Annotated in this window: 69 protein-coding genes and 2 other annotated features; all 69 genes read right to left on the bottom strand. The window is 32.0% G+C overall.

Translation table 11 applies throughout. From position 1 onward, the window contains the following. Positions 1-229: 229 nt before the first annotated feature. A complete protein-coding gene (cwlD, locus tag ATCC9714_RS00400) occupies positions 230-946 on the bottom strand; it encodes an N-acetylmuramoyl-L-alanine amidase CwlD (protein WP_021122050.1) in 717 nt (238 codons plus the stop codon). A 72-nt stretch (positions 947-1018) separates the two neighbouring features. Next, entirely contained in the window at positions 1019-1411 is a 393-nt protein-coding gene (rpsI, locus tag ATCC9714_RS00395) for a 30S ribosomal protein S9 (RefSeq protein ID WP_021127569.1), read from the bottom strand. A 28-nt stretch (positions 1412-1439) separates the two neighbouring features. After that, positions 1440-1871, bottom strand: a complete 432-nt coding sequence (gene rplM / locus ATCC9714_RS00390; protein ID WP_021122048.1) for a 50S ribosomal protein L13 — start codon at positions 1869-1871, stop codon at positions 1440-1442. 119 nt (positions 1872-1990) lie between these two features. Next, positions 1991-2722, bottom strand: a complete 732-nt coding sequence (gene truA, locus ATCC9714_RS00385) for a tRNA pseudouridine(38-40) synthase TruA (protein ID WP_057545378.1) — start codon at positions 2720-2722, stop codon at positions 1991-1993. 12 nt (positions 2723-2734) lie between these two features. Continuing rightward, positions 2735-3532, bottom strand: a complete 798-nt coding sequence (locus tag ATCC9714_RS00380; RefSeq protein ID WP_055335673.1) for an energy-coupling factor transporter transmembrane component T family protein — start codon at positions 3530-3532, stop codon at positions 2735-2737. After that, a complete protein-coding gene (locus tag ATCC9714_RS00375) occupies positions 3526-4392 on the bottom strand; it encodes an energy-coupling factor transporter ATPase (RefSeq protein WP_055328193.1) in 867 nt (288 codons plus the stop codon). The genes ATCC9714_RS00380 and ATCC9714_RS00375 overlap by 7 nt, the downstream gene beginning before the upstream one ends. Beyond that, positions 4380-5213 carry an energy-coupling factor transporter ATPase gene (locus ATCC9714_RS00370; RefSeq protein WP_021122041.1) on the bottom strand — a complete coding sequence of 278 codons (834 nt, stop codon included), beginning with the start codon at positions 5211-5213 and terminating at the stop codon, positions 4380-4382. Before ATCC9714_RS00370 ends, ATCC9714_RS00375 begins: the two co-directional genes overlap by 13 nt. 195 nt (positions 5214-5408) lie before the next feature. After that, positions 5409-5750, bottom strand: a complete 342-nt coding sequence (gene rplQ / locus ATCC9714_RS00365; RefSeq protein ID WP_021122040.1) for a 50S ribosomal protein L17 — start codon at positions 5748-5750, stop codon at positions 5409-5411. A 19-nt stretch (positions 5751-5769) separates the two neighbouring features. Continuing rightward, positions 5770-6717: a DNA-directed RNA polymerase subunit alpha gene (locus ATCC9714_RS00360; RefSeq protein ID WP_021127564.1), complete on the bottom strand. Its 948-nt coding sequence runs from the start codon at positions 6715-6717 to the stop codon at positions 5770-5772. A gap of 77 nt (positions 6718-6794) precedes the next feature. Next, positions 6795-7418: a 30S ribosomal protein S4 gene (rpsD, locus tag ATCC9714_RS00355; protein ID WP_021127563.1), complete on the bottom strand. Its 624-nt coding sequence runs from the start codon at positions 7416-7418 to the stop codon at positions 6795-6797. A gap of 17 nt (positions 7419-7435) precedes the next feature. Beyond that, positions 7436-7834 (bottom strand): 30S ribosomal protein S11, encoded by a 399-nt coding sequence (rpsK, locus tag ATCC9714_RS00350; RefSeq protein WP_021127562.1) that lies wholly within the window; start codon positions 7832-7834, stop codon positions 7436-7438. A 24-nt stretch (positions 7835-7858) separates the two neighbouring features. Next, entirely contained in the window at positions 7859-8230 is a 372-nt protein-coding gene (rpsM, locus tag ATCC9714_RS00345; RefSeq protein ID WP_021122034.1) for a 30S ribosomal protein S13, read from the bottom strand. Positions 8231-8396: 166 nt separating this feature from the next. Further along, positions 8397-8510 (bottom strand): 50S ribosomal protein L36, encoded by a 114-nt coding sequence (gene rpmJ, locus ATCC9714_RS00340; RefSeq protein ID WP_021122033.1) that lies wholly within the window; start codon positions 8508-8510, stop codon positions 8397-8399. 32 nt (positions 8511-8542) lie between these two features. Continuing rightward, a complete protein-coding gene (gene infA / locus ATCC9714_RS00335) occupies positions 8543-8761 on the bottom strand; it encodes a translation initiation factor IF-1 (protein ID WP_021122032.1) in 219 nt (72 codons plus the stop codon). Positions 8762-8788: 27 nt separating this feature from the next. Beyond that, positions 8789-9073: a KOW domain-containing RNA-binding protein gene (locus tag ATCC9714_RS00330; RefSeq protein ID WP_330375157.1), complete on the bottom strand. Its 285-nt coding sequence runs from the start codon at positions 9071-9073 to the stop codon at positions 8789-8791. Positions 9074-9085: 12 nt separating this feature from the next. After that, entirely contained in the window at positions 9086-9832 is a 747-nt protein-coding gene (map, locus tag ATCC9714_RS00325; protein WP_021127560.1) for a type I methionyl aminopeptidase, read from the bottom strand. Next, positions 9832-10482: an adenylate kinase gene (locus ATCC9714_RS00320; protein WP_021127559.1), complete on the bottom strand. Its 651-nt coding sequence runs from the start codon at positions 10480-10482 to the stop codon at positions 9832-9834. The genes map and ATCC9714_RS00320 overlap by 1 nt, the downstream gene beginning before the upstream one ends. A 14-nt stretch (positions 10483-10496) precedes the next feature. Next, a complete protein-coding gene (gene secY / locus ATCC9714_RS00315) occupies positions 10497-11765 on the bottom strand; it encodes a preprotein translocase subunit SecY (protein ID WP_021127558.1) in 1269 nt (422 codons plus the stop codon). A 44-nt stretch (positions 11766-11809) separates the two neighbouring features. Beyond that, the gene (gene rplO, locus ATCC9714_RS00310) at positions 11810-12253 is read right to left on the bottom strand and encodes a 50S ribosomal protein L15 (protein ID WP_021122024.1); all 444 of its coding nucleotides are present in this window, start codon (positions 12251-12253) and stop codon (positions 11810-11812) included. A 33-nt stretch (positions 12254-12286) separates the two neighbouring features. After that, positions 12287-12472, bottom strand: coding sequence for a 50S ribosomal protein L30 (gene rpmD / locus ATCC9714_RS00305; RefSeq protein ID WP_021127557.1), 186 nt, complete (start codon positions 12470-12472; stop codon positions 12287-12289). Between the two features lie 14 nt (positions 12473-12486). Beyond that, positions 12487-12996: a 30S ribosomal protein S5 gene (gene rpsE / locus ATCC9714_RS00300; RefSeq protein ID WP_021122023.1), complete on the bottom strand. Its 510-nt coding sequence runs from the start codon at positions 12994-12996 to the stop codon at positions 12487-12489. An 18-nt stretch (positions 12997-13014) separates the two neighbouring features. Next, on the bottom strand, positions 13015-13383 hold the full coding sequence (gene rplR, locus ATCC9714_RS00295; protein ID WP_021122022.1) for a 50S ribosomal protein L18: 369 nt from the start codon (positions 13381-13383) through the stop codon (positions 13015-13017). 35 nt (positions 13384-13418) lie between these two features. Continuing rightward, a complete protein-coding gene (gene rplF / locus ATCC9714_RS00290; RefSeq protein WP_021127556.1) occupies positions 13419-13961 on the bottom strand; it encodes a 50S ribosomal protein L6 in 543 nt (180 codons plus the stop codon). A gap of 30 nt (positions 13962-13991) precedes the next feature. Continuing rightward, positions 13992-14390: a 30S ribosomal protein S8 gene (rpsH, locus tag ATCC9714_RS00285; RefSeq protein ID WP_021122019.1), complete on the bottom strand. Its 399-nt coding sequence runs from the start codon at positions 14388-14390 to the stop codon at positions 13992-13994. A 31-nt stretch (positions 14391-14421) separates the two neighbouring features. After that, the gene (locus ATCC9714_RS00280) at positions 14422-14607 is read right to left on the bottom strand and encodes a type Z 30S ribosomal protein S14 (protein ID WP_021127555.1); all 186 of its coding nucleotides are present in this window, start codon (positions 14605-14607) and stop codon (positions 14422-14424) included. A 17-nt stretch (positions 14608-14624) separates the two neighbouring features. Beyond that, positions 14625-15167 (bottom strand): 50S ribosomal protein L5, encoded by a 543-nt coding sequence (gene rplE, locus ATCC9714_RS00275; protein ID WP_021122018.1) that lies wholly within the window; start codon positions 15165-15167, stop codon positions 14625-14627. A gap of 24 nt (positions 15168-15191) precedes the next feature. Further along, positions 15192-15497, bottom strand: coding sequence for a 50S ribosomal protein L24 (rplX, locus tag ATCC9714_RS00270; protein ID WP_038293262.1), 306 nt, complete (start codon positions 15495-15497; stop codon positions 15192-15194). A 22-nt stretch (positions 15498-15519) separates the two neighbouring features. Continuing rightward, the gene (gene rplN / locus ATCC9714_RS00265) at positions 15520-15888 is read right to left on the bottom strand and encodes a 50S ribosomal protein L14 (RefSeq protein WP_021122016.1); all 369 of its coding nucleotides are present in this window, start codon (positions 15886-15888) and stop codon (positions 15520-15522) included. 25 nt (positions 15889-15913) lie between these two features. Further along, entirely contained in the window at positions 15914-16168 is a 255-nt protein-coding gene (gene rpsQ / locus ATCC9714_RS00260) for a 30S ribosomal protein S17 (protein ID WP_021122015.1), read from the bottom strand. A 23-nt stretch (positions 16169-16191) separates the two neighbouring features. After that, on the bottom strand, positions 16192-16395 hold the full coding sequence (rpmC, locus tag ATCC9714_RS00255) for a 50S ribosomal protein L29 (protein WP_021122014.1): 204 nt from the start codon (positions 16393-16395) through the stop codon (positions 16192-16194). A gap of 1 nt (position 16396) precedes the next feature. Then, entirely contained in the window at positions 16397-16828 is a 432-nt protein-coding gene (rplP, locus tag ATCC9714_RS00250; protein WP_021127553.1) for a 50S ribosomal protein L16, read from the bottom strand. A gap of 33 nt (positions 16829-16861) precedes the next feature. Beyond that, positions 16862-17638: a 30S ribosomal protein S3 gene (rpsC, locus tag ATCC9714_RS00245; RefSeq protein ID WP_021127552.1), complete on the bottom strand. Its 777-nt coding sequence runs from the start codon at positions 17636-17638 to the stop codon at positions 16862-16864. A 21-nt stretch (positions 17639-17659) separates the two neighbouring features. Next, positions 17660-17995: a 50S ribosomal protein L22 gene (gene rplV / locus ATCC9714_RS00240; protein ID WP_021122010.1), complete on the bottom strand. Its 336-nt coding sequence runs from the start codon at positions 17993-17995 to the stop codon at positions 17660-17662. Between the two features lie 32 nt (positions 17996-18027). Then, positions 18028-18309, bottom strand: a complete 282-nt coding sequence (gene rpsS, locus ATCC9714_RS00235; RefSeq protein WP_021122009.1) for a 30S ribosomal protein S19 — start codon at positions 18307-18309, stop codon at positions 18028-18030. A 33-nt stretch (positions 18310-18342) separates the two neighbouring features. Continuing rightward, complete coding sequence (rplB, locus tag ATCC9714_RS00230; protein WP_021127551.1) at positions 18343-19173, bottom strand: 50S ribosomal protein L2; 831 nt, start codon at positions 19171-19173, stop codon at positions 18343-18345. 31 nt (positions 19174-19204) lie between these two features. Further along, positions 19205-19495 (bottom strand): 50S ribosomal protein L23, encoded by a 291-nt coding sequence (gene rplW / locus ATCC9714_RS00225; protein WP_021122006.1) that lies wholly within the window; start codon positions 19493-19495, stop codon positions 19205-19207. Further along, positions 19495-20118 carry a 50S ribosomal protein L4 gene (gene rplD / locus ATCC9714_RS00220; protein WP_054631953.1) on the bottom strand — a complete coding sequence of 208 codons (624 nt, stop codon included), beginning with the start codon at positions 20116-20118 and terminating at the stop codon, positions 19495-19497. The genes rplW and rplD overlap by 1 nt, the downstream gene beginning before the upstream one ends. Positions 20119-20146: 28 nt before the next feature. Further along, positions 20147-20776, bottom strand: a complete 630-nt coding sequence (rplC, locus tag ATCC9714_RS00215) for a 50S ribosomal protein L3 (protein ID WP_021127549.1) — start codon at positions 20774-20776, stop codon at positions 20147-20149. Positions 20777-20870: 94 nt separating this feature from the next. Then, positions 20871-21182 (bottom strand): 30S ribosomal protein S10, encoded by a 312-nt coding sequence (rpsJ, locus tag ATCC9714_RS00210; protein WP_021122002.1) that lies wholly within the window; start codon positions 21180-21182, stop codon positions 20871-20873. Positions 21183-21607: 425 nt separating this feature from the next. Continuing rightward, entirely contained in the window at positions 21608-22801 is a 1194-nt protein-coding gene (gene tuf, locus ATCC9714_RS00205; RefSeq protein WP_054632066.1) for an elongation factor Tu, read from the bottom strand. A gap of 98 nt (positions 22802-22899) precedes the next feature. Then, the gene (gene fusA / locus ATCC9714_RS00200; RefSeq protein ID WP_054631758.1) at positions 22900-24966 is read right to left on the bottom strand and encodes an elongation factor G; all 2067 of its coding nucleotides are present in this window, start codon (positions 24964-24966) and stop codon (positions 22900-22902) included. Between the two features lie 52 nt (positions 24967-25018). Beyond that, positions 25019-25489 carry a 30S ribosomal protein S7 gene (rpsG, locus tag ATCC9714_RS00195; RefSeq protein ID WP_054631757.1) on the bottom strand — a complete coding sequence of 157 codons (471 nt, stop codon included), beginning with the start codon at positions 25487-25489 and terminating at the stop codon, positions 25019-25021. A gap of 120 nt (positions 25490-25609) precedes the next feature. Then, the gene (gene rpsL, locus ATCC9714_RS00190) at positions 25610-26032 is read right to left on the bottom strand and encodes a 30S ribosomal protein S12 (protein WP_021121997.1); all 423 of its coding nucleotides are present in this window, start codon (positions 26030-26032) and stop codon (positions 25610-25612) included. Positions 26033-26341: 309 nt separating this feature from the next. Then, positions 26342-29830, bottom strand: coding sequence for a DNA-directed RNA polymerase subunit beta' (gene rpoC / locus ATCC9714_RS00185; protein WP_057574326.1), 3489 nt, complete (start codon positions 29828-29830; stop codon positions 26342-26344). 44 nt (positions 29831-29874) lie between these two features. Then, the gene (gene rpoB, locus ATCC9714_RS00180) at positions 29875-33576 is read right to left on the bottom strand and encodes a DNA-directed RNA polymerase subunit beta (RefSeq protein WP_038293253.1); all 3702 of its coding nucleotides are present in this window, start codon (positions 33574-33576) and stop codon (positions 29875-29877) included. A 264-nt stretch (positions 33577-33840) separates the two neighbouring features. Next, complete coding sequence (gene rplL, locus ATCC9714_RS00175) at positions 33841-34203, bottom strand: 50S ribosomal protein L7/L12 (protein ID WP_021121986.1); 363 nt, start codon at positions 34201-34203, stop codon at positions 33841-33843. Between the two features lie 72 nt (positions 34204-34275). Further along, positions 34276-34779, bottom strand: coding sequence for a 50S ribosomal protein L10 (gene rplJ, locus ATCC9714_RS00170; protein ID WP_021127528.1), 504 nt, complete (start codon positions 34777-34779; stop codon positions 34276-34278). A gap of 35 nt (positions 34780-34814) precedes the next feature. Continuing rightward, positions 34815-34941 (bottom strand) — a sequence feature (ribosomal protein L10 leader region). A gap of 53 nt (positions 34942-34994) precedes the next feature. Beyond that, the gene (gene rplA, locus ATCC9714_RS00165) at positions 34995-35693 is read right to left on the bottom strand and encodes a 50S ribosomal protein L1 (RefSeq protein WP_021127527.1); all 699 of its coding nucleotides are present in this window, start codon (positions 35691-35693) and stop codon (positions 34995-34997) included. 76 nt (positions 35694-35769) lie between these two features. Continuing rightward, positions 35770-36195 carry a 50S ribosomal protein L11 gene (gene rplK / locus ATCC9714_RS00160; protein WP_021121982.1) on the bottom strand — a complete coding sequence of 142 codons (426 nt, stop codon included), beginning with the start codon at positions 36193-36195 and terminating at the stop codon, positions 35770-35772. Positions 36196-36224: 29 nt separating this feature from the next. Beyond that, positions 36225-36770, bottom strand: a complete 546-nt coding sequence (nusG, locus tag ATCC9714_RS00155; RefSeq protein WP_021127526.1) for a transcription termination/antitermination protein NusG — start codon at positions 36768-36770, stop codon at positions 36225-36227. Positions 36771-36785: 15 nt separating this feature from the next. Further along, positions 36786-37007, bottom strand: a complete 222-nt coding sequence (secE, locus tag ATCC9714_RS00150) for a preprotein translocase subunit SecE (RefSeq protein ID WP_021121980.1) — start codon at positions 37005-37007, stop codon at positions 36786-36788. Positions 37008-37031: 24 nt separating this feature from the next. Further along, positions 37032-37181, bottom strand: coding sequence for a 50S ribosomal protein L33 (rpmG, locus tag ATCC9714_RS00145; protein ID WP_021121979.1), 150 nt, complete (start codon positions 37179-37181; stop codon positions 37032-37034). Positions 37182-37398: 217 nt separating this feature from the next. Then, positions 37399-38592, bottom strand: a complete 1194-nt coding sequence (tuf, locus tag ATCC9714_RS00140) for an elongation factor Tu (protein ID WP_054632066.1) — start codon at positions 38590-38592, stop codon at positions 37399-37401. Positions 38593-38657: 65 nt separating this feature from the next. Then, positions 38658-39305 (bottom strand): RNA polymerase sporulation sigma factor SigH, encoded by a 648-nt coding sequence (gene sigH / locus ATCC9714_RS00135; RefSeq protein ID WP_021121692.1) that lies wholly within the window; start codon positions 39303-39305, stop codon positions 38658-38660. Between the two features lie 60 nt (positions 39306-39365). Beyond that, positions 39366-39893, bottom strand: a complete 528-nt coding sequence (locus tag ATCC9714_RS00130; RefSeq protein ID WP_021127546.1) for an NYN domain-containing protein — start codon at positions 39891-39893, stop codon at positions 39366-39368. Between the two features lie 3 nt (positions 39894-39896). Further along, positions 39897-40631 carry a 23S rRNA (guanosine(2251)-2'-O)-methyltransferase RlmB gene (gene rlmB, locus ATCC9714_RS00125; RefSeq protein ID WP_021121701.1) on the bottom strand — a complete coding sequence of 245 codons (735 nt, stop codon included), beginning with the start codon at positions 40629-40631 and terminating at the stop codon, positions 39897-39899. 12 nt (positions 40632-40643) lie between these two features. Continuing rightward, complete coding sequence (gene thyX / locus ATCC9714_RS00120) at positions 40644-41402, bottom strand: FAD-dependent thymidylate synthase (protein ID WP_021127545.1); 759 nt, start codon at positions 41400-41402, stop codon at positions 40644-40646. A gap of 130 nt (positions 41403-41532) precedes the next feature. Beyond that, a complete protein-coding gene (locus ATCC9714_RS00115) occupies positions 41533-41928 on the bottom strand; it encodes a Mini-ribonuclease 3 (RefSeq protein WP_101508048.1) in 396 nt (131 codons plus the stop codon). 2 nt (positions 41929-41930) lie between these two features. Then, positions 41931-43328, bottom strand: coding sequence for a cysteine--tRNA ligase (gene cysS, locus ATCC9714_RS00110; protein ID WP_057545384.1), 1398 nt, complete (start codon positions 43326-43328; stop codon positions 41931-41933). A 128-nt stretch (positions 43329-43456) separates the two neighbouring features. Further along, entirely contained in the window at positions 43457-43621 is a 165-nt protein-coding gene (locus ATCC9714_RS00105) for a hypothetical protein (RefSeq protein ID WP_021121695.1), read from the bottom strand. Positions 43622-43806: 185 nt separating this feature from the next. Further along, positions 43807-45288, bottom strand: coding sequence for a glutamate--tRNA ligase (gene gltX, locus ATCC9714_RS00100; RefSeq protein ID WP_057545383.1), 1482 nt, complete (start codon positions 45286-45288; stop codon positions 43807-43809). Between the two features lie 196 nt (positions 45289-45484). Next, the gene (locus ATCC9714_RS00095) at positions 45485-47200 is read right to left on the bottom strand and encodes a proline--tRNA ligase (protein ID WP_057545382.1); all 1716 of its coding nucleotides are present in this window, start codon (positions 47198-47200) and stop codon (positions 45485-45487) included. A 52-nt stretch (positions 47201-47252) separates the two neighbouring features. Beyond that, positions 47253-47470: a binding site (T-box leader), on the bottom strand. A gap of 34 nt (positions 47471-47504) precedes the next feature. Next, the gene (gene ispF / locus ATCC9714_RS00090; RefSeq protein WP_021127539.1) at positions 47505-47990 is read right to left on the bottom strand and encodes a 2-C-methyl-D-erythritol 2,4-cyclodiphosphate synthase; all 486 of its coding nucleotides are present in this window, start codon (positions 47988-47990) and stop codon (positions 47505-47507) included. 18 nt (positions 47991-48008) lie between these two features. Next, entirely contained in the window at positions 48009-48686 is a 678-nt protein-coding gene (ispD, locus tag ATCC9714_RS00085; RefSeq protein ID WP_021121689.1) for a 2-C-methyl-D-erythritol 4-phosphate cytidylyltransferase, read from the bottom strand. Between the two features lie 114 nt (positions 48687-48800). Continuing rightward, positions 48801-49886 (bottom strand): PIN/TRAM domain-containing protein, encoded by a 1086-nt coding sequence (locus ATCC9714_RS00080; protein WP_021127537.1) that lies wholly within the window; start codon positions 49884-49886, stop codon positions 48801-48803. Positions 49887-49972: 86 nt separating this feature from the next. Beyond that, positions 49973-51043: a DNA integrity scanning diadenylate cyclase DisA gene (gene disA, locus ATCC9714_RS00075; RefSeq protein WP_055340114.1), complete on the bottom strand. Its 1071-nt coding sequence runs from the start codon at positions 51041-51043 to the stop codon at positions 49973-49975. A 1-nt stretch (position 51044) separates the two neighbouring features. Next, a complete protein-coding gene (gene radA, locus ATCC9714_RS00070; RefSeq protein WP_057545381.1) occupies positions 51045-52424 on the bottom strand; it encodes a DNA repair protein RadA in 1380 nt (459 codons plus the stop codon). Positions 52425-52530: 106 nt separating this feature from the next. Continuing rightward, entirely contained in the window at positions 52531-54831 is a 2301-nt protein-coding gene (locus ATCC9714_RS00065) for an ATP-dependent Clp protease ATP-binding subunit (protein ID WP_057545380.1), read from the bottom strand. Positions 54832-54978: 147 nt separating this feature from the next. Beyond that, positions 54979-56916, bottom strand: a complete 1938-nt coding sequence (locus ATCC9714_RS00060) for an elongation factor G (protein ID WP_057545379.1) — start codon at positions 56914-56916, stop codon at positions 54979-54981. Positions 56917-57167 lie beyond the last annotated feature (251 nt).

Genomic DNA, 57167 nt, shown 5'->3' with positions numbered 1-57167 from the left:
GCTTGGTTGTTTGTTGTTTAATTCTTTAAAAAGAATTTATATAATTAACCTACTGTTTAATTTTCAAAGTTCTTAGTTTGTTTTGCCCTTTTCTTAAGGACAAGTAATACTATACTATTTTTCTAATAAAAGGTCAATACTTTTTTTAAACTTTTTTAAAATATTATTATAAAAAACAATAAAACTCATATATACATTGCAAATTTTGCATATATGAGTCCTGAAATCTTTAATTATGTACATTTGATCCAAAATATTTCTGTATTCCTGCATATATAGCCCAAGCTACTTTTTCCTGATATTTCTCATCATTTAATAATTTAGATTCTTTTTCATTAGACAAAAATCCACATTCTATTAAAACAGATGGAATCTTATTTTCCTTTAAAAGATATATATCTTTACTTGGTTTAATTTTTCTCTGATTTGTCTTATCTACAACTCTCTTTAATTCATCTTGAATAAATTGAGATAATAATTTACTATCATTTTGACCCTCAGGATAAAAAGTTTGAGCTCCATAGTATTTACTTTGTTCAAACTTATTTAGGTGTATAGATACAAAAGCATCTACACCAGATTCTTCTATCATTTTCCTTCTATTTTTAAGGTTTTCATTATATTTTTGTCTAGTTGTTTTTCCAGCTTCTTCTTCATAGAGACTGGTATCTTCTTCTCTAGTTAATAAAACTAAACAACCACTCGATTCAAGTAATTCTCTTAACTTTAATGTAATCTGTAAATTGATATCTTTTTCTAGTATAGATTTGTCCTCATTTGTAGCTCCTGGGTCTATTCCTCCATGACCAGCATCTAATAATATAACTTTATTAGTAATAGGCATATAAGACATAACATCCTTAGAGTTTTTATTCACTTCAAATATAAATATACAGAGAAAACACATAAAAAATCCTATTATGCTTACATGTTTAATATATTTCATATAATATCACCCCATATATTATATAAAAAAAGACTTTGGAATATTCCAAAGTCTTTGAATAAACATATATAATTATCTCTTTGAGAATTGTGGAGCTCTTCTTGCTGCCTTTAATCCGTATTTCTTTCTTTCCTTCATTCTAGCATCTCTAGTTAAGAATCCTTCTTTCTTTAAAGCTGGTCTTAACTCAGCGTCTACTGTTAATAAAGCTCTAGATATACCATGTCTTATAGCTCCAGCTTGTCCAGTGAATCCTCCACCTTCAACCTTTACTATGATATCATATTTGTTTTCAGTTCCTGTTAAAACTAATGGTTGTTTAACATCTCTTATTAAAGTTTCATAGTTGAAGTATTCTTCAACTTTTCTTCCATTTACTATTATATTTCCTTCACCTGCAACTAGTCTTACTCTTGCTACAGAGTGTTTTCTTCTTCCTGTTCCGTAGTATTGTACGTTAGCCATGATTAACTCCTCCTTTCACCCGTTATGATTATTTAAAGTTTAAAACTTCTGGATTTTGAGCTTCGTGTCCGTGATTTGGTCCAGCAAATACTCTTAATCTAGTCATCATTCTGCTTCTTAATCTGTTCTTACATAACATACCGCTTACTGCATGCATAACAACCTCTTCAGGTTTCTTTTCCATCATTTCTCTATAAGTTATTTCTTTTAATCCACCTACATATCCAGTGTGGTATCTGTACATTTTTTGATCTAATTTCTTTCCTGTTAAAACTACTTTATCAGCATTTACAACAACAACAAAATCTCCACCATCAACGTGAGGTGTGAATGTTGGTTTGTGCTTTCCTCTTAATATTGTAGCTATTTCTGTAGCCATACGACCTAATGTTTTTCCTTCAGCATCAACTACGTACCATTTTCTTTGTACGTCAGCTGGTTTAGCTATATAACTTTTCATTACAAGTCCCTCCTTATCTTATTTCCATATGATATTTTACCGTCTATGTCAAGTCCGGGGCAAGTGGACTTATTAACACACTCTTGTATATTTTAATACATGCACCCTAGTGTGTCAAGCTAATAATCAACTTTTTTAAGAAATAATCCCTGTGCTGGAGCTGTGTGCCCAGCCATTGATCTTGACTTAGATTCTATTATACTTGACATGTCTGAATTTATTCTTCCTCTTCCTATATCAACCAATGTCCCAACTATTATTCTTACCATATTATATAAAAATCCATTACCTTGAACTTCAATAACTATCAAATCTTCTTGTTTAATAATTTGAATATCATATATAGTTCTAACAGTATCTTTTACTGATGAACCAGAGCTCATAAATCCTTTAAAATCATAAGTTCCTATTAAAGATTTAGCTTCTTTTTTCATCTTTTCAAGATCTAAATCATACTTAACAAAATAAGATATATTATTGTATATAGGCGTTCTATATGGATTATTATATATCATGTATCTATAAGTTTTTCCTTTAGCACAATACCTCGAATGAAAATCTAAAGGCATTTCCTCTGCACTTATTATAGATATATCTTTAGGCAACTTTGAGTTTAATGCATTAGGTATATTTTCTACTGGTATGCTAGTCTCAGTATTAAAATTTGCAACTTGTCCTAACGCATGAACTCCTGCATCAGTTCTTCCTGATCCAGTTATTTTAACATCTTCATTAGTTATTTCTTTTATTGCTTGTTCTATAGTACCTTGTATACCTAAAGAATCATTTTGTTTTTGCCAACCACAATAATTTTTACCATTGTATTGTATAGTTAATTTTATATTTCTCATAAAATACCTCTTTTATATAAATCTTATAACTAATATTACACCTAAGTAAATAAATTGTATAGCATATGCTATATAGTCAGCCTTAGTCATTATGACTTCTTTCATTTTAGTTCTATTATATCCACCTCTATAACATCTAGCTTCCATAGCCATAGCTAATTCATCAGCTCTTCTAAACGCACTTATAAATAAAGGTATTAACAGAGGAACTAAATTCTTTGCTCTATTTATTATATTTTTACTTTCAAAATCAGCCCCTCTAGACATTTGAGCTTTCATTATCTTGTCTGTTTCATCCAATAGTGTAGGTATAAATCTTAAAGCAATAGTCATCATCATAGCTAATTCATGTACAGGGAATCCAATCTTTCTTAAAGGTTTTAGTAGTCTCTCTATACCATCTGTGAGTTCAATAGGTGATGTTGTAAGTGTAAGTAAAGATGTCCCAACAACTAAAAATATAAGTCTAAGTCCCATAAATATCGCTTGGCTTATACCTTGTTCAGTTATCTTTATAAATCCAAATGACCAAATAGGATCTCCCGGTATGAAAAATATATTTATTATAAATGTGAATATTATAATCCACTTTAAAGGTTTAAGACCCTTTACTATAAACTTTCTAGGTATTTTTGATAATTTGATTACAGAAAGTAAACATCCTACCACTATCAAATATGGCCAAAATTTATTTATTATAAACAATGAAACCATAAATATAAAAGTTGCTACAAGCTTAACTCTAGCATCTAGTTTATGGATAATTGAGCTTGTAGGATAGTATTGCCCTATAGTTATATCCTTTAGCATTTTCCTTTTCCTCTCATAACTCTTATTATTTCTTTTTTAGCTTCCTCTATAGTTAGTATATCTGTTCTAATATCAAAACCTTTTTCTCTTAACTTATTACAAAGTTCTAAAACTTGAGGAATGTCTAGGCCTATTTCTTTAAGCCTATTAGAATGATTTTCAAATACCTCTCTAGTAGAACCCATAAACTCCACTTTACCTGCATTCATTACAATTATATTTTTAACTAACTTAGCCATATCATCCATGCTATGAGATGATAATATTATAGTCATATTTTTTTCATCATGTAGCATTTTTATTAATTCGAATATTTCATCTCTTCCTTTAGGATCTAATCCCGCTGTTGGTTCATCTAGAATTAAAACTTCTGGATTCATAGCTATAACTCCAGCTATCGCAACTCTACGTTTTTGACCACCAGATAATTCAAATGGTGATTTATCCTTAAATACATCATAATCAAGTCCAACAGCTTCCATGGAAGTTTTGACCCTTTTTCTTATCTCTTCCTCTTCTAGGCCTAAATTTGAAGGTCCAAAGGCTATATCTTTTTCTACCGTTTCTTCAAATAGTTGGTATTCTGGATATTGAAATACAACGCCAACTTTCTTCCTTATATCTGTTAAATTTAAGTTTTTATCTGTTATATCTACTTTGTTAATTAAAATCTTTCCTGTTGATGGTTTTAATATACCATTTAGGTGTTGAATTAAAGTTGATTTCCCCGATCCTGTATGTCCAATAAGACCTACAAAGTCTCCATCTTCTATAGTTAAATTTATATTATCTAATGCTTTACTAGCAAAGGGCATTCCTTCATTGTATATGTGTGTTAAATTTTCTATTATAATTGACATAATTTCATCACCATCTCATCCACAGTTAATATATCATCATTTATATCTAATCCTTCTTCTTTAAGCTCTTTACTTAATTCTGTCATATACGGTACATCTAACCCTATTCTTTTTAACTTATCTACTTTAGAAAATACCTCTTTAGGAGTTCCTTCTAAAACTTTTTTACCTTTTTCCATAACTATAACTCTATCTGCATCAACTGCTTCTTCCATAAAATGAGTTATATGCATTATAGTTATATTTTCTTCTTTATTAAGCCTTTTTATAGTTTTCATAACTTCTTTTCTTCCAGATGGGTCTAACATAGCTGTAGCTTCATCAAAAATTATACATTTAGGCTTCATAGCTATTATACCCGCTATAGCTACTCTCTGTTTTTGACCCCCTGATAATAAATGAGGTTGTCTATCTCTTAATTCATACATTCCAACACTTGTTAAAGCCTCTTTAACCCTTTTTCTAATTTCGATAGGCTCTATACCTAAATTTTCAGGTCCAAAGGCTACATCCTCTTCAATTATAGTAGCTACAATTTGATTGTCTGGATTTTGAAAAACCATCCCTGCTGTTTGTCTAATATCCCATAAATGCTCTTCATCTTTAGTGTTTAGACCATCTATATATATATCACCCTTAGTAGGCATGAGAATAGCATTTAAATTCTTTGAAAGAGTAGATTTCCCCGATCCATTATGACCTATAACTACAACAAATTCTCCTTGCTTCACATTTAAAGATAAATCATCTATAGCTTTAAATCTACTATCTTCAGTTACATACTCAAACGATATATCTTTAACACTTACTATATCTTTCATACATTTGCTCTCCTTTAATTAGTAGTGTTTCTTAATAGCAATTATACTGTATTATATCACAATTTAATTTACACATTAAAACAAAAATTCTTAATTAATTAAGTCATACACTATTAAATTATAACACCATAGATAGCAAATTTGATATTTAATTGCATTAAAAAAAGGATTAGGCAAAGCCTAATCCTTTATATACTATACTAATTCTATTAGAGCCATTTCAGCAGCGTCGCCTCTTCTTGGTCCTATTTTTATTATTCTAGTATATCCACCGTTTCTCTCAGCATACTTTGGTGCTATATCAGTGAATAAGTTGTTAACTACTGTTTCATCTAAAACATAAGCTAAAACTTGTCTTCTAGCATGAAGATCTCCTCTCTTAGCAAGAGTTATCATCTTTTCTGCCATTCTACGAGTTTCTTTCGCTCTAGTAACTGTAGTTTCTATTTTTCCATTTCTTAGTAAGTCTGTTACTAAGTTTCTTAACATAAGATTTCTATGAGCAGTTACACGTCCTAATTTACGGTACTTAGCCATGCTTATCCCTCCTTTGCGCTTACTCTTCGCTTGGTTTAAGACCTAATCCAAGTTCTTCTAACTTCTGGATTACTTCTTCTAATGACTTTTTACCTAAGTTTCTAACTTTCATCATATCTTCTTCAGATTTATTAGCTAATTCTTCAACTGTATTTATTCCCGCTCTCTTTAAACAGTTGTAAGATCTAACTGATAAGTCTAATTCTTCGATAGTCATCTCAAGAACTTTTTCTTTTTGATCTTCTTCTTTTTCTACCATTATTTCAACATTGCTTACATGCTCTGTTAAATCTATGAATAGATTAAGATGTTCAACTAGAACCTTAGCTGCAAGTGATATTCCTTCTTGAGGATTTATACTTCCATTAGTCCAAACTTCAAGTATTAATTTATCATAATCTGATTTTTGACCAACTCTAGTATTTTCAACATGGTAGCTAACTTTTTCAACAGGAGTATATATTGAATCTACAGGAAGAACTCCTATAGGCATATGCTCTGTTTTATTGTCTTCAGAAGAGATATATCCTCTTCCTTTATTCACAGATATTTCCATGTTAAACTTAGAATTATCATCTAGCGTAGCTATATGTAAGTCTTTGCTTATTATTTCAACATCTGGAGGACATATTATGTCAGCACCTGTTACTGTACATGGTCCTTGTGCTTCTATTTTAAGTGTTCTATTTCCTTCACCATCTATAGTAGCTGATAATTCTTTTAATGCTAATATTATTTCAGTAACATCTTCTTTAACACCAGGAACTGTTGAGAACTCATGAAGAACTCCATCTATTCTTATAGAGTTAACAGCTACTCCTGGTAAAGAAGATAATAATATTCTTCTTAATGCATTACCTATAGTTATTCCATATCCTCTTTCTAGAGGCTCTATAACGAATTTACCATATCTATGGTCTTCGCTAATTTCAATTATATCTACTCTTGGTTTTTCTATTTCTATCATGGACAAAACCCTCCTTAAAATTTATTAATCCACTGAGGGTAAACAAAATCTTAAAATATTTTTTATAACTATACTTATTACTTAGAGTAAAGCTCTATTATTAAGTGTTCAGCTATTTCAAGATCTATATCTTCTCTTCCTGGATTAGCAACAACAGAAGCTGTCATGTTCTCTAAGTTAGCATCTAACCATTTAGGAGCTATTCTTGAGTTACTTTCTACTAATCCTTTGAATTTTGCAGAAGACTTAGATGTTTCCTTAACAGCTATAACATCTCCGTTAACTACTGTTAAAGAAGGTATATCTACCTTATGTCCGTTTAAAGTGAAATGACCGTGTCTTACTAATTGTCTAGCTTCTTTTCTAGAAGATGCTAATCCCATTCTGTAAACTACGTTGTCTAATCTTCTTTCTAATAAGCTTAATAAGTTTTCCCCTGCTATACCAGGCATTTTTTCAGCACGCTCGTATAAGTTTCTGAATTGAGTTTCTAAAACTCCATATATTCTCTTAACTTTTTGTTTTTCTCTTAATTGTAATCCATAGTTAGAAACTTTCTTTCTTCCTTGTCCATGTTGTCCTGGAGCATAGTTTCTTTTAACTATAGCACATTTGTCAGTATAACATCTGTCACCTTTAAGGAATAACTTCATTCCCTCTCTACGACATTGTCTACATGATGCACCTGTATATCTTGCCATTAATTACACCTCCTAAATTACACTCTTCTTCTTTTTGGTGGTCTACATCCGTTGTGTGGTATTGGAGTAACGTCTTTTATCATAGTTACTTCTAAACCAGTAGCTTGTAAAGCTCTTATAGCAGCCTCTCTACCAGAACCTGGTCCTTTAACGAATACTTCTACACTCTTTAATCCGTGTTCCATTGCAGCTTTCGCAGCTGTTTCAGCAGCCATTTGAGAAGCAAATGGAGTTGCTTTTCTTGATCCTTTAAATCCTAATTGTCCAGAACTTGCCCAAGATAACGCGTTACCATGAACGTCTGTTAAAGTTATTATAGTATTGTTAAAAGTTGATTGTATATGAGCATGTCCACGTTCTATGTTTTTACGCTCTCTTCTTCTAACACGTGTAACTTTCTTTTTTGGTTTAGCCATTATTCTTCCCTCCTCTTCTAACTATTACTTCTTCTTCTTACGAGATACAGTCTTTCTAGGACCTTTTCTAGTTCTAGCGTTAGTCTTAGTTTTTTGTCCTCTTAAAGGAAGACCTTTAGCATGTCTCATACCTCTGTAACACTTTATATCTCTTAATCTCTTTATATTTAAAGCTATTTCTCTTCTTAAATCTCCTTCAACTAAGAAATCATTATCTATTATCTTTCTTAAGTCGTTAACTTGATCTTCAGATAAATCTTTGATTCTTACGTTAGGATCTATGTCAGCTTTAGCTAATATTTCGTTAGCAGTTGCCTTACCTATACCGTAGATATATGTTAAGCCTATTTCTGCTCTTTTTTCTCTAGGTAAATCTACCCCAGCTATTCTTGCCATACTTTGCACCTCCTACAACTTAACTTTTTAAACTTTTTTCATGATTAAATTTTCTTAAATAATAAGTGAATTCCGATTCATGTTTACATAAAATCCAAAAAAAGTTTGTTAATTATCACAATATAATATTATACTATAATATTTAACAAAATGCTAGCACAATTTATTAACCTTGCTTTTGCTTGTGCTTAGGATTTTCGCATATAACCATTACTCTACCTTTTCTCTTTATTACTTTACATTTTTCACACATTGGTTTTACTGATGGTCTTACTTTCATTATTAATCCCTCCTTAGACTAGCATTGTTAGTCTACTTCTTACGCCAAGTAATTCTGCCTCTTGTAAGGTCGTATGGAGAAAGTTCAACATTAACCTTATCTCCTTCAAGAATTCTTATAAAGTTCATTCTTAATTTTCCAGAAAGATGACATAAAACTTCGTGTCCGTTTTCTAGTTTAACCTTAAACATAGCATTAGGTAAGTTTTCTGTAACTGTACCTTCAAATTCTATAACATCTTTTTTGGCCATTAACTAACCAAACCTCCATTCAATAAGCTAAACATAGTTTAACTTTCCAAGTTCAGCTCTTATAAAAGCATTATTGATAGAATTATTAGATTCTATTTTATATTTAACAACATTGTTAATTATATCATACTTTTGCAAGTGCTTAACTTTTTTTAGTTTAGGTTTTTCAAGTTTTCTTTTTTTACCATCCGATATTAGAACATACTCTTTATCAATTACTTTTACTACGAAAAATAATCTACCAGTATCTCTTCCAGATAAGTTTCGAACAACTTGACCTATACATAAATCTTTTGATAGCAAATTTTTCACCTACTTTATAGATTATAGCTTTGTTAATATCAAAGGTTCATCCTCAGTAATAGCTATCGTATGCTCATAATGAGCTGACTTTTTAGAGTCAATTGTAACAATTGTCCAACCATCTCTCAAAACTTTAACATAGTGCTTACCATAGTTAACCATAGGTTCAATAGCAAGTACCATGCCTTCTTTAAGTTTTGGACCTTTTCCTGGTCGTCCATAGTTAGGTATTTGAGGATCTTCATGTAACTGTGTGCCCACTCCGTGTCCTACAAGGTCTCTAACTACTGAAAAATTGTTTTTTTCTACGTGTGTTTGTACTGCATGCGAAATATCAGAAAGTCTACATCCTAGTTTAGCAAACTTTATTCCTTCATAGAAGCTTTCTTTTGTTACTTCTATTAATTTCCTATCTTCTTCAGATATTACACCGACTCCATGCGTTTTAGCTGAGTCTGCATGATATCCTTTATAATAAGCACCTATATCGATACTTATTATGTCACCTTCCTTTAAAGTTTTAGGTCCCGGAATTCCATGTACAACTTCTTCATTTATAGAAGCGCATATAGAACCAGAAAAACCATTATAACCTTTAAAAGATGGGACTGCATTATATTTTCTAATATGACTTTCAGCTATTTTATCTAACTCTAAAGTAGATATTCCCGGTTTAATAGCATCTCTTAAAATCTCATGTGTTTCAGCAACAATTTTACCTGATTCTCTCATAAGCTCAATTTGTTGCTTAGATTTTAAAATAATCATTATTTTTCACTTCCTAGAGCATTAACTATATCTGCAAATACCTTATCTATAGATTGTTGACCATTTATATTAGCTATTATACCTTCTTGAGAATAATAGTTAACTAATGGCTTAGTTTCATCAAGGTAAACTTGTATTCTCTTTGATACAGTTTCTTCATTATCATCTGCTCTTTGGTAAAGTTCTCCTCCACATACATCGCATACGCCATCTACTTTTGGAGGGTTAAACTCAACATGGTAAGTAGCACCACAAGATTTACAAATTCTTCTGCCTACTGCTCTACCAACTAATATATCTTTGTCAACTTCAATGTTAACCACTTTGTCTAAAGATATACCAACTTCTTTTAGATATTTATCTAAATGTTGAGCCTGAGCTACATTTCTCGGAAATCCATCTAACATGAATCCATTTTTGCAGTCTGGTTGAGATATTCTATCTGTAACTAGACCTACTGTTAATTCATCTGGAACTAAAAGACCTTGATCTATAAATCCTTTAGCTTTTTTTCCAAGTTCTGTACCTTCTTTTATATTCTTTCTGAATATATCTCCAGTTGATATATGAGGTATATTGTATTTTTCTACTATCCCTGCTGCTTGAGTACCTTTACCCGCACCAGGAGGTCCAAGTAATATTATTCTCATATGATCATCTCCATTTATTTTAAGAAGCCTTGATAACTTCTCATTACTAAGTTTGATTCTAGCTGTCTCTTAAGTTCAAGCGCAACTCCAACAACTATAAGTAATGATGTTCCAGCAAGACTTAAATGCACTCCTGTAAACTTACTTATTATAGATGGAATTATTGCTATAACAGCTAAGAATAAAGCTCCTGCTAATGTTAGTCTAGATAATATTCTATTTAAGTAATCCATAGTTGGTTTACCTGGTCTTATACCTGGTATAAAACCTCCACTATTTTTCATATTATTAGTTATATCTTCCGTATTGAATGATATAGTAGTATAGAAATAAGAGAAGAATATTATTAAAATAACTTCTATAACTAAATATATCCAGAAACCTGGCTCTCCACTAGGAGATAAAAATTTAGTTACAAATGCCTGAGCATTTTTACCCATAAATATTGCTATAGTTTGTGGGAATGCTAACAATGAACTTGCAAATATTACTGGTATAACTCCAGATTGATTTACCTTCATTGGTATATGAGAGTTTTGACCCCCATATGTTTTTCTTCCTACAACTCTTTTAGCATATTGTACTGGTATTTTTCTTGTTGCTTCTTGTATATATGTAACCGCAGCTACTGTAAGAAGCGATACTATAGCCATAATAATTAAAACCCATAGCGCAATGCTACCTGTTTCAAATTGTCCTATAGCTTGTTTTACATCTGTAGGAATTCTAGATATAATTCCTATAAATATTATCACAGAGCTTCCATTACCTAATCCTTTTTCAGTAATCTTATCGCCCATCCACATTAATAACATACTCGCTGATATTAATGTAATTATAACAGTAACTATAAAAAATACACTATTTATCTGTAAAGCACGTCTCACTATTCCTAGTGTTATACCGATAGCTTGTATTATAGCTAATCCTAATGCCGTATACTTAGTGTATTTATTTATCTTCTTCTTACCTTCTTCACCAGACTTTTGAAGTTCTTCAAGAGATGGGAATCCGATAGTTAAAAGTTGAATTATTATCGATGCTGTTATATAAGGACTAATCCCTAATGCAAATAAGGTGAAGTTACTAAAAGCTCCTCCTGTAAACATATTATATAGGGAAAGAAGACCGTTTCCGTCAACCATTCCCTTTATAATATCTCTATTAACTCCAGGAACAGGAATTGTACATCCTATCCTAAAGATAACAATCATCATCAAAGTATATAAAATTTTTCTTCTTACATCTTTTATTTTCCAAGCTTGTTTTAAGTTTGACAGCACGTTAAACTCACCCCTGCCTTATGGCCAAGAGTTAGCAGATTAGATTAAACTAATTCTGCCTTTCCTCCAGCTTTTTCTATTTTTTCTTGCGCTGAAGCAGTAAACTTAGCAGCTTTTATAGTTAAAGCTTTTTCTAAGTTACCTTCACCTAAGATTTTAACGCCGTCTTTTTCTATTTTGCTTATTACTCCAGTAGCCTTAAGTAATTCAGCTGTTATTTCTGTTCCATTTTCGAATCTATTTAAAGTTTCTACGTTAACTAGTGAGTAAACTTTCTTACAAGGATTCTTGAATCCTCTCTTAGGAAGTCTTCTAGCAAGTGGCATTTGTCCACCTTCGAATCCAACTCTTACTCCACCACCTGAACGAGACTTTTGACCTTTTTGTCCACGTCCTGAAGTTTTACCTTGTCCAGTAGCAGTACCTCTACCTAATCTCTTTTTAGATGAAACTGCACCTTCAGCTGGTCTTAATTCATGTAACTTCATGGATTGCACCTCCCTTAGTGTGTTTAAATATTATTATTCAGCTATTTCAGTTACTTCTACTAAGTGACTAACTTTAGCTATTATACCTCTCATTTGAGCGTTGTCTTCTTTAACAACTACTTGCTCTCTTTTTCTTAATCCTAACGCTTCTACGTTCTTTCTTTGGTTAGGAGTAGTTCCTATTGTACTTCTAACTAACTTTATTTGTAATTTAGCCATTCTTTACTACCTCCTTACCCTAGAAGATCTTCTACTTTTTTACCTCTAAGTTTAGCTATATCCTCAGCTGTTCTTAAAGATCTTAAACCTTCTATTGTAGCATTTACCATGTTTCTTGGGTTGTTAGTTCCTAAAGATTTAGCTCTAACATCCTTTAATCCAGCTAATTCAAGTACGGCTCTAGCAGGTCCTCCAGCTATAACCCCAGTACCTTGAACAGCAGGCATTATTAATATTTTTCCAGCACCAAAGTGTCCGTTAACTTGGTGAGGTATAGTAGTACCAACCATAGGTACATTTATTAAATTCTTCTTAGCATCTTCAACTGCTTTTCTTATAGCATCTGGTACTTCCATAGCTTTACCAGCACCTATACCAACGTGTCCGTTTTCATCTCCAACAACTACTAAAGCTGCAAATCTAAAGTTTCTACCACCTTTAACAACCTTAGTAACACGTCTAACTTCGATAACTTTCTCTTGAAGATCAAGTTGTCTTGCATCTATTGGCTTACGACGTAGCATTTTTTTCCCTCCTTTGTATTAGAACTTAAGTCCAGCTTCTCTAGCACCTTCAGCTAATTCTTGAACTCTTCCGTGATATAAGTATCCACCTCTGTCAAATACAACTTCAGTTATACCTTTTTCAACAGCTCTCTTAGCGATAAGTTCTCCAACTTTTCTAGCTGCTTCTTTATTTCCACAGTGATTAACAGCACCTTTTATTTCAGCTTCTAAAGAAGATGCAGAAACAACAGTTACTCTGTTAGTATCATCTATTATTTGAGCATATATGTTATTAGAACTTCTGAATACACATAATCTTGGTCTTTGAGTAGTTCCAGTTATTTTTCTACGAACTCTCTTATGTCTTTGAAGTCTATTTGCGTTTTTGTTAGCTTTTTTAAACACAGAGATCACTCCTTTCTAGCGTTTATCTTTTGGTATTATTTCTTACCAGTTTTACCTTCTTTACGTCTTACAACTTCACCAGCGTATCTTATACCTTTACCTTTGTATGGCTCTGGCTCTCTCCAAGCTCTTATCTTAGCAGCATAGTTTCCTACTAATTGCTTGTCTATTCCTTTTACAACTAATTCAGTTTGGTTTGGAGCTTCAACAGTTATTCCTTCTGGGTCTACCATCTCAACTGGATGAGAGAATCCTAAGTTCATAACTAATTTGTTTCCTTGTTTTTGAGCTCTGTACCCAACACCAACTAACTCTAACTTTTTCTCGAATCCAGTAGTAACACCTACTACCATATTGTCTATTAAAGTTCTAGTTAATCCGTGTAAAGATCTATGTTTCTTATTATTAGTTGGTCTTTCAACTAATATAGTATTTTCTTCTTTTTTTATAGATAATTCATTAGTGAATTCTTTAGTTAAAGTTCCTTTTGGTCCTTTTACTGTAACTACATTGTTATCAGCTATAGTTACCTCAACACCTGCAGGAACGTTTATTGGTTTAACACCTATTCTTGACATAGTTGCACCTCCTTACATTGTTCGTTTTTATTACCAAACGTAGCAGATTACTTCTCCACCAACGCCTTCTTTTCTAGCTTGTCTATCAGTTAATATACCTTTTGAAGTAGATATTATTGATATACCTAATCCGTTTAATACTTTTGGTAATTCTTCTTTAGCAGCGTAAACTCTCATACCAGGCTTAGATATTCTCTTTAATCCTGTTATAACTTTCTCTCCTGCTTGTCCGTACTTTAATTGTATTCTTATTATTCCTTGTTTTCCATCTTCTATAACATCGTACCCTCTTATGAAACCTTCTTCTAATAAGATTCTAGCTAATTCTTTCTTCATATTAGAAGCAGGAACATCAACAGTTTCATGCTTAACCATGTTAGCATTTCTTATACGTGTTAACATATCTGCTATTGGATCTGTCATTGTCATATTGTAACCCTCCTTCCATTTTAACCAAGTCTTACCAACTTGCTTTTCTTACACCAGGTATTTGACCTTTATAAGCTAATTCTCTAAAGCATATACGGCATATACCGAATTTTCTTAGTACAGAGTGTGGTCTACCACATATTGTACATCTAGTATATTCTCTAGTTGCGTACTTTTGCTTTTTTTGTTGTTTTACAACCATCGCTTTTCTAGCCACTGGAATCCCTCCTTTATTTACTTAGAATATGGCATTCCTAATAATCTTAATAACTCACTAGCTTCTTCATCAGTTTTAGCTGTAGTTACGAATATTACATCCATTCCTCTTACTTTGTCAACCTTGTCGTACTCTATTTCAGGGAATATAAATTGTTCTTTTAATCCTAAAGCGTAGTTACCTCTTCCGTCGAATGCATTAGCATTAACCCCTCTGAAGTCTCTAACTCTTGGTAAAGATATATTAACTAACTTATCCATAAAGTAGTACATTTTGTCAGCTCTTAAAGTAACTTTAGTTCCAACAGGCATACCTTCTCTTAATTTGAAGTTAGCTACTGATTTTCTCGCCTTAGTTATAACAGGCTTTTGACCAGATATCATTTCTAATTCTGCAACTGCAGCTTCTAATCCTTTTGGATTTTCTCTTGCATCACCTATACCCATGTTTATTACTATTTTCTCTAACTTAGGTATTTCCATAACGTTTTTGTATCCAAATTTCTCCATTAAAGCTGGAGCAACTTCTTTAACATATTTTTCTTGTAATCTAGAAGTCATTTGTAGTCCCTCCTTTCAAGCTTATTATATTTCTTTTCCGCTCTTTACTGATACTCTAACTTTTTGCCCATCTTTAACTTCAAATCTAACTCTTGTACCTTTTCCTGTTTCAGGATCTACTGGCATTACGTTAGATATGTGTATTGGGGCTTCTTTATTTATTATTCCACCTTGTGGGTTTACAGCAGTTGGTTTTTGGTGTTTAGTTATTACGTTAACACCTTCAACTAATACTTTATTAGTTTTAGTGAAAACCTTAGTAACTGTACCTTTTTTACCTTTATCTTTACCTGCTATAACTACAACAGTGTCACCTTTTTTAACACGCATCATGTCCTATTGCACCTCCTTATTATAGTACTTCTGGAGCAAGAGATACTATTTTCATAAAGTCGTTGTCTCTTAACTCTCTAGCAACAGGCCCGAATATACGAGTTCCTACTGGAGTTTTATCATCTTTTATGATAACTGCAGCATTCTCGTCAAATGATATATAACTACCATCTTTACGTCTTACGCCTTGCTTAGTTCTTACTATAACAGCTTTAACTACTTTACCTTTTTTTACAACTCCACCTGGTGTTGCACTTTTAACAGTTGCAACTATAACGTCACCTATGTTACCATATCTTCTTTTACTTCCGCCTAATACACGGATAGTTAAAAGTTCCTTAGCTCCTGAGTTATCAGCAACTCTTAGACGTGATTCTTGTTGTATCATATCGTAATCCCTCCTTCTTCAAAAACTACTTAACTTTCTCTATAACGTCAACTAGTCTGAATCTCTTGTCTTTAGATAAAGGTCTAGTTTCCATTATTCTTACTCTATCTCCGATGCTACATACGTTGTTCTCATCGTGAGCCTTAAATTTCTTAGTTCTCTTAACTGGCTTGTTATATAATGGATGACGTACGAAATCTTCAACAGAAACAACTATTGTTTTATCCATTTTATTACTAACAACACGGCCTACTCTTACTTTTCTTCTTCCTCTTTCCATGTTTGACAGCCTCCTTTCCAAAATTAAGCTCTAGTTTCGTTTAACTTTCTTTCAGCAAGTATAGTTTTAACTCTAGCTATATCTTTCTTCACGAACTTTATTCTTGCTGTGTTTTCTAATTGACCAGTAGCTAATTGGAATCTTAAGCTAAATAATTCACTTTTAAAACCATTTAACTTGTTCATTAATTCTTCGCTTGTTAAATCTCTTAGTTCTTTAGCTTTCATCCTATTCACCACCCTTTACTTCTAAATCTTCACGTTTCACAAACTTACATTTAACTGGAAGTTTATGCATCGCAAGTCTCATTGCTTCTCTAGCTTTATCTTCAGAAACACCTGCTAATTCGAACATTACTCTTCCTGGTTTTACTACTGCTACCCAGTATTCTGGTGAACCTTTACCAGCACCCATACGAGTTTCTGCAGGTTTTCTTGTTACTGGTTTGTGAGGGAATATCTTTATCCAAACTTTTCCCCCTCTTTTTATATATCTAGTCATAGCTATTCTGGCAGCTTCTATTTGGTTAGAAGTTATCCAAGATGGCTCTAAAGCAACTAAACCGAACTCTCCATAAGTAACTTTGTTACCTTTATGAGCTTTTCCAGCTAAGCTACCTCTGTGTACTCTACGACGTTTTACTCTTTTTGGCATTAACATGAGTATTTTCCTCCTTCCTTAACTGTGCTTATATTAAGCTTGCTTGTTTTCAGTTCTTTGAGGTCTTGGTCCTCTGTTGTTTCTTCTGTTGTTGTCTCTTCTATCGTTTCTTCTGTTATCTCTTCTATCTCTTCTATTGTTATCTCTTCTATCTTCTCTTGGATTTACACCGTTTCTAGTTGGTAAAACTTCTCCGTTGCATATCCAAACTTTGATACCAGTTTTTCCATAAGTAGTGTTTGCTTCAGCAAATCCGTACTCTATGTCAGATCTTAAAGTTTGAAGAGGTACATTTCCTTCGCTGTATCCTTCAGTTCTAGCCATTTCAGCTCCACCTAATCTACCAGAAGCAGAAACTTTTATTCCTTTAACTCCTGACTTCATAGCTCTTTGTATAGCTTGCTTCATAGCTCTTCTGAAAGCAACCCTTCTTTCTATAGCTAAAGCTATATTTTCTGCTACTAATTGAGCATCTTTATCTGGGTTTCTAACTTCTACTATATTAACTATAATAGTTTTTTTAGTCATTTTTTCTAACTCAGCTTTAAGAGCATCTATTCCAGCTCCACCTTTACCTATAACTACACCTGGCTTAGCAACGTGTAAGTCTAGTTTTATTTTGTTTGCTGATCTTTCTATTTCTATCTTAGCAACACCAGCTGAGTATAATTTATTCTTTAAGAATTTACGTACATTATGGTCTTCTAATAATAAGTTTCCGAACTCTTTTTTATCAGTAGCGAACCATCTTGAGTCCCAGTCCTTTATAACACCGACTCTTAAACCATGTGGATTAACCTTTTGACCCATTTGTTTCCCTCCTATCTACTATTATTTTCTCTCTTTAAGAACTACCTCTATGTGAGAAGTTCTCTTTCTTATCATAGTTGCACGACCCATAGCTCTAGGCATGAATCTCTTCATAGTTGGTCCTTGATTCGCAACTATTGAATCTATATATAATTTTTCAGCATCCATTTCGTGATTGTTTTCTGCATTAGCTTTTGCAGATTTAACAACTTTAGCTATTATTGAAGCAGCTCCTCTAGGAGTGTACTTTAATATTGCTAAAGCTTCATCAACATTCTTTCCTCTAACAAGGCCGCATATTTGACCTGCTTTTCTAGGTGATACACGTACGTATTTAGCAGTAGCTTTTGCTTCCATTGTAAATTCCTCCTTCCTCAGTTAGATCTTAATTATTTTCTCTTATTAGATTTTTCGTCGTCCTTGTGCCCTTTGAAAGTTCTTGTAGGAACGAATTCACCTAACTTGTGTCCAACCATATCTTCTGTTATATAAACTGGAACATGCTTTCTTCCATCATGTACAGCTATTGTATGTTCAACCATTTGTGGGAATATAGTTGAAGATCTTGACCAAGTTTTTATAACTTCTCTATTTCCAGAAGCGTTCATATCTTCTATCTTCTTTAAAAGTCTTGCATGTATAAAAGGTCCTTTTTTAGTTGATCTTGACATTTTATTTCCTCCTTTCGAGCAAAAGTAAATCTATTACTTAGTTCTTCTTGATACTATTAACTTATCAGAAGCTTTATTTTTCTTTCTAGTTTTGTATCCAAGTGCTGGTTTACCCCAAGGAGTAACTGGATTAGCTCTACCTATTGGAGATCTACCTTCCCCTCCACCGTGTGGATGGTCACAAGGGTTCATTACAGAACCTCTAACTGTAGGTCTTATACCCATATGTCTTTTTCTACCAGCTTTACCTATAACAACGTTTCCGTGTTCTAAGTTTCCAACTTGTCCTATAGTAGCTTTACAGTTTATGCTTACTAATCTCATCTCTCCAGATGGTAATCTTAATAATGCATTTTTACCTTCTTTAGCCATTAATTGAGCAGATGCTCCAGCAGATCTAACTAACTGAGCTCCTTTTCCTGGCTTTAATTCAACGTTGTGTACTACTGTACCAACTGGCATATCTTTTAATGCCATTGCATTACCTGGCTTTATATCAGCTTCAGGTCCTGATAATATAGTATCTCCAACTTGTATTCCAACTGGAGCTAATATATATCTCTTTTCACCATCAGCATAGTTTAATAATGCTATGTTAGCAGTTCTGTTTGGATCATACTCAACAGTAGCAACTTTTGCAGGTATTCCATCTTTATTTCTCTTGAAATCTATTATTCTATATTTTCTTCTGTTTCCTCCACCTCTGTGACGAACAGTTATTTTACCATGTACGTTTCTTCCAGAGTTCTTTTTTAGTGAAACTAAAAGAGATCTTTCTGGTTCGTTACAAGTTATTTCATCAGAAACTAAAACTGTCATTTGTCTTAAGGCAGGAGAAGTTGGTCTAAACTTTTTTATAGCCATCTGTTTTCCCTCCTTCGTTTATTAAGGTCAATTACATACCTTGGAAGAATTCTATTTCTTTGCTATCAGCAGCTAATTTAACTACTGCTTTCTTGAAACTTGCAGTTCTTCCTTCGTATCTACCCATTCTCTTAACTTTTCCATCGTAGTTTAAAGTATTTACTCTATCAACTTTAACTCCGAATATGCTTTCTACAGCTTTCTTTATTTCAGTTTTGTTTGCGCTTTTAGCAACAACAAAAGTATATTTCTTTTCAACCATTTCAGTCATACTTTGCTCAGTTACAACTGGCTTTATTATTATATCATGTGGATTAGTCATTATGCGTACACCTCCTCCACTTTCTTAACCGCATCTGTAGTTATTACGAAAGTATCGTACTTTAATATGTCGTAAACATTTATAGTGTTAACTGTAGCAGCTTGTACACCTTCTATGTTTCTAGCTGACTTAACAACGTTCTCGTTCTTCTCAGCTGTTACTACTAAAGCTTTCTTAGAAGCGTTTATGTTCTTTAATATTTGAGCGAACTCTTTAGTTTTTGGAGCTTCCATAGTTAAAGCATCTAAAACTATTATTTCATTATTTTGAACTTTAGATGATAAAGCTGATTTCATAGCTAATCTTCTAACTTTCTTTGGTAAAGTATATCTGTAATCTCTTGGCTTTGGTGCGAAAGCAACTCCTCCACCAACCCATTGTACAGCTCTTATAGAACCTTGTCTAGCTCTACCAGTTCCTTTTTGTTTCCAAGGTTTTCTTCCGCCACCTCTAACTTCTGCTCTAGTTTTAGCAGATTGAGTACCTTGTCTCTTGTTTGCTAATTGATTCTTAACTACTTCGTATAATACGTGCTCGTTAACTTCAACACCGAATATAGCTTCTGCTAATTCGATTTCTCCAACATTTTGTCCATTAACATTTAATATATTTAATTTTGGCATTGTGCTTCCTCCTTTCTTAGGTTAGTTATTATTTAGAAGCCTTTACTGCTTCTTTTATAGTTACCACTGAACCTTTAGCTCCTGGTATAGCACCTTTAACTAATATAAGGTTCTTCTCAGCATCTACTCTAACTACTTCTAAGTTTTGAACAGTTACTGTAACGCTACCCATGTGACCAGCTAGTTTTTTGTTTTTGAAAACTCTACCTGGGAAAGAACATGCTCCCATTGAACCTGGTCTTCTGTGGTATCTAGAACCGTGAGATTCAGGACCTCTAGATTGTCCATGTCTTTTTATTGGACCTTGGAATCCCTTACCTTTACTTGTTCCAGTAACATCTATTATTTCTCCAGCTGCAAATATATCAGCTTTAATTTCTTGTCCTACTGTGAACTCTTCTACAGAATCCATTCTGAATTCTTTTAAGTGTTTCTTTAATACATTAGCAGCAGCAAGATGTCCTTTTTGAGGCTTGTTTAAAGATTTCTCTTTAGCATCTTGGAAACCTACTTGAACTGCATTGTATCCTTCTTTTTCTGTTGTTTTTATTTGAGTAACAACTACTGGTCCTGCTTCAACAACAGTTACAGGTACTACATTCCCTGCTTCAGTGAATATTTGAGTCATTCCTAACTTCTTACCTAATATTCCTTTCATATCGCACCTCCTATAATCTTACAGCGGATTATGAATTTCCATCATAATCATTCTAAGATAGTTGCCTTATAGGATCGTATCTTAGAGGCTTATCTTATAATTTTATTTCTATATCAACACCAGCTGGTAAGTCTAATTTCATTAATGAATCAACTGTCTTAGGTGTTGGGTTTGCTATGTCTATTAATCTCTTATGAGTTCTTATTTCGAACTGCTCTCTAGAGTCCTTATACTTGTGTACAGCTCTTAATATAGTTACAACTTGCTTTTCAGTTGGTAGTGGCACAGGTCCTGAAACTTGTGATCCAGCTTTCTTAGCAGTTTCAACTATTTTCGCAGCTGAAAAATCTAATAATTTGTGATCATATGACTTTAATCTTATTCTTATTTTTCCATTGTTAGCCATTTTAGTTTCCCTCCTTTATCGTACGTTTAATTTTTTTAGTTACGCACGACTGATACCGATACACAGTTCCGGGTGTGTTGTGTTTTTTATCAAATCGGCATCTCGTCGCCTATCTCTAGGATATTACTTTACTTTTTCTTTTATTTCGCATCTCTCAAGCACACTATTATATTTTATATTATTTTTTACTTTTTTACAAGTTTTTTTTATAATTTTACAAAATATTTTTTGTATGTAATAGTTACTACAAAATCTGTGCTGAGAACCTTAACGGGTACTAAGTTAGTATATCTTCTTTTAAGCCTCTTGTCAACCAATTTTATTTCATTAAAATTTGCTTAAAACATATATCTTTATTCTTCTTAATTCAAATAAAAAAGGAAGATGTAAATACATCTTCCTTTCTATATATTAGAAGTAATAGATTACTCTATTATAGAAGCAACAACACCTGATGCTACTGTTCTTCCACCTTCTCTTATTGCAAATCTTAATCCTTCTTCTATTGCTATTGAGTTTATTAACTCTATAGTCATTTGGATGTTATCTCCAGGCATAACCATTTCTACACCTTCTGGTAACTTACAAGCTCCTGTTACGTCAGTTGTTCTGAAGTAGAATTGTGGTCTATATCCATCGAAGAATGGAGTATGTCTTCCACCTTCTTCTTTTTTAAGAACGTATACTTCTGCATTGAACTTAGTGTGAGGCTTAACAGTTCCTGGCTTAGCTAAAACTTGTCCTCTTTCTATTTCATTTCTTTGTATACCTCTTATTAATGCTCCTATGTTATCTCCAGCTTGCGCTTCGTCTAATAACTTTCTGAACATTTCTACTCCTGTTACTACTAACTTTCTTGGCTCTTCAGCTAAACCTACTAATTCAACTTCGTCTTGAACCTTTAATACTCCTCTTTCAACTCTACCTGTAGCAACTGTTCCTCTTCCTGTTATAGAGAATACGTCTTCTACTGGCATTAAGAAGTCTTTATCTACATCTCTCTCTGGAGCTGGTATATATTCGTCTATTTGCTCGAATAATTCAACTATTTTATCTCCCCACTCTGAAGAAGAATCTTGTAATGCCATTAATGCAGATCCTCTTACTATTGGAGTGTCATCTCCTGGGAATTCGTACTCATTTAATAAGTCTCTAACTTCCATTTCAACTAACTCTAATAACTCTTCATCGTCTACCATATCACATTTGTTTAAGAATACTACTATGTATGGTACACCAACTTGTCTTGATAATAATATATGCTCTCTTGTTTGAGGCATTGGTCCATCTGTTGCAGAACAAACTAATATAGCACCGTCCATTTGAGCAGCACCTGTTATCATGTTCTTAACGTAGTCAGCATGTCCTGGGCAGTCAACGTGAGCGTAGTGTCTATTTGGAGTTTCATATTCAACGTGAGCAGTTGATATTGTGATTCCTCTTTCTCTTTCTTCTGGAGCTTTATCTATGTTAGCAAAATCTACTGCTTCTCCTAATTGATATCTATCGAATAATGTTTTTGTTATAGCTGCAGTTAATGTAGTTTTACCGTGGTCAACGTGACCTATTGTTCCTATATTAACGTGTGGCTTACTTCTTTCAAATTTAGCTTTAGCCATTTTGAATTCCTCCCTTTAATATTGGTTTTATTTTTTTGTAAGACGAGGTATACCTCGTCTTACTTATTTATTATATACAAATTAATTAAATTAATTAATTATTTACCTTCAGCTATTTTCTTAGCAACTGAAGCTGGAACTTGCTCATAATGGTCGAATATCATAGTATATGTTGCACGACCTTGAGTAGTTGATCTTAACTCTGTAGAGTATCCAAACATTTCTGAAAGTGGAACAAATGCATTTATAACTTGTGCACCAGATCTAGCTTCCATACCTTGGATTAGCCCTCTCTTAGAGTTTAATCCACCCATAACGTCTCCCATGTATTCTTCTGGAGTAACAACTTCAACTTTGAAGTATGGCTCAAGTAATACAGCATTACCTTTCTTAAGAGCGTCCTTCATAGCCATTGATCCTGCCATCTTGAATGCCATTTCTGAAGAGTCAACCTCATGGTAAGATCCATCATATAACTCAACAGCAACGTCAACAACTGGGTATCCAGCAACTATACCTGAAGCCATAGCTCCTTGTATACCTGCATCTGTTGGTCCAACATACTCTTTTGGTACAGATCCACCAACAGTTTTGTTTTCAAATTTATATCCAGAACCTGGTTCTTGAGGATTAACTCTGATCTTAACGTGACCATATTGTCCTCTACCTCCTGATTGCTTAGAGTACTTGTACTCAACATCAACTGGTTGAGTTATAGTTTCTCTGTAAGCAACTTGTGGAGCACCAACGTTAGCTTCAACTTTAAATTCTCTTAATAATCTATCAACTATTATCTCTAAGTGTAATTCACCCATACCAGATATTATAGTTTGTCCTGTTTCTTCATCAGTCTTAACTCTGAAAGTTGGATCTTCTTCAGCTAATTTTTGAAGAGCTATACCCATTTTTTCTTGAGCAGCTTTTGATTTAGGCTCTATAGCAACAGATATAACTGGCTCAGGGAATTCCATAGACTCAAGTATTATTGGAGCAGCTGGATCACATAAAGTATCTCCAGTAGTAGTATCTTTTAATCCTACTGCTGCAGCTATATCTCCTGCATATACTTCAGTTATTTCTTCTCTTGTATTAGCATGCATTTGTAGTATACGACCTATTCTCTCTCTCTTACCTTTTGTAGAGTTAAGAACATAAGATCCACCTTGCATTACTCCTGAGTAAACTCTGAAGAATGCTAACTTACCAACAAATGGGTCAGTCATTATTTTGAATGCTAAAGCTGAGAATGGTTCTTCATCTGAAGAATGTCTTTCAGCTTCCTCTCCGTTTTCTAATATACCTTTTATAGCTGGTATATCAGTTGGAGCTGGTAAGTAATCTATTACAGCATCTAATAATAATTGAACACCTTTATTTTTGTAAGCTGATCCACAGAATACTGGGTTCATTTCACATGCTATTGTAGCTTTTCTTATAGCAGTTTTTAATTCTTCTATAGTTGGCTCTTCACCTTCAAGATATTTCATCATTAACTCTTCGTCAGTTTCAGCTACTGCTTCAACCATTTTTTCTCTCCACTCTTGAGCTAATTCTTTCATATCTTCTGGTATTTCAGTTATTTCTATTTCTACACCTAAGTCGTCTTTATAGATATGAGCTTTCATTTCTAATAAGTCAACTTCACCTTCTAACCAATCTTCTTTACCTATTGGTAATTGCATTGGTACTGCATTTGCATTTAATCTGTCTTTCATCATTTGTACAACATTGTAGAAGTCTGCACCCATGATATCCATCTTATTTACAAATGCTATTCTAGGTACACCGTAGTTATCAGCTTGTCTCCATACGTTCTCAGATTGAGGTTCAACCCCACCCTTAGCACAGAAAACAGCAACTGATCCGTCAAGAACTCTTAGAGATCTTTCAACCTCAACTGTAAAGTCGACGTGTCCTGGTGTATCTATTATGTTTATTCTATGGTCTTTCCATGCAGCAGTAGTAGCAGCAGAAGTTATTGTTATACCTCTCTCCTTCTCTTGCTCCATCCAGTCCATTTGAGAAGCTCCTTCGTGAGTTTCTCCTATTTTATGAGTTTGCCCTGTATAGAACAGGATTCTCTCTGTAGTAGTAGTTTTTCCTGCATCTATATGAGCCATGATTCCTATATTTCTAGTTCTTTCTAAAGGAAACTTTCTAGCCATGATTCTCCTCCTTACGATATCCTAATAATAGGATATCAAATCTATCCTATTATTAGAATCTATAGTGAGCAAATGCTTTATTAGCTTCTGCCATCTTATGAGTATCTTCTTTCTTCTTAACAGAAGCTCCTGTATTGTTAGCAGCATCCATTATTTCTTTAGCTAGTTTTTCAACCATACCTTTTTCACCACGAGCTCTAGTATAGTTTACTAACCATCTTAACCCTAAAGTTTGTCTTCTTTCAGGTCTAACTTCAACTGGAACTTGGTAGTTAGCTCCACCAACTCTTCTAGCTTTAACTTCTAAAACAGGCATTATGTTTTCCATAGCTGTTTCGAATATTTCTAAAGCATTTTCTCCAGTTTTTTCAGCGATCATCTCGAAAGCATCATACACTATCTTTTGAGATTTTCCTTTTTTTCCATCTATCATTAAATTGTTTATTAACTTAGTTACTACCTTACTTCCGTATACTGGATCTGGTAAAACTTCTCTCTTTGGAACATTACCTTTTCTTGGCATTTTGCTTCCCTCCTTAATTATTTAATCTTAAATCATAGGTACTCGACATTATATAAAATGCCGTGATGCCGTAAATATATATATATTTAAAGCACCGAACTATAATTAATTTTTAATTGCTTATTTCTTTGCAGCTTTAGGTCTCTTAGCACCGTACTTAGATCTAGCTTGCATTCTCTTATCAACACCAGCTGTATCTAATGTACCTCTTAATATGTGGTATCTAACCCCTGGAAGGTCTTTAACTCTTCCTCCTCTTATAAGAACAACACTATGCTCTTGTAAGTTGTGTCCTTCTCCTGGTATATAAGCAGAAACTTCTATACCGTTAGTTAATCTAACTCTGGCAACTTTTCTTAAAGCTGAGTTAGGTTTCTTAGGAGTAAATGTTTTAACTGAAGTACAAACTCCTCTTTTTTGTGGAGCACTAGCATCAGTTGCTTTCTTGTGTAAAGAATCATATCCTTTTTGTAATGCTGGAGCAGTAGATTTTTTCTCTATAGCTTTTCTTTTCTTACGAACTAATTGGTTAATTGTTGGCATCATCTGCACCTCCTTCCAAATTTTTCGATCTTAAATGACCGCCAACTACATCAATATGAAACACATATTGATATTCATATGTAGCTTTTGCTACATTGCAATAAATGTCTATAACACACAATTGTGGTTTTAGCACTGTTAGTTTGGTGCATATTATTATGCTTTTTAAAGTAAAAATAAATTATATTTAAATATTACTAAGAGCTAAGCCCTTAGTAATATCTAATGTCTTTATTTTACATACCTTTACATTTTATCACCACAGATGCTTTATGTCAAGGCATGTTTGTTTTATATAATAATGTAAAATTATTCTTCTATTTTCTCAACAGCTATATTTTTATATCTCTTCATTCCTGTTCCTGCTGGTATTAACTTACCTATTATAACATTCTCTTTAAGACCTATTAAGTGATCTTCTTTTCCTTTTATAGCAGCTTCTGTTAATACTCTAGTTGTTTCTTGGAATGATGCAGCTGATAAGAATGATTCTGTTGCAAGAGAAGCTTTAGTTATTCCAAGTAAAACTCTCTTAGCTGATGCTGGTCTTAAACCTTGAGCTACAGCTTCTTCATTAGTTTGGTTGAATGTAAGAACATCTTCATATCCTCCCGGTAATAAATCTGTATCACCTGGATCTTCAACTTTAACTTTAGATAGCATTTGTCTAACAATTACTTCTATATGTTTATCGTTGATGTCAACCCCTTGCATTCTATAAACTCTTTGAACTTCTTTAACAACATAATCTTGAACACCTTCAATACCTTTAACTCTTACTATATCATGAGGATTTATTGATCCTTGAGTTAAAGCCTCTCCAGCTTCAACAAACTGTCCATTCTTAACTCTTAATCTTGAACCATATGGTATAGCATAAACTTGTGCTTCACCTTGTTCTGGAACTACAGTAACTTCTTTTCTCTTACCAGTTTCATCTATCTCTACTCTACCTGTTACTTCAGTTATTGTAGCAAGACCTTTTGGCTTTCTAGCTTCAAATAATTCCTCTACCCTTGGAAGCCCTTGTGTTATATCTCCTCCGGCAACCCCACCTGTATGGAATGTACGCATTGTAAGCTGAGTACCCGGTTCACCGATTGATTGAGCAGCTATTATACCAACAGCTTCTCCTATATTACCTTCTTTACCAGTAGCTAAGTTTCTACCATAACACTTAGAACATACTCCATGGTTAGTCTTACAATTAAGAACAGTTCTTATCTTAACCTTGTCTATTTTAGATTCAATAATCTTTTCAGCTTGCTCTTCTTGTATCATAGAATCAGCTTCAACGATTACTTCTCCTGTTTCTGGGTGAATTATAGGATCAATAGTGTATCTTCCAACTATTCTATCATATAATTCTTCTATTACTTCATTTCCATCTTTTATTGCAAAGATTTCTGTATCTTCTGTTGTTCCACAGTCTACATCTCTAACGATAACATCTTGACTGACATCAACAAGTCTTCTTGTTAAATATCCTGAGTCAGCTGTACGTAGGGCTGTATCGGCAAGACCCTTTCTAGCTCCATGTGAAGATGTGAAGTATTCAAGTACTGATAAACCTTCACGGAAGTTAGATTTAACTGGTATTTCAACCGTCTTACCTGATGCATTGGCCATCAGACCACGCATACCTGCTAACTGTCTTATCTGGTTCTTAGAACCTCTGGCTCCAGAGTGAGCCATTATGAATATATTATTTAATCTATCTAGGTTAGCCATAAGAGCATCTGTAACTTTTTCAGTAGTTTCTGTCCAAGTTTCTATTACTCTCTCATATCTTTCCTCGTTAGATATAAGACCTCTTCTATATGCCTTTTCATACTTATCAACCTTAGCTTCAGCTTCAGCTAAGTATGCTTTTTTAGCTTCTGGTATCTTCATATCCGCAACGGCAACTGTTATACCACCTCTTGTAGAATATTTAAATCCTAAAGATTTTATATGGTCTAACATTTCAGCTGTTACTGTGTTTCCATGCTTTCTAAAGCATTTATCTATTATCTTTCCTAAAGATTTTTTGTCAGCTAAGAAATCTACTTCTAAAGCAAACTTGTCTTTGTCTCTATCGACAAATCCTAAATCTTGAGGTATATTTTCATTGAATATAAACCTACCAACAGTTGCCTCAACTAATTGAGTTCCAACACCTTCAACAGTTCTTCTTACTTTAACTAAAGAATGTAATGTTACTGCTTTATTTTCATAAGCAAGCATCATTTCATTGTAATCTTTAAAGATCATTCCAGTACCTTTAGCACCTTCTTGAGCTTCTATTGTTAAGTAATAACATCCTAGAACCATATCCTGAGATGGAGTAGTTATAGGAGAGCCATCTTTAGGAGCAAGTATGTTATTTACAGATAACATTAAGAATCTTGCTTCAGCTTGAGCTTCTACAGATAACGGAACGTGTACCGCCATTTGGTCTCCATCGAAGTCAGCGTTGTATGCTGTACATACTAATGGATGTAGCTTTATAGCTTTACCTTCAACTAAAACTGGTTCAAATGCTTGTATACCTAATCTATGTAGAGTAGGTGCACGGTTAAGCATTACAGGATGTCCTTCTATAACATCTTCTAATACATCCCATACTTCTGGTTTAACTTTCTCTACTATAGATTTTGCACTCTTTATATTATGTGCATATCCTTCTTTAACTAATCTATCCATAACAAATGGTTTGAATAATTCAAGAGCCATTTTCTTTGGAAGACCACATTGATAGAATTTAAGTTCTGGTCCAACAACTATAACAGAACGTCCTGAGTAGTCAACACGCTTACCAAGTAAGTTTTGACGGAAACGTCCTTGCTTACCTTTAAGCATATCTGATAATGATTTTAATGGTCTATTACCAGGTCCTGTTACCGGTCTACCTCTTCTACCATTGTCAATTAAAGCATCTACAGCTTCTTGAAGCATTCTTTTTTCATTTCTTACTATGATATCAGGTGCTCCAAGTTCTAATAATCTCTTTAATCTGTTATTTCTATTTATAACTCTTCTGTATAAATCATTTAAGTCAGATGTAGCAAATCTTCCACCGTCTAATTGAACCATAGGTCTTAAGTCTGGTGGTATTACAGGAATTGCATCTAATATCATCCACTCTGGTTTATTTCCAGACTTCTTAAATGCTTCTACAACTTCTAATCTTCTTATAGTTCTAACTCTTTTTTGACCTGTACTGTCTTTTAAGTCAGCTCTTAATTCTTTACTTTGTTGCTCTAAGTCTATATTTTGTAAAAGCTTCTTAACAGCTTCAGCACCCATTCCAACTTCAAAAGTATTATATCCATACTTTTCTACAGCTGTTCTGTATTCTTTTTCTGTTAATAATTGCTTTTCATTTAATCCAGTTTCACCTGGATTAGTTACTACATAAGATGCAAAATATAATATTTTCTCTAATGATCTCGGAGACATATCAAGTAAAAGTCCCATTCTACTTGGTATACCTTTGAAGTACCAGATATGAGACATAGGAGCTGCTAGCTCTATATGTCCCATTCTTTCTCTTCTTACCTTTGCCTTAGTTACTTCTACTCCACATCTATCACAAACAACACCTTTGTATCTTACTCTTCTGTATTTACCACAGTGACACTCCCAGTCTTTCTGAGGTCCAAATATTCTTTCACAGAAAAGACCATCTTTCTCTGGCTTAAGCGTACGATAATTTATCGTTTCAGGCTTTTTTACTTCTCCTCTAGACCACTGTCTTATTTTTTCTGGAGAAGCCAATGCTATTTTTATTGACTCGAAATTGTTTAATTCAAACAAGGAGTTCTCTCCCTTCTATTTGAGATTTACTTAAAATAAGGAAACTATATATCAAAGTCTTCATCTTCGTAGTTTAATTCTTCATAAACTACATCTTCTTCAAATTCTAATTCATCTATTACTTCTTCATTTGATTCAAACTCGTCTATTTCTTCTACTATACTATTTTCTTCAAGTTCTTTTATGTTTTCCATAACATCTAACTCAAACTCTTTAGCATCTTCATCGATATCTATAGATTCTCTAACTTCTATTTCTTGATCTTCTTCTGTTAGTACTTTTACATCTAAGCATAAACTTTGAAGTTCTTTTATTAAAACTTTAAATGATTCTGGAATACCTGGTTCAGGTATATTCTCACCTTTAACTATAGCTTCGTAAGTTCTAACACGTCCTACAACGTCATCAGACTTAACAGTAAGTATTTCTTGAAGTATGTGTGCTGCACCGTATGCTTCTAGTGCCCAAACCTCCATCTCTCCGAATCTCTGACCACCAAATTGTGCTTTACCACCAAGAGGTTGTTGAGTTACTAAAGAGTATGGTCCTGTACTTCTTGCATGTAACTTATCATCAACTAAGTGATGTAGTTTTAACATGTACATATATCCTACTGTGATTCTATTATCAAATGAGTTACCTGTTCTACCATCATATAAAGTTACTTTTCCATCATCTGGATATCCTGCTTCAATTAATGCTTTTCTTATATCCGGCTCTTTAGCTCCATCAAATACCGATGTTGCAACATGCCATCCTAAAGTTTTAGCTGCAAGACCTAAGTGAACCTCAAGAACCTGTCCGATGTTCATACGAGATGGTATACCTTGTGGGTTAAGTACTATGTCAAGTGGTTGCCCGTTTTCCATAAATGGCATATCTTCTTCAGGTAATACCCTTGAGATAACCCCTTTATTACCGTGACGTCCAGCCATCTTATCCCCAACTCTTATTTTTCTCTTCTTAGCTATATAACATCTAACTAATTCATTAACTCCTGGAGATAAATCATCTCCATTTTCTCTTGTGAATACTTTTACGTCAACTATTATACCAGACTCTCCATGAGGTACTTTTAATGAAGTATCTCTGACTTCTCTAGCTTTTTCTCCAAATATCGCACGAAGTAATCTTTCTTCAGCAGTAAGTTCAGTTTCTCCTTTAGGAGTTACTTTCCCTACTAATATATCTCCAGAATCAACTTCAGCACCTATTCTTATTATACCTCTTTCGTCTAAGTTCTTTGTAGCACTTTCTCCAACGTTTGGTATATCTCTAGTTATTTCCTCTGGCCCTAGTTTAGTATCTCTTGCTTCACATTCATATTCTTCTATATGAATAGTAGATAATCTATCTTCTTTTACAAGTCTTTCGTTTATTAATATAGCATCCTCGTAGTTATATCCTTCCCATGTCATGAATGCGATGAAGCAGTTTCTTCCTAATGCTACTTCTCCCATTTCAGTAGATGGACCATCAGCTATAACATCTCCAGCCTCAATCTTATCACCTTTGCTTATTATAGGTGTTTGATTTATACAAGTACCTTGGTTTGAACGCTTAAACTTAAGAAGCTTGTATCTGTCTTTGTTTCCATCTTCTCTTTTTATTATTATTTCATCTGCAGTTACTCTATCAGCTATACCTGAGTTTTTAGCAACTACAACAGCTCCAGAGTCTTTTGCTGCTCTATATTCAACACCTGTTCCTATAATAGGTGCTTCTCTTCTTACTAGTGGCACTGCCTGACGTTGCATGTTTGATCCCATAAGCGCACGGTTGGCGTCATCATTCTCTAAGAATGGTATCATAGCCGTTGCTATAGACACAACTTGCTTAGGAGATATATCCATGTAATCAACTTTATCAGTTGGAACTAATTCCATGGCTCCATTTACAGTTCTACATACAACTCTGCTGTTTACGAATGCATCATCTTCATCTAAAGGCTCATTAGCCTGAGCTCTTATGAATAAGTCTTCTTCGTCAGCTGTTAAGTAATGTATTTCATCTGTAACCTTTTTATTTTCCTTATCATATTTTCTATAAGGAGATTCTATAAATCCGAACTCATTGATCTTAGCATATGTTCCTAAAGAGTTTATAAGACCGATGTTTGGTCCCTCTGGAGTCTCTATCGGACACATTCTTCCATAGTGAGAATGATGAACGTCACGGACTTCGAATCCAGCTCTTTCTCTTGAAAGACCTCCTGGTCCAAGTGCTGATAATCTTCTTTTGTGAGTTAACTCTGATAGTGGGTTTGTTTGATCCATGAATTGTGATAACTGCGAACTACCAAAGAACTCTTTTATAGCTGCAGAAACAGGTCTTATGTTTACTAAAGCTTGAGGAGTTATAGCTTCCATATCTTGAACAGTCATTCTTTCTTTTATAACTCTCTCCATTCTTGATAGACCTATTCTAACTTGGTTCTGTAATAATTCCCCAACTGATCTTATTCTTCTGTTTCCTAAATGATCTATATCATCTATATTACCTATTCCAAAGAATATATTGAATTGGTAACTGATTGAAGCTATTATATCATCTAATAATATGTGCTTAGGTATAAGCTCTTTCATTCTTGATTTTATAGCTTCTTTTATTTCTTCTTCATCACTATACTCATCTAATATTTCTTTTAATGTAGGATAGTGAACTTTTTCTTTTATTTTTAAATCATCTATATCAAAACTTATATGTGATTTTATGTCTACAAAGTTATTTCCTATAACTTTAACAACTTTCTCATCTTCAGTTAATAACTCAACAACATTTATTCCTGAATTTTGGATAGCTATCGCCGTATCTAAAGATATTTTTTCTTCAGCTTTAACGAACACTTCTCCTGTTTCTGGATTTATAATGTCATTAGCTGATATTTTATTCATTATTCTATAGCATAATGCAAGCTTTTTATTAAACTTGTATCTACCAACTTTAGCTAAGTCATATCTCTTAGCATCAAAGAATAACGCATTTAATAATGATGATGCACTTTCAACTGTTGGTGGTTCACCTGGTCTTAATTTTTTGTATATCTCAATAAGACCCTCTTCTACAGTTTTAGTGTTATCTTTTTCTAATGTAGCCATTAGTCTTTCATCTTCACCTAATAGCTCTATTATTTCTGCATCTGAACCTATTCCAAATGCTCTTAATAAGACTGTTACAGGTTGTTTTCTAGTTCTGTCAACTCTTACAGATATTACATCATTAGAATCTGTTTCGTATTCTAACCATGCACCTCTGTTAGGAATAACAGTAGATGATATAAGTCTTTTACCTGACTTATCCATTTCTTGAGCATAATAAACTCCAGGAGATCTAACTAACTGACTTACTATAACTCTTTCTGCTCCGTTTATTATGAATGTACCCTTTTCTGTCATTAAAGGGAAATCACCCATAAACACTTCTTGTTCTTTTATTTCACCTGTTTCTTTATTTATAAGTCTTACTTTAACTTTTAGAGGTGCACAATATGTAGCATCTCTCTCTTTACATTCTTCTATGTCATATTTCGGTTTCTCATCTAAAGAATAATCAACAAATTCTAATATAAGATTACCTGTATAATCTTCTATAGGTGAAATGTCTTCAAACACTTCTTTTAAACCTTCTTTTAAAAACCACTCATAGGAATCGCATTGTATTTCTATAAGGTTTGGTACATCAGCTATCTCTTTTATTTTTGAGTAGCTCATTCTAGTTCTCTTACCTATCGTGACAGGATGTGGCATTCACTTTTCACCTCTCAATAATTAAAAATAAAACCATAGTTTATTCTAACGCATCTAATAATTCTAACATAATTACAATCTTTTTTCAATATCTAAGTTTTATGTATATTTATAATATCAGAATTTTTTGTTCGACATAAAATATGCATTATTTATTATGTTCAAAAATCCATTCTCTAATTCTTATTTTTTCCAAAATATACATTTATTTTTTCCAGAGAAAAAAAAAAGATGCCCCTAGGACATCTTTTTATTTAAAGAAAACTACTTAACTTCTACTGAAGCTCCTGCAGCTTCTAATTTTTCTTTCATTTGGTCAGCTTCGTCTTTAGAAACTCCCTCTTTTAATGTCTTAGGAGCGTTGTCAACTAATTCTTTAGCTTCTTTTAATCCTAATCCAGTTATTTCTCTAACAGCTTTTATAACTCCAACTTTTGAAGAACCAGCGCTTGCTAATACTACGTCAAACTCAGTTTTTTCTTCAGCAGCTCCACCAGCAACTGCACCAGCCATCATAACTGGAGCTGAAGCAGATACTCCGAATTTCTCTTCTGCAGCTTTAACTAATTCATTTAATTCTAAAACTTTCATATTTTCTATAGCTTCTAATATTTGTTCTATTGTCATTGTTAGCACCTCCGAATTATATTCTCTTATAAATTATTGTTTTTATTGTTTTTTATTACGTCTAAGCTATTATTAAGCTTCTTGACCTTCTTGTTTCTTGATTATTGCATCTAATAAGTATGCAAAGTTTGATACCGGAGCTTTTAAGCTTCCAAGTAATTTAGCAATAAGTACTTCTCTTGATGGTATGTTAGCGAATGCAACGATATCTTCTTTACCGTAGAATTCTCCTTCAACAACACCCATTTTTAATTCCATTTTTGGATGAGAATCCATGAACTCTTTTATTATTCTAGCTGGAGCAACTGGATCTTCGTGTCCGAATGCTATTGCATTAGTTCCTACTAATAATTCATCGTTGAATTGTTCTATACCAACTTCTTTAGCTGCTTTTCTAACTAAAGTGTTTTTGTATACTTTGTATTCAACACCAGCTTCTCTCATTTTCTTTCTTAATTCAGTTACTTCTTCAACTGTTAATCCTTTGTAATCAACAACTATAGCAGAAGAAGAGTTTTGTAACTTCTCAACTATTTCAGCAACCACTTGTGATTTTACTTCTATAGCTTTTCTCATCTAGTCAGCACCTCCTTCATCCGATAGGTTATCTGCCGTAAATATCAAAAGCTTTTGTAATCATATAGACATACAAAAGCTTTAGTATCAAAATTTATCTAAAACCTCGGTAGGATATTAAGCTTAAGCACCTACTGTCTACGGCAAATCTATTCTATTTTATTTATTAACGAATATTATTTTAACATCGTTATTTACACATGTCAAGCTTTTTATTATTCAGCTATTTTAGCAGGGTTTACTTTAACTCCTGGTCCCATAGTTGAAGTAACAGCTATGCTCTTTAAGTATTGTCCTTTAGCAGCAGCTGGCTTAGCTTTAACTATAGCATCCATTAATGCAGCAAAGTTTTCAGTTAACTTTTCTCCACCGAAAGATACTTTTCCAACTGGAACGTGTATTATGTTAGTTTTGTCTAATCTATATTCAACTTTACCAGCTTTTATTTCGTCTATAGCTTTAGCTACATCGAAAGTAACTGTTCCTGATTTAGGGTTTGGCATTAAACCTTTAGGTCCTAATACTCTACCTAATCTACCTACTACACCCATCATGTCTGGAGTAGCAACAACTACATCAAATTCAAACCAGTTTTCACCTTGTATTTTTTGTACTAAATCTTCAGCACCTACAAAGTCAGCACCAGCATTTGTAGCTTCTTCAGCTTTTGCACCTTTAGCAAAAACTAAAACTCTCTTAGTTTTACCAGTTCCGTGTGGTAATACAACCGCACCTCTTACTTGTTGGTCAGCGTGTCTTGAGTCAACACCTAATTTTATATGAGCTTCTACAGTCTCATCAAACTTAGCACTAGCAACTTCTGCAACTAAGTTTAAAGCTTCTGAAGCATCGTATAATCTAGTTCTATCTATTTTATTTAAAGCTTCTACGTACTTTTTACCTTTTTTAGCCATTTTCATGTCCTCCTTGTGGTTATATTGGTTTTTTACCTCCCACTTTTTCAAGCGAAGATAACTAATTAAATATTAATTAGTCTTCAACAACGATACCCATACTTCTTGCAGTACCAGCTATCATTCTCATAGCAGATTCTACTGAAGCAGCGTTTAAGTCAGGCATTTTTAACTCAGCTATTTCTCTTATCTTAGCTGAAGATAAAGTTGCAACCTTCTTCTTGTTTGGTTCTCCTGAAGCAGTATCTAATCCAGCAGCTTTCTTTAATAATACTGCAGCTGGAGGAGTTTTTGTTATGAAACTGAAAGATCTATCTTGATATACAGTTATAACAACTGGTATTATCATTCCAGCTTGATCTGCAGTCTTAGCATTGAATTCCTTAGTGAATCCCATTATATTAACACCGTGTTGTCCTAATGCTGGCCCAACTGGTGGAGCTGGTGTAGCTTTCCCTGCAGGTATTTGTAATTTTATTTGACCTATAACTTTTTTAGCCATTGAGCGCACCTCCTCAGATTATTTATTCTCTAGTTATATTTTTCTATGCTTTTGTGATCTATTTCAAATAGAGTTTTTTTACCAAAAGCATCTATACACACTTTTACATCTTTTGTTTCCAGGTCTATTTCTTCTATAGTTCCTATTTGTCCTTCAAAAGGACCGTTAGCAACCTTTATTACTTCGCCAATTTCAAAATTTATGTCTCCGCTTACTAATTTAGGAACAGCTGTATCTATGCCCATAGCTATTACTTCTTCTTCACTTAAAGGAACCGGCTTAGAACCTGGTCCTACAAACCCAGTAACCCCTTTAGTATTTCTTACGACATACCAAGATTCATCAGTAATAACCATTTTAACTAGCACGTACCCTGGAAATACCTTACGTTGTCTAGTTTTTTCTTTCCCTGTTTTTGTAGTCTCAACTACATCTTCAGTAGGGACAACTACTTGAGTTATGCAATCTTCCATACCTCTTGTTTTAACAGCTTTTTCAATTGTTGCTTTAACTTTATTTTCATGACCTGAATAAGTATGTACTACATACCATCTAGCCTCTTGTAATTCCGACATTCTGATTCTTCCTTTCTATTTTAGTATTAGATTTAGTGCACCAGATAATACACTATCTAAAGCCCATACTAAGATAGTAGCCGAAACAACAACAGTTAAAACAACTCCTGTGTTTTTTAAAAGCTCTTTCTTTGTTGGCCACGTAACTCTTTTTAATTCTTGTTTAGTTTCCTTAACATATCTAATAAAACTAAACTTATTTTTAGTTCTTGGACTTTCATTTAATTGGGCAGCCATTCCACACTCACATCCTTATAAAAACTATTTTGTTTCTTTATGAGCAGTATGCTTCTTGCAGAATCTACAGTACTTTTGTAGTTCTATTCTATCTGGGTTATTCTTTTTGTTTTTAGTAGTGTTGTAGTTTCTTTGCTTACACTCTGTACATGCTAAAGTTACTTTAACTCTCATCTGCTACACCTCCAACTCGTAAATACAATATATATATTGTTAACTTTATTGCCTACTCTGTATAATAGGTTCAATATCTCATTTTTGAATCATCACCTCATATAAATTATCACAAATTAGTAGGCATGTCAATGTTTTTGTTGCTTTCAAGTTAAAAAAAGAGGAGGATATCCCCCTCTTTTTTTTAATTTTAAAATTTATATTAGTAATAAGAGAATTACTCTATTATAGAAGCAACAACACCTGATGCTACTGTTCTTCCACCTTCTCTTATTGCAAATCTTAATCCTTCTTCTATTGCTATTGAGTTTATTAACTCTATAGTCATTTGGATGTTATCTCCAGGCATAACCATTTCTACACCTTCTGGTAACTTACAAGCTCCTGTTACGTCAGTTGTTCTGAAGTAGAATTGTGGTCTATATCCATCGAAGAATGGAGTATGTCTTCCACCTTCTTCTTTTTTAAGAACGTATACTTCTGCATTGAACTTAGTGTGAGGCTTAACAGTTCCTGGCTTAGCTAAAACTTGTCCTCTTTCTATTTCATTTCTTTGTATACCTCTTATTAATGCTCCTATGTTATCTCCAGCTTGCGCTTCGTCTAATAACTTTCTGAACATTTCTACTCCTGTTACTACTAACTTTCTTGGCTCTTCAGCTAAACCTACTAATTCAACTTCGTCTTGAACCTTTAATACTCCTCTTTCAACTCTACCTGTAGCAACTGTTCCTCTTCCTGTTATAGAGAATACGTCTTCTACTGGCATTAAGAAGTCTTTATCTACATCTCTCTCTGGAGCTGGTATATATTCGTCTATTTGCTCGAATAATTCAACTATTTTATCTCCCCACTCTGAAGAAGAATCTTGTAATGCCATTAATGCAGATCCTCTTACTATTGGAGTGTCATCTCCTGGGAATTCGTACTCATTTAATAAGTCTCTAACTTCCATTTCAACTAACTCTAATAACTCTTCATCGTCTACCATATCACATTTGTTTAAGAATACTACTATGTATGGTACACCAACTTGTCTTGATAATAATATATGCTCTCTTGTTTGAGGCATTGGTCCATCTGTTGCAGAACAAACTAATATAGCACCGTCCATTTGAGCAGCACCTGTTATCATGTTCTTAACGTAGTCAGCATGTCCTGGGCAGTCAACGTGAGCGTAGTGTCTATTTGGAGTTTCATATTCAACGTGAGCAGTTGATATTGTGATTCCTCTTTCTCTTTCTTCTGGAGCTTTATCTATGTTAGCAAAATCTACTGCTTCTCCTAATTGATATCTATCGAATAATGTTTTTGTTATAGCTGCAGTTAATGTAGTTTTACCGTGGTCAACGTGACCTATTGTTCCTATATTAACGTGTGGCTTACTTCTTTCAAATTTAGCTTTAGCCATTTTGAATTCCTCCTTTAGTTTTATTTGTTAATGCTTACATTAAGCTTATGCTAAGTATTTTACTATTAATTATTTCTGTTTTCAAGATATTTTTCCAATTTTCTCTTGACTCTTTGTAGAGCATTATCAATTGATTTTACATCTCTATCTAATTTATCAGCTATGTATTGGTATGACTTGCCATTTAAGTATAATTCTAAAACCTCTAACTCTAATTTACTTAGAATCTCATTCATCTTTGATTCTATGTTTTTAAGCTCTTCTTTACTTATTATTAGCTCTTCTGGATCAGTTATTATACTTGTAGCTATTATATCCAATAGCGTTCTATCAGATTCTTCATCATATATAGGCTTATTTAAAGATACATATGAATTAAGAGGTATATGTTTTTGTCTTGTTGCAGTTTTTATTGCAGTTATAATTTGTCTTGTTATACATATTTCTGCAAAGCATTTAAATGAATTTGTTTTACTTCCATCAAAATCCCTTATTGCTTTATACAAACCTATCATACCTTCTTGTATTATGTCTTCTTTATCAGCTCCAACTAAAAAATATGACTTTGCCTTTGCTTTAACAAAGTTTTTATATTTCGTAATTATATACTCCAGTGCTATTGTATCCCCTTTATTAGCTTTTAATACTATTTCGTACTCATCTTGCTGAGCATTATTTACAAACTCAAAACCCTTTTCTTTAGCTACTAACATTTTTATCTCCCCCATTACTTAACTTCATAGGTATATTATAAGTTAAAAAAGTTAGTATTTTCAACGGTTTCTACGAATGTTCTCAAGTTTCGACAAAGTTTCTTCATCTAACCTATCTTCTAACCAATTTCTCTGAATTTTTCTTTCTGATGTAATTTGTTTACTTTTCATTTTAGTTTTAGCTTCTTCAACATCTAATTTTAGTTCCCTTGCAGATAATCTTGATGCACCTTTACCTAAAATTATTTGCTGTTCTGCATAGTCATTTGTAGCTACTTTAACAACATCATATTTAGATAATGATGTCATTAACTTCTCAATATAGCTATCTGCAGTTTGATGCTCTCTTGTATAAACTACTGTTATATACTTTCTTTTCTCTACTTTTTCCATAGAGTTTTTTACATTGTACGCATCAAATACTACTATTGCTTTTTGACCTGAAAACTCAGCGTACTCAATAATAATATTAATTAATTTCTCTCTTGCCGCATCTAAATCATCTATTGCTATATGTTTTAAATCATCCCATGCATTTATAATATTATATCCATCAATTATTAGATAATGATTAATTTTTCTTTTCATTACCTATTTTACACCCATTCTTTGCTTGAAGATTTCATATAAAAGAATACTTCCTGCTACTGACGCATTTAATGATGTAACATTTCCTACCATAGGCATTTTAACAGTAAAGTCACAATTCTTTTTAACTAATCTTGATATTCCAAATCCTTCACTTCCTATTACTAATCCTATAGGTCCTGTTAGATTTTGTTCATAGAATGTTTGTCCATCCATATCTGCTGCTGCAATCCACATTCCATGTTCTTTTAATGTTTTTATAGTATTAACAATATTAGTTACTTTGCATACTGGAACATATTCTACTGCACCAGCAGATGCCTTTGCTACTGTTGGTGTAATATGAACTGATCTTCTCTTTGGTATTATAACCCCATGAGCTCCTACAGCATCAGCAGTTCTAATTATAGATCCTAAATTATGAGGATCTGTTATTTCATCTAATATTATAAAAAATGGGTCTTCACCTTTTTCTTCTACACTTTTAATTAATTCATCTAATTCATAATATCTATAGTCACTTACATTAGCTATTACTCCTTGATGAGAATGACTAGTACTTATTTCATCTAATTTATTTCTATCTACATATTGAATTACTATATTCTTTTCTTTAGCCATAGCAACAATCTTTTTTATAGAGCCTTCTTTTGCTCCGTTTGCTATCATAATTTTATCTATCTCTCTATCATTTTTTATAGCTTCTATAACTGGATTTCTACCTTCTATGTTTGCCAAACTCTTCACCGCCTATAAATTATTAAATCTTTCTCTTACTTGTACTATATCTCCACATGTCATTTTACCTTCTGGACAAGGTCCTGTTACACACTTAGGGCCTATATTTTTAAATAATATAGGAGCTATTTCTCTAACTTGTCTTAACATTTCAATAGCTAATTCTCTTATTTCCCATTGAGCCCTTTCACAGCATCTATGATGGAAGAAGTTATATAAACTTCTAGTGTTCATAGTAAATACCATTTTTGTCTCGCATGCATTAGGAAATACATATCTTGCATCTTCTATTGCTTTCTTTTCTGCATTTCTTTTAGCTTCTTTTTCATTTTTTCCACAATTTATTAAATTATTATAGTGTTTTTCAAATAATATATCCACTAATTTATCATATGCTTCTTGATCTTTATTCATTGCATCTATAAATACTTCTTTTGCTTCCTCTATTTGCTCTATTTCAGGAGGAACTATATATTCAAACTGATTAAGCTTAACATATCTTTGACTTTGTTGTGAAAAGCTTGCTATACGATGTCTAACAATTTGATGAGAACAACTTCTAGATATTCCCTCCACTGCAAATGTAAATGACACATGCTCTAATGGAGATTCATGTCCTATATTTATTAACATATTTAAAAACTTTTCTACACTTTCATCCGTTAAGTTTTGCTCTATTTCATCTACTCCAACTGAAGAGTAGCATAACTTAGCAGCCATTGATATCACCTTTTCTGGTTCTGGTGTATGTGCTATTACTTTAACTTTCATAAGTATACCTCCTTAATAGTTTATTATATAATTATACCTTATTTTGTCTAAAAATGGAGTCTATCAAATTAAATAGAATTCTTTTACAGTAAAAAAGGGCTAATCTCTTTTTAGAGATAGCCCCATAAAATTACATGCTCTCTTCTGTTATTTCAATCGCTCTTTTTATTATTTCTTCAACTCTATCATAATCTTTCTTCATATGAAGATAACCTATTAACGCCTCAAATCCTGTTGCATTCTTATAGTCTATAATATCTGCATTTTTAGGTGTAGTATGAGATTTTTGATTACGTCCCTTTTTATAGATTCTATGTTCTTCTTCTGTTAAAGAATCTTCTATAGTTAGGATTACGTTAGCTTGCGCCTTAGCTTTTACATATTTTATAGCTGTCTTATGTAAATCATTTACTTTTTTATTTACATTCTTATTTATCAGATACTCTCTTATGCGTGATTCATATACAGTATCCCCTAAATAAGCAAGTACCAATGGTGATACTGTAGCTAAGTTTATATTTTCCATTTTTACACCCTTTTCCACTTAGTTCCTTGTCTAGTATCTTCTAAAATGATACCCATATCTAATAATTTATTTCTTATTTCATCTGCTAAAGCAAAGTTTTTATTTTTCTTTGCATCAGTTCTATCTTGTATTAATTTTTCTATATCTGCATCTAAAACCTCATCTTGTTTTTTATTAACAATATTTAATACATTTGTTAATTCTTCAAACTCTGATAAGCATTTTTTAGCAAACTCTATTGATGATTCTTCATTTACATTTGAATTTATAAATCTAGCTAACTCAAATATAGCACTTATAGCATCTGCTGTATTTATATCATCATCCATAGCATTTATAAATTTCTCTCTATATGAATCTAATTCTTTTAATAAGTCTTTTTCATTTTCTTTTAAATTTGTTTCTTTTAAATTGCTTAATGTAAATTCTAATTTTTCTTTAGTATTATATAGTCTTTCAAGTCCTGCTTTTGCTTGAGATAACATTTCATCACTAAAGTTAACTGGATTTCTATAATGAGCAGATAACATAAAGAATCTTACAACTTCTAAGTCGTATTTATCAGCTATATCTCTAACCGTAAAGAAGTTTCCTTTAGATTTACTCATTTTTTCATTATTTATATTTATATATCCATTATGTATCCAGTAATTAGAGAATTTTTTTCCACTTCTTGCTTCACTTTGAGCTATCTCATTTTCATGGTGTGGGAATGCTAAATCTTGACCTCCAGCATGTATATCAATAGTATCCCCTAAGTATCTCTTAGACATTACTGAACATTCTATATGCCAACCTGGTCTACCTACACTCCATGGACTTTCCCATCCTGGCTCACCTTCTTTTCTAGGTTTCCATAAAACGAAATCCATTGGGTGTTTTTTCTGAGAATTAACTTCTATTCTAGCCCCAGCTTCTAAGTCTTCTTGATTTTGCTTTGATAATTTACCATAACCTTCAAACTTTTGAGTGTCAAAGTAAACCTCTCCATTTACTTCGTATGCATATCCTTTTTCTTGTAGCTCTTTTATAAATTCAATAATCTCATTTATATTTTCAGTAACTCTTGGATGTACTGTAGCTCTTTTTATACCTAATCCATCTGCATCCTTAAAGTATTCATCTATATATTTATCAGCAACTTGCTCAGGAGTTATGCCTTCTTCGTTACTTCTTTTTATTATCTTATCGTCAACATCTGTAAAGTTTTGAATATATGTTACATCATATCCTCTATATTCTAAGTATCTTCTAAATGTATCAAATATTATAAAAGGTCTAGCATTTCCTATATGGAAAAAATTATAGACTGTTGGTCCACATACATACATCTTTACCTTTCCTTCTTCAATTGGAACAAATTCTTCTTTTGTTCTTGTTAACGTATTGTATAACTTCATTCTATTCACCTCACTGTTATGTTTAAAATTCTAAAACTAACCATATAATCTATTATAATTTATATTTACTCTAATTAATAGTACTACTATTATACCCTAGTAAATTTATAAAGAAACTTATTATTTACCTATAAACTTTTAGTCTTTTCCAAAAAATCAATTTTACTTGATGTGCATTTATCATATAAATCACTATTAATTATATCTTCATCCTTCATTTTAGTTATTATATTTATATATTCTTGACACAGATGATTTAAATCCTCCTTTATATCCTTAATCTCTATATTCATACTTTCCTCCTAAAAATATACTAAAAAATAATTACACTTATATATCTTTTTATAAGTATAACCTCCTAATATTCTTAAAAATATATTAAGTTTTTATATTTGAAATCCCTCTATTTTTTAAGTATAATCTTTCTTCAAAATCCTACATAAATAAAACCCTATCTATTTAAGATAGGGTTTTATTTTTATAATAAATTTTCTTTTACATATTTAATTCTATTTAGACACATATCTTTACCTATAACAGCTGCTGCTTTTGGTAAATCTGGTCCATGCATTTGACCAGTTAATATAATTCTTGTTCCCATGAATAAGTTTTTACCTTTTATTCCATGTTCTTTTTGAATTTCTTTTAACATAGCTTTAAATGCTTCTTCATTTATTTCTTCTGCTGCACCTATTTTTTCTTCTAGTGCATTTATTAATGTTGGTATATGCTCAAGCTTTAAAAATTCTCTACATTCTTCAGTTTCTAATTCTACCTTATCACCAAAGAATATATTTACATGTTCTGTTACTTCTTTTACATATTGTAATTTTTCTTTAACAACAGATACCATGTCTTTTACAAAGTCATATCTATTTTTAGCATCTTCTTCAGTTATATATCCAGCTTCTATTAAGAATGGTATAGCTAAATCAGTTATATACTCATCTGAAGCATCTTTTATATAATGTTGATTAACCCAGTTTAACTTATCTGTGTCAAATACTCCACCACTCTTAGATACTCTTTCAATTGAAAAATGCTCTTCTAATTCTTTCATTGTAAATAACTCTTGGTTATCATCTGGAGACCATCCAACTAGTGCAACGTAGTTAACTAATCCTTCTGGTAAGTATCCTTTTTTCTTGAAGTCTTCTACTGCAACATCTCCATGTCTCTTACTTAACTTTTTCTTTTCTTTGTTAAGTATATTTGGAAGATGCACAAATGTAGGAGCTTCCCATCCAAATGCTTCATATAAGTATACATGCTTTGGAGTAGATGATATCCATTCCTCTCCTCTTATAACATGTGTTATTTTCATAAGATGATCATCTATTACAACTGCAAAGTGATATGTTGGGAATCCATCTGTTTTTATTAACACTTGATCATCTAATTCATCAGTATTAAATTCAGTTTCTCCTCTTACTAAGTCAGTGAATTTAATAACATGATTTTCAGGTAATTTTAATCTTATTACATATTCTTCACCAGCAGCTAATTTAGCTTCTACTTCTTCTTTTGATAAGTTTCTGCAGTTTCCATCGTATTTAGGAGTTTCTCCAGCTTCTTTTTGCTTTTCTCTAACTTCATCTAATCTTTCTTTTGAACAGAAGCAATAGTATGCTTTTCCATTGTCTAATAATTGTTGTATATAATCTTTATATATATCTAATCTTTCTGATTGTATATATGGACCATATTCTCCAACTTGGGTTATTTCTTTATTTTCTCCTAAAACAACACCTTCTGTATGATTAACGCCAGCCCATGCCATAGCTTCTAACATGTTCTCTATTGCACCATCAACGATTCTTGTTCTATCTGTATCTTCAACTCTTAATATGTATTCTCCGCCCATTCTTTTTGCAAATAAGTAGTTGTATAAAGCCGTTCTTAAACTACCTATATGTACAAATCCAGTAGGACTTGGAGCAAATCTTACTCTAACACTCATAATCTTACCTCCTAAAATTTGTTCTATATATTATAATACCAAATTTATGACATATTTATAATATAAATGCTATAATTTACTATACTTTTTTCTGTGGATAAATTTATTTTTATATAAAATTAAATAGTATATATATCCACATTTTATTAAAATTGTTAATAACTTAGTGGATTATATATACTATTTAAATTTTAAACTATCCTAATTTTACCTCATTTTTTATAAATTCAGCTTTTATTTTATCAGCTATTTCTTCTAAAGTTATTAACTCTTTTTCAGCTTCTTTTCTTAATTTAAATTCTACCTTGCCATCAGTTATATCCTTACCTACTGTGATTCTCATAGGTATACCTATTAACTCAGAGTCTTTAAACTTAACTCCTACTCTCTCATCTCTATCGTCTAATAATACTTCTACGCCCATAGAAAGTAACTCATTGTATATTTTTTCAGCAGCTTCTATTTGCTCTGCTTTTTTAATATTAACTGGAACTACTACTACGTGATATGGAGCTATCGATAATGGCCATACGATACCATTTTCATCATTGTGTTGTTCAATTACAGCAGCAGCTGTTCTTTCAACTCCTATTCCATAACATCCCATAACAATTGGTTTACTCTTTCCATCTTTGTCTATGAAATTTGCACCCATAGTTTCTGAATATTTAGTTCCTAATTTGAATATATGACCAACTTCAACCCCTCTAGCTATTTCAAGTTTAGCTCCACAACAAGTACATTTGTCGCCTTCTTGAACATTTCTGAAATCTCCAACTACACCATCAAAATCTCTTCCAAAGTTAGCATTTCTTATGTGGTAATCAGTTTTGTTTCCACCTACACCTATATTACTTTGTTCTGCAACCTCTTTGTCTATAAATATATAATCAGCTTTCATTCCTATAGGTCCAGCAAACCCTACTTCTGCATTAGTTAATTCTTTTACAACTTCTTCTCTTGCTAAATCGAATTCTATAACTTCACCTATAGCATTAGCCACCTTAATTTCGTTAACATCTCTGTCTCCTCTTACTAAAACAACGACTATTTTACCATCAGCTTCATATATTAAAGTCTTAGCAAAAGTATCTGCTGTAGTATTAAAGAACTCACATAATTGATCTATAGTAGTTACTCCTGGAGTATGAACTGGCTCTAATTCTCTCATTTCTTCTTTAGCTTTTAAATCATCTACTGAATGAGCTTTTTCTATATTAGCTGCATAATCACATCCACTACAGAATACTATTTCATCTTCTCCAACAGGAGATTTAACCATAAATTCTGCTGAAGTAGAACCACCTATAGCTCCTGAATCAGCTTGAACTGGGCTATTTTCTAACTGACATCTTCTAAATATTTCTGTATATGCATCATACATATCTTGATATGATTTATCTAAACCTGCTTCATCAACATCAAAACTGTATGCATCTTTCATTGTAAAAGACTTAGTTCTCATAACTCCAAATCTTGGTCTTCTTTCATCTCTATATTTAGTTTGTATTTGATATAAGTTTAAAGGTAATTGTTTATATGATGTAATTTCTTGTCTTATTATATCTGTAAAAACTTCTTCATGTGTTGGCCCTAAGCAGTAATCTCTATTGTTTCTATCTTTTAATCTAAACATTTCTGCTCCCATTACATCCCATCTTCCAGATTCTTGCCATAACTCAGCTGGGATTAATGCTGAACATAATATTTCTTGACATCCTTTTTTATTTAATTCTTCTCTTATTATATTTTCTATTTTTTTGAAAACTCTTATTCCCATAGGTAACTGGTTATATACCCCTGATGACATTTTCTTTATCATACCAGCTCTCATCATCAATTGGTGACTAGTTATTTCTGCATCTGCTGGAACCTCTCTTAAAGTAGGCATAAACATCTTTGACATTTTCATATAAATTTTCCTCCTATTTTTTATTTATAATCAAAAAAACCTTTCATCTCTATATAGAGACGAAAGGTTATATTTCCGCGGTACCACTCTAGTTAATTAACATAAAATATATTAATTCTCTTTGTAGGATGTAACGGTCCTTACCGTAAGAACTTTTTACCGCTCTTAAGCTCTAAGGCTGGTTCGAAATTAAATTTATAGAAGCTCTCACCTATTACTTCTTCTCTGTAAAAAATTTTGTTTTCTACTATTCCTCTTCTTAGCTTTTAGTATTTTCAATTTATTTAATATCATTTTATAGTAATTATTTATTATTGTCAATCTTAACTAGTAAACATATACTCTGTGAAGAAATTCCCTCTTTATTACCTGTAAATCCTAATCCTTCTTCTGTTGTAGCCTTAACATTTATATTATCTATATCTGTATTTAGCACTCTTGCTATATTAAATCTCATGTCTTGTATATGAGGTGCCATCTTTGGTGCTTGAGCTATTATAGTAGCATCTAAATTCCCTATAACATAACCTTTTTCTTTTATTAAATTATATACATGTTCTAATAGTTTCATACTATCTGCACCTTTAAATTTTTCATCTGTATCAGGGAAGTGCTTACCTATATCTCCTAATGCTAACGCTCCTAATATAGAATCCATTATCGCATGAAGTAATACATCTGCATCTGAATGACCTAACAAGCCTTTCTCATGTGGTATTTCAACTCCGCCTAATATTAACTTTCTATTTTCAACTAATTTATGAACGTCATAACCCATTCCTACTCTCATAATTATCCTCCGTTAGTTCTATTTTCTTAATATTTGTTCTCCAAAATTTAAATCTTCTTGTGTTGTTATTTTTATATTATCATATGATCCTTCAATCATTTTAACATCATATCCTATTTTCTCTACTAACATTGCATCATCTGTTCCGTAATAATTTTCATTATATGCATTTTCATATGCTTTTGTGATTATATCATATTTAAAAACTTGTGGAGTTTGCACTGACCATAAATACTTTCTATTTGGGGTATCTACTATATTTCCTTCTTCCCCAACAACTTTTATAGTATCCTTTACTTTAACTCCAACAACAACTGCATTATGCTTTTTAGCTTCTTGGATTGAATTATTTATTATTTCCTCAGTTACAAAAGGTCTTGCCCCATCATGCACTAAAACAACTTCACAGTTTTTATCAAGCTTTTGAATTCCATTATACACTGAATCTTGTCTTTCTTCTCCGCCATAAGCTATTTTTATATTTTTAAAATTATATTTTTCTAATATATTTTCTTTAAAATAATCTTCCTCATCCTTTTTTATTACTACAACGATATCATCTATTTCATTATTTATATAAAACTTGTCTATTGTATAAGCTATAATCTCTTTATTATCTAATTTAATAAATTGTTTATTTATATTTTTTTTCATTCTACTTCCTGTTCCAGCTGCTACTATTATAACTCCATTCACATTATCACCTCTTTATTTTCTAATAATAATTTATTTATATTTTATCATATAGATATTAGTATATATTTATAAAAACTAAAAAAGCCTTCAGAATTTAGTTCTGAAGACTTAAGTTTAATCAGCTTTTGGTTTTCCAAATATCATTCTTCCTGCTGGTGTTTGTAATACAGAAGTTACTAAAACTCTTATAGTTTCTCCCATATATTTCTTTCCACCATCAACTACTATCATAGTTCCATCATCAAGGTATGCAATACCCTGATTTGATTCTTTACCCTCTTTTACAACTTGTACTATCATATATTCTCCAGGTATAGCTACCGGCTTGATAGCATTTGCTAATTCATTTATATTAAGAACTTCTACACCTTGAACTTGGGCAACCTTATTTAGGTTATAATCATTAGTTACAACTTTACCTCCAAGTGTTTCTGCTAGTTTTAATAACTTAGCATCAACTTCAGCTATATCATCAAAGTCCTTAGTACTTATTTCTACTTCTATATTCAGCTCTTTTTGTATTATGTTTAGTATATCTAAACCTCTTCTACCTCTAACTCTTTTTAAATCATCAGATGAGTCAGCTATATGTCTTAGTTCATCTAACACAAAAGTTGGTATTACAAGCTTACCTTCTATAAACCCAGTTTGGCATATTTCTGCTATTCTACCATCAATTATGACACTAGTGTCTAAAACTTTAGGTGGTATACTTTTTTCTTTTTTAGTTCCCTTATCTTTATTTGGTGCTAATCTTGTTAGTTTATTTAAGTTAAATATGTCATCTTTACTTTTAAGTGCAATTCTTATCCCTAAATAACCCACAAATACATATGTAAATAGTGATAATAAATTTCCTACTATAGGTATGTTAAGTGATAATATCAATTGACTGACTAAATATGCAATAACAAGACCTACTATTAATCCTATACTTCCTAATATTATATCAGTCTGGGGATATTTTGATATTTCCTTATCCATGTCTTTTGCTATTTTTTTAGACTTATTCATAATCCAAGGTCCCAAAATATAAAACATGAATCCTATTACTAACCCAATTACTATTGAACCTATAAATCCATATAATTCTGATCCAAATGAAAGTACAGGAAAGTTTCTAGCTGATGATATATAAGTCGTCATACCTACAGCAAATCCTAAGATTCCTATCATTACTCTTATTATTTTTGATAACAAATTTTCACCCCCTATATTTTTCCTTAATATTTTCTTATTATAATCAAACTAATAACTATATTCAAGAACAAAGTTATTTCAATGTTCTATATGTGTCTATCAATAAGCGATAATTCTTGCATTTTTATAAGTCCATTTTTTATATACTTAGCTCTTATTTCACCTATACCTTCAACATCATCTAAGTCCTCAGTAGTGGCATCTAATATATCTTGGAAATCTTCAAAGTAATTTACTAGATTTTCTATTATAGTGCTTGGTAACCTATGAATTTTATTTAAAATTCTATATCCTCTTGGTCTAACTGGCATGTCCATACTCTCTGTGAATCCAGTATATCCAATCATTTTAGCTATATTAGCTAAATCTAATAATTCCTCTGAAGATAATGATATAATCTTTTTCTTAAATTCAGCTAAAGTCATATCATTTCTTTTATAATCTTTTAAAATTTGATTTTGATCAATTTTAGTTGTCCCCATTAATTCATCAACCTGCATACTTAATAATGTTCCTTCTATACCTAGTTCAACTATATATTTTTCAATTATATTTGTAACTCTCATAACCATTTCTATTTTTTGAACTACAAGTATTACATCATATAAAGTTACTAAGTCCTTAAATTCTAATGCAGTTAAACTTATTATAGCTTGATCTAAAACCGCTTTATATTTTTCTAACGTTTGTAATGCCTGATTAGCTTTCGTGAATATTTTAGATATATCTTCTATTACATATTTTTTATCATCTTGATAGACAGTTATAACATTTCTTCTCTGTGATATAGCTATTACTATTGACCCTGTTTGTTTAGCTACTCTTTCCGCTGTTCTATGTCTAGTTCCTGTTTCACTAGTTTCTATAGAATAGTCTGGAATAAGCTGTGCATTTGCATAAAGTATAGTTTTTATATCCCCACTTAATACTATAGCCCCATCCATTTTAGCAAGTTCATATAAGTATGCAGGAGAGTATTCAGCATTTATCTGAAAACCTCCATCTACTATTTTCATTACGTCATCACCATCAGCTATAACAATAAGACCACCTGTTTTAGCTTTTAAAACATGGTCTATACCTAGTCTAAGACTAGTACCAGGAGATATCATTTTTAATGTACTTATTGCTTTTTTCCCACTAAAAAAATCACTCATACTATCTATTTCCTCCTAATACTATATTTATAGCTTGTCTTACACTATCAACAGGACATATATCTATACCTTTTATATCTTTTACTGCTTCATGATTACTCTTTGGAATTATTATTTTTGTAAATCCTAATTTTTTACATTCAGCAATTCTCTTTTCTATAAAACTTACAGCTCTTATTTCTCCTGTAAGTCCAACCTCTCCAGTTATAGCAACATTACCATCTATAGGTATATTTCTAAAACTAGATGCTATTGACATAACTATTCCTAAATCTATTGAAGGTTCATTTATTTTTATTCCTCCAACTACATTGATATATACATCTTGATTTTGTATTTGCATACCTACTCTTTTCTCTAAAACAGCCATTAATAAAGATACTCTATTATAATCTACTCCTGTTGCTGTTCTCTTAGGTATACCAAAACTTGTTGGTGAAACTAGAGCTTGTAATTCTAGTAGCATAGGACGAGTTCCTTCTACAGTTGAAATAATTACTGACCCTGCTACATCTTTAGGTTTTTCTGATATAAGAATTTTAGATGGGTTCTCTAGTTCAACTAGTCCAATTTCTCTCATTTCAAATACACCTAATTCATTGGTTGATCCAAATCTATTTTTAACAGCTCTTACTAATCTATATGTGTTAAACCTCTCTCCTTCAAAGTAAAGCACAGTATCTACCATATGCTCTAATACTTTTGGACCAGCTAAAGCACCCTCTTTAGTTACATGTCCAACTACAAAGGTTGATATACCCATTTTTTTAGAAATTTTCATAAATCTTGATGTACCTTCTTTTATTTGACTAACAGTACCTGGAGCTGATGTAATCTCAGGACTAAAGACTGTTTGTATTGAGTCAACAATTATTAAATCTGGATTAACACTTTCTAAATGAGCCTCTATTATGCTTAAATTATTCTCAGCAAATATATATAAATTATCGGATTTAATCCCTAATCTTTGAGCCCTCATTTTTATTTGAGATGCAGATTCTTCACCTGATATGTATAATACTTTTTTCCCACTATTAGCTACATTACTTGACACTTGAATAAGTAGTGTAGATTTTCCAATCCCTGGATCTCCTCCAACTAATACTAATGATCCTTTTACAACTCCTCCACCTAAAACTCTATCTAGCTCATTTATACATGTAGAAAATCTTTGTTCCTTTATTGTTTCTATTGAGTTTATATTTAAAGGTCTAGATGAAGATTTATCTATAATAAATACTTCCTTATTAGACTTAGAACGTTTTTCTTCTATTTCCTCTACAAAAGTATTCCAATTACTACATTCTGGACATTTTCCTAGCCATTTGCTATTTTCATATCCACACTCTTGACACACGTATTTAGTTTTTATCTTTGCCATTTATAAACTCACCCTTATGTAAATTTTTTATCTAGTATTAATTTTAACATATATAGTGATTAATATGTTAAATTTATAAATATAAAGGAGCTTATTTAAAGCTCCCTCATATTTCTTTTAGTTTTCTTTCAAATACTACTTTATCGCTTTTAATTTTTGCAATAATATTATCACCTTGATTTATATATCCACTTAATATTTCATATGATAAAGAATCCTCTATCTCTTTTTGTATAGCCCTTTTTAAAGGTCTTGCTCCATATTCTAAGTCTAATCCTTCTTTAGCTATAAATTCAATTACATCTTTTTGTACATCTATATCTATATTCATAGACTTTAATCTATCTACTAATTGCTTTATCATTAACTTAACTATATCATATAAATTTTCTAAACTTAACTTATGAAAAACAACTATATCATCTACTCTATTTATAAACTCCGGTCTGAATTTATTTTTTAACTCTTGAATTATTTTGTCTTTCATAATTTTATAACTTGATTCTTCAATTTCAATTTCATTACAACTAGGTTTAAACCCTAAACTCTTTTCTTTCTTTATTGATGTAGCTCCTATATTAGAAGTCATTATTATTACAGTATTTTTAAAATCTACAGTTCTTCCCTTTGAATCTGTTAATCTACCTTCATCTAATATTTGTAGTAATATATTAAAAACATCTTCATGACCTTTCTCTATTTCATCGAATAAAACAACAGAGTATGGATGCCTTCTAATTTCTTCTGTTAGTTGACCTCCATCATCATAACCTATATAACCTGGAGGAGATCCTATTAATCTAGACACAGAATGTTTTTCCATGTATTCTGACATATCTATTCTAATTATCTGATTTTCATCTCCAAAGTTTGCTTCTGCTAGAGCTTTACATAGCTCAGTTTTCCCAACTCCTGTTGGCCCCAAAAATAAAAATGATCCTATAGGTCTTTTAGGATCTTTTAACCCTGCCCTAGATCTTCTAATGGCTTTTGAAATTGCATTAATTGCTTCATCTTGACCTATAACCCTTTGATGTAGTGTATTTTCTAAGTTCAATAATCTTTCGCATTCTGACTTCATAAGTTTATTTACAGGTATACCTGTCCAAAGACCTACAACTTCAGCAACTATATCACTATATACTACATTTTTTACCTTTTGTGATTTTTCTTTTTTCATTCTTATCCTAGAAGCTGATTCATCCATTATATCTACAGCTTTATCAGGAAAATATCTATCTGTTATATATCTACTTGATAAATCAACAGCTGCTATTATTGCTTCATCTGTTATCTTTACATTATGATGTTTTTCATATTTTTCTTTTAAACCATTTAAAATTTTTATAGTTTCTTCTCTAGTCGGTTCTTCTATTAATATAGGTTGTAGTCTTCTTTCTAAAGCTATATCCTTTTCTATATTTTTCCTATATTCATCAATGGTAGTTGCTCCTATTATCTGTATATCCCCCCTTGATAAAACTGGTTTTAATATATTTGATGCATCCATTGAATTTTCACCTGTTGCTCCTGCTCCCACAATAGTATGAACTTCATCTATAAATAATATTATGTCATTAGCCAACTTAACTTCTTCTAAAACTTTTTTTATCCTTTCTTCAAATTCTCCTCTATACTTAGCTCCAGCTAACATCCCTCCAATATCTAAGTTATATACAACTTTATCAAATAAATATTTTGGCACTTCTTTTTTCTCTATTTTATTTACTAATCCTCCAATTATAGCAGTTTTACCAACTCCTGGATCTCCAATTAATATAGGATTGTTTTTACTTCTTCTACTTAAAATCTGTATAATCCTCTCAACTTCATTATCTCTTCCTATTAAAGGGTCTATTTTATTTTCTTTAGCATATTCATTTAAATTTATTGCATACTTTTGCAAAGTAGGAATTTTGGGCTGATCTTTTTTCTTTTCTTCTCCTCCTCTATTTTTGCTCTCACTAATATCTATACCTATTTTTTCAGATATTACATTAGTTACTTTATCCTTATTTACTCCTTTTTTCTCTAAAATTTTATATGCAATACTATTACTTTCTTGAGAAAGTGCAAGCAATATATGCTCTGTACCTACAAGTTCTTTATTAAAGTTATCTGCATATAAAAATGCTGAATCTAATATATCCTTACTTCTTGGACTTAAAAATATGTCATCACTATTATCATTTATACCTATTCCATATATATCAATAATTTTTTGACTTAAGTATTCACTATCTACCCCTAATTGGTTTAAAATTTTGCAAGAAGTGCTATCTCTTACCTTTCCTAGTCCAAGAAGTAAATGCTCTGTTCCAACTACTTGATGACCCATATCTCTTGCACTTTGAATAGCTGAATCTATGACACTTTGTGCTGACTTTGTAAACTTATCAAAATACACTAATGCCCCCCCTTACTTACTAGCTTTTTATATTAACAATATATATTTTCTAATTTGTATTGATTCATTGTATGCATATTTAACTTGAAACTTTACAATAAGAAATAAAAATAAGACCTTAAATACTAAGTATTTAAGGTCTTATTTTTATTTCTTATTTCTTTCTAAAATTATTTTTTGAGCTATCTGACTAGGTACTTCTTCATATTTATCTAAATCCATTTCAAAATATCCTCTTCCTTGTGTCATAGCTCTTAAATCAATTGCATATTTAAAAGTTTCTACTTGTGGAGCATTTGCATATATTATTTGTTTTCCATTATTAGTAGGTTCCATTCCTAAAATTCTACCTCTTTTTTTATTTATATCTCCTATAACATCTCCCATATACTCATCAGGAACTACTATCTTTAACTTCATTATAGGTTCCAAAAGTATAGGATTAGCTTGTTCTATACCCTTTTTAAAAGCAATATTTGCCGCCATTTTAAAAGCCATTTCTGATGAATCAACATCATGATACGAACCATCATAAAGAGTAGCTTTTATATTTGTTACTGGATATCCTGCTAATACTCCCTTAATCATAGATTCTTTTATTCCCTTTTCTACTGCGGGTATATATTGTTTAGGAACTGATCCTCCAAATATATCTTCTTTAAATTCAAATTCAGATGCAGATCTTTCAAATCTTATTTTTACATCTCCATACTGCCCATGTCCACCAGATTGTTTTTTATGTTTTCCTTGAACATCCGCTTTTCCTTTTATAGTTTCTCTATAAGCTACTTTTAAATCTACTAAATCTACATCTAGCCCAAATTTTTCTTTCATTTTAGATTTAGCTACATTTATATGGAGTTCACCTTGACCTCCTATTAAAACCTGCTTTGTTTCTACATTTCTACTCCAAATTATAGTAGGATCTTCTTCACAAATTTTATTTAATACTGAACTAATTTTATCTTCATCGCCTTTATTTTTAGCCTCTATTGCAAAGTAAATCTGAGGTTTTGGTATATTAATAAATTTATATACTTCTTCAGTAGATTTTGTAGATATACAATCTCCAGTTTGAAGAGAACTTACCTTTGTTATAATTACAATATCTCCTGAATTGGCTAACTGTACTTCATCTAACTCTCCATTTTTCATTGTATATATATTAAGTATTTTTTCTTTTTGATTCTTACTCAAATTATATATATCTGTATCTTTATTCAATGTTCCTTGATCAATTTTTATATATGACATTTTACCTATAAATGGATCTACCATAGTTTTAAATACTATGCCTTTAAAAATCTCATTTTCTACAAATCTATAATTTTTATCTAGATAAGTTGACATTATATTAAGCATTTCTTCAGTTCCAACATTATTTATAGTTGATCCACATATAACAGGTATAATATCTCCATTTTGTATACCAACAGTTATACCTCTTTTTATATCTTCTTCATTTAATTTCTCACCACTAAAATATTTTTCTAACAACTCATCATCTGTCTCAGCTATTAACTCCATCAAACTTTCTTTTATATCTGTCGCTTCTTGTTTAAAATCATCACATAACTCTGACATATCTTCAAATATATTATGTAACTTTTTGAATTTGCCATCTTCATAAACTGGCATATACATAGGTATAACTTTATTACAATATTTTTCTTGTAACTCTACTATTATATTTTTATAAATAGACTTTTCACTATCTATTTTATTTATGAATATAAGCTTAGGTATAGATCCTTCAGTCAATTCTAATGATTTTTCTGTTCCAACTTGAATATTGGTAGTCGCATCAATTACGATAACTGCTACATCACTAGCACTTATTACAGATATAACATCACCTGTAAAATCAGAATATCCTGGTGTATCTAATAAATTAAATTTATAATTATTATATTCTATAGGAATTAAGTTCATATTATATGTCATATTAACCTTATCAGTTAACTTGGGCATTTTATTTGTATTTTTTGAAATGTATGACATAGCTTCAATCAAATTTGTTTTTCCACATCCACTATGTCCTAATACAGCTACATTTCTTAATTTACTACTACCATATAACTTCATACTTAAGCACCTACCTTATATCATTTTTATAATTTATATGCATATAACCCAATCCTTTATGTGCGATTATATTAAATAGACTACAATATTATATGTTTTACTTGTGATGTTTATCGTGAAACCTATAAAAATAAAAGAAGCACAGTCTTAAACTGTGCTTCTTCCAAATAAAAAAAGACTACGCGGCTACGTCCTACTCTCCCAGGCAGCTTCCCACCAAGTACCATCGGCGCTAAAGAGCTTAACTTCTG

This window comes from Paraclostridium sordellii (assembly GCF_000953675.1).
Taxonomy (GTDB): domain Bacteria; phylum Bacillota; class Clostridia; order Peptostreptococcales; family Peptostreptococcaceae; genus Paraclostridium; species Paraclostridium sordellii.
Note: the sequence above shows the minus strand (reverse complement) of the source record. Positions and strands in the feature narration are given on the sequence as shown.

What these genes read in the sequence shown, in the direction of transcription:
- cwlD (WP_021122050.1), bottom strand. Translation starts at nt 946, where the DNA reads ATGAAATATATTAAACATGTAAGCATAATAGGATTTTTTATGTGTTTT.
- rpsI (WP_021127569.1), bottom strand. Translation starts at nt 1,411, where the DNA reads ATGGCTAACGTACAATACTACGGAACAGGAAGAAGAAAACACTCTGTA.
- rplM (WP_021122048.1), bottom strand. Translation starts at nt 1,871, where the DNA reads ATGAAAAGTTATATAGCTAAACCAGCTGACGTACAAAGAAAATGGTAC.
- truA (WP_057545378.1), bottom strand. Translation starts at nt 2,722, where the DNA reads ATGAGAAATATAAAATTAACTATACAATACAATGGTAAAAATTATTGT.
- ATCC9714_RS00380 (WP_055335673.1), bottom strand. Translation starts at nt 3,532, where the DNA reads ATGCTAAAGGATATAACTATAGGGCAATACTATCCTACAAGCTCAATT.
- ATCC9714_RS00375 (WP_055328193.1), bottom strand. Translation starts at nt 4,392, where the DNA reads ATGTCAATTATAATAGAAAATTTAACACACATATACAATGAAGGAATG.
- ATCC9714_RS00370 (WP_021122041.1), bottom strand. Translation starts at nt 5,213, where the DNA reads ATGAAAGATATAGTAAGTGTTAAAGATATATCGTTTGAGTATGTAACT.
- rplQ (WP_021122040.1), bottom strand. Translation starts at nt 5,750, where the DNA reads ATGGCTAAGTACCGTAAATTAGGACGTGTAACTGCTCATAGAAATCTT.
- ATCC9714_RS00360 (WP_021127564.1), bottom strand. Translation starts at nt 6,717, where the DNA reads ATGATAGAAATAGAAAAACCAAGAGTAGATATAATTGAAATTAGCGAA.
- rpsD (WP_021127563.1), bottom strand. Translation starts at nt 7,418, where the DNA reads ATGGCAAGATATACAGGTGCATCATGTAGACAATGTCGTAGAGAGGGA.
- rpsK (WP_021127562.1), bottom strand. Translation starts at nt 7,834, where the DNA reads ATGGCTAAACCAAAAAAGAAAGTTACACGTGTTAGAAGAAGAGAGCGT.
- rpsM (WP_021122034.1), bottom strand. Translation starts at nt 8,230, where the DNA reads ATGGCAAGAATAGCTGGGGTAGATTTACCTAGAGAAAAAAGAGCAGAA.
- rpmJ (WP_021122033.1), bottom strand. Translation starts at nt 8,510, where the DNA reads ATGAAAGTAAGACCATCAGTAAAACCAATGTGTGAAAAATGTAAAGTA.
- infA (WP_021122032.1), bottom strand. Translation starts at nt 8,761, where the DNA reads ATGGCCAAAAAAGATGTTATAGAATTTGAAGGTACAGTTACAGAAAAC.
- map (WP_021127560.1), bottom strand. Translation starts at nt 9,832, where the DNA reads ATGATTATTTTAAAATCTAAGCAACAAATTGAGCTTATGAGAGAATCA.
- ATCC9714_RS00320 (WP_021127559.1), bottom strand. Translation starts at nt 10,482, where the DNA reads ATGAGAATAATATTACTTGGACCTCCTGGTGCGGGTAAAGGTACTCAA.
- rplO (WP_021122024.1), bottom strand. Translation starts at nt 12,253, where the DNA reads ATGAAGTTACATGAATTAAGACCAGCTGAAGGTGCAGTTTCATCTAAA.
- rpmD (WP_021127557.1), bottom strand. Translation starts at nt 12,472, where the DNA reads ATGGCTAAATTACAAATAAAGTTAGTTAGAAGTACAATAGGAACTACT.
- rpsE (WP_021122023.1), bottom strand. Translation starts at nt 12,996, where the DNA reads ATGCTACGTCGTAAGCCAATAGATGCAAGACAACTTGATCTTCAAGAG.
- rplF (WP_021127556.1), bottom strand. Translation starts at nt 13,961, where the DNA reads ATGTCAAGAATAGGTGTTAAACCAATAAACGTTCCTGCAGGTGTTGAG.
- rpsH (WP_021122019.1), bottom strand. Translation starts at nt 14,390, where the DNA reads ATGACAATGACAGATCCAATAGCAGATATGTTAACACGTATAAGAAAT.
- rplE (WP_021122018.1), bottom strand. Translation starts at nt 15,167, where the DNA reads ATGACTTCTAGATTACAAGAAAAATATGTTAAAGAAGTTGCTCCAGCT.
- rplX (WP_038293262.1), bottom strand. Translation starts at nt 15,497, where the DNA reads ATGCGTGTTAAAAAAGGTGACACTGTTGTAGTTATAGCAGGTAAAGAT.
- rplN (WP_021122016.1), bottom strand. Translation starts at nt 15,888, where the DNA reads ATGATACAACAAGAATCACGTCTAAGAGTTGCTGATAACTCAGGAGCT.
- rpsQ (WP_021122015.1), bottom strand. Translation starts at nt 16,168, where the DNA reads ATGGAAAGAGGAAGAAGAAAAGTAAGAGTAGGCCGTGTTGTTAGTAAT.
- rpmC (WP_021122014.1), bottom strand. Translation starts at nt 16,395, where the DNA reads ATGAAAGCTAAAGAACTAAGAGATTTAACAAGCGAAGAATTAATGAAC.
- rplP (WP_021127553.1), bottom strand. Translation starts at nt 16,828, where the DNA reads ATGTTAATGCCAAAAAGAGTAAAACGTCGTAGAGTACACAGAGGTAGC.
- rpsC (WP_021127552.1), bottom strand. Translation starts at nt 17,638, where the DNA reads ATGGGTCAAAAGGTTAATCCACATGGTTTAAGAGTCGGTGTTATAAAG.
- rplV (WP_021122010.1), bottom strand. Translation starts at nt 17,995, where the DNA reads ATGGAAGCAAAAGCTACTGCTAAATACGTACGTGTATCACCTAGAAAA.
- rpsS (WP_021122009.1), bottom strand. Translation starts at nt 18,309, where the DNA reads ATGTCAAGATCAACTAAAAAAGGACCTTTTATACATGCAAGACTTTTA.
- rplB (WP_021127551.1), bottom strand. Translation starts at nt 19,173, where the DNA reads ATGGCTATAAAAAAGTTTAGACCAACTTCTCCTGCCTTAAGACAAATG.
- rplW (WP_021122006.1), bottom strand. Translation starts at nt 19,495, where the DNA reads ATGACTAATCCACATGATATAATAATAAAGCCAGTTGTAACTGAGCAA.
- rplD (WP_054631953.1), bottom strand. Translation starts at nt 20,118, where the DNA reads ATGCCAAAATTAAATATATTAAATGTTAATGGACAAAATGTTGGAGAA.
- rplC (WP_021127549.1), bottom strand. Translation starts at nt 20,776, where the DNA reads ATGAAAGGAATATTAGGTAAGAAGTTAGGAATGACTCAAATATTCACT.
- rpsJ (WP_021122002.1), bottom strand. Translation starts at nt 21,182, where the DNA reads ATGGCTAACAATGGAAAAATAAGAATAAGATTAAAGTCATATGATCAC.
- tuf (WP_054632066.1), bottom strand. Translation starts at nt 22,801, where the DNA reads ATGGCTAAAGCTAAATTTGAAAGAAGTAAGCCACACGTTAATATAGGA.
- fusA (WP_054631758.1), bottom strand. Translation starts at nt 24,966, where the DNA reads ATGGCTAGAAAGTTTCCTTTAGAAAGAACTAGAAATATAGGAATCATG.
- rpsG (WP_054631757.1), bottom strand. Translation starts at nt 25,489, where the DNA reads ATGCCAAGAAAAGGTAATGTTCCAAAGAGAGAAGTTTTACCAGATCCA.
- rpsL (WP_021121997.1), bottom strand. Translation starts at nt 26,032, where the DNA reads ATGCCAACAATTAACCAATTAGTTCGTAAGAAAAGAAAAGCTATAGAG.
- rpoB (WP_038293253.1), bottom strand. Translation starts at nt 33,576, where the DNA reads ATGCCACATCCTGTCACGATAGGTAAGAGAACTAGAATGAGCTACTCA.
- rplL (WP_021121986.1), bottom strand. Translation starts at nt 34,203, where the DNA reads ATGACAATAGAACAAATATTAGAAGCTATAGAAAATATGAAAGTTTTA.
- rplJ (WP_021127528.1), bottom strand. Translation starts at nt 34,779, where the DNA reads ATGAGAAAAGCTATAGAAGTAAAATCACAAGTGGTTGCTGAAATAGTT.
- rplA (WP_021127527.1), bottom strand. Translation starts at nt 35,693, where the DNA reads ATGGCTAAAAAAGGTAAAAAGTACGTAGAAGCTTTAAATAAAATAGAT.
- rplK (WP_021121982.1), bottom strand. Translation starts at nt 36,195, where the DNA reads ATGGCTAAAAAAGTTATAGGTCAAATAAAATTACAAATACCTGCAGGG.
- nusG (WP_021127526.1), bottom strand. Translation starts at nt 36,770, where the DNA reads ATGTCGGAATTACAAGAGGCTAGATGGTATGTAGTACATACTTATTCA.
- secE (WP_021121980.1), bottom strand. Translation starts at nt 37,007, where the DNA reads ATGGCTGCCCAATTAAATGAAAGTCCAAGAACTAAAAATAAGTTTAGT.
- rpmG (WP_021121979.1), bottom strand. Translation starts at nt 37,181, where the DNA reads ATGAGAGTTAAAGTAACTTTAGCATGTACAGAGTGTAAGCAAAGAAAC.
- tuf (WP_054632066.1), bottom strand. Translation starts at nt 38,592, where the DNA reads ATGGCTAAAGCTAAATTTGAAAGAAGTAAGCCACACGTTAATATAGGA.
- sigH (WP_021121692.1), bottom strand. Translation starts at nt 39,305, where the DNA reads ATGTTAGTAGCTAAAGAAAAGGGTTTTGAGTTTGTAAATAATGCTCAG.
- ATCC9714_RS00130 (WP_021127546.1), bottom strand. Translation starts at nt 39,893, where the DNA reads ATGAAAAGAAAAATTAATCATTATCTAATAATTGATGGATATAATATT.
- thyX (WP_021127545.1), bottom strand. Translation starts at nt 41,402, where the DNA reads ATGAAAGTTAAAGTAATAGCACATACACCAGAACCAGAAAAGGTGATA.
- ATCC9714_RS00115 (WP_101508048.1), bottom strand. Translation starts at nt 41,928, where the DNA reads ATGGAAAATATAAACTTAGCTACAGTATCACCATTGGTACTTGCTTAT.
- cysS (WP_057545384.1), bottom strand. Translation starts at nt 43,328, where the DNA reads ATGAAGTTATACAATACGTTAACAAGAACAAAAGAAGAATTTGTTCCA.
- ATCC9714_RS00105 (WP_021121695.1), bottom strand. Translation starts at nt 43,621, where the DNA reads ATGAATATAGAGATTAAGGATATAAAGGAGGATTTAAATCATCTGTGT.
- gltX (WP_057545383.1), bottom strand. Translation starts at nt 45,288, where the DNA reads ATGAGTGTTAGAGTAAGATTTGCTCCAAGTCCTACTGGATTTGTACAT.
- ATCC9714_RS00095 (WP_057545382.1), bottom strand. Translation starts at nt 47,200, where the DNA reads ATGAAAATGTCAAAGATGTTTATGCCTACTTTAAGAGAGGTTCCAGCA.
- ispF (WP_021127539.1), bottom strand. Translation starts at nt 47,990, where the DNA reads ATGAGAGTAGGAATGGGTTATGACGTTCATAAATTAGTTGAAAATAGA.
- disA (WP_055340114.1), bottom strand. Translation starts at nt 51,043, where the DNA reads ATGAGTGATTTTTTTAGTGGGAAAAAAGCAATAAGTACATTAAAAATG.
- radA (WP_057545381.1), bottom strand. Translation starts at nt 52,424, where the DNA reads ATGGCAAAGATAAAAACTAAATACGTGTGTCAAGAGTGTGGATATGAA.
- ATCC9714_RS00060 (WP_057545379.1), bottom strand. Translation starts at nt 56,916, where the DNA reads ATGAAGTTATATGGTAGTAGTAAATTAAGAAATGTAGCTGTATTAGGA.